General features: G+C 71.4%; 40 protein-coding genes, 2 tRNA genes and 1 pseudogene. 26 read left to right on the forward strand and 17 right to left on the reverse strand.

The annotated features are described in order from the left end of the window. The coding region (ftsH, locus tag C1I98_RS04615; protein WP_111165817.1) for an ATP-dependent zinc metalloprotease FtsH at positions 1-2,008 on the reverse strand (2,008 nt) is incomplete at its 3' end. Between the two features lie 91 nt (positions 2,009-2,099). Next, positions 2,100-2,597 carry a DUF1269 domain-containing protein gene (locus tag C1I98_RS04620; RefSeq protein WP_111165818.1) on the reverse strand — a complete coding sequence of 166 codons (498 nt, stop codon included), beginning with the start codon at positions 2,595-2,597 and terminating at the stop codon, positions 2,100-2,102. Between the two features lie 446 nt (positions 2,598-3,043). Between C1I98_RS04620 and C1I98_RS04625 the strand changes: the two genes are divergently transcribed. Further along, positions 3,044-4,093, forward strand: a complete 1,050-nt coding sequence (locus tag C1I98_RS04625) for a DUF3616 domain-containing protein (protein WP_111165819.1) — start codon at positions 3,044-3,046, stop codon at positions 4,091-4,093. A 32-nt stretch (positions 4,094-4,125) separates the two neighbouring features. On the opposite strand, the gene C1I98_RS04630 is transcribed toward C1I98_RS04625, so the two are convergent. After that, positions 4,126-4,851, reverse strand: a complete 726-nt coding sequence (locus tag C1I98_RS04630) for a peptidyl-tRNA hydrolase (protein ID WP_111165820.1) — start codon at positions 4,849-4,851, stop codon at positions 4,126-4,128. Next, positions 4,832-6,121 (reverse strand): MFS transporter, encoded by a 1,290-nt coding sequence (locus C1I98_RS04635; RefSeq protein ID WP_233507164.1) that lies wholly within the window; start codon positions 6,119-6,121, stop codon positions 4,832-4,834. Before C1I98_RS04635 ends, C1I98_RS04630 begins: the two co-directional genes overlap by 20 nt. A gap of 70 nt (positions 6,122-6,191) precedes the next feature. Between C1I98_RS04635 and C1I98_RS04640 the strand changes: the two genes are divergently transcribed. Further along, complete coding sequence (locus C1I98_RS04640) at positions 6,192-7,226, forward strand: GlxA family transcriptional regulator (protein ID WP_111165821.1); 1,035 nt, start codon at positions 6,192-6,194, stop codon at positions 7,224-7,226. Here the strand turns inward: C1I98_RS04640 and C1I98_RS04645 are convergent. Continuing rightward, positions 7,157-7,669 carry a hypothetical protein gene (locus C1I98_RS04645; RefSeq protein ID WP_111165822.1) on the reverse strand — a complete coding sequence of 171 codons (513 nt, stop codon included), beginning with the start codon at positions 7,667-7,669 and terminating at the stop codon, positions 7,157-7,159. The genes C1I98_RS04640 and C1I98_RS04645 overlap by 70 nt on opposite strands. Positions 7,670-8,027: 358 nt before the next feature. On the opposite strand from C1I98_RS04645, the gene C1I98_RS04650 reads away from it, so the two are divergent. Beyond that, positions 8,028-11,576, forward strand: coding sequence for a S8 family peptidase (locus C1I98_RS04650; protein WP_158557912.1), 3,549 nt, complete (start codon positions 8,028-8,030; stop codon positions 11,574-11,576). Between the two features lie 24 nt (positions 11,577-11,600). On the opposite strand, the gene C1I98_RS04655 is transcribed toward C1I98_RS04650, so the two are convergent. Further along, entirely contained in the window at positions 11,601-12,590 is a 990-nt protein-coding gene (locus C1I98_RS04655; RefSeq protein WP_111165824.1) for a helix-turn-helix domain-containing protein, read from the reverse strand. 267 nt (positions 12,591-12,857) lie between these two features. Between C1I98_RS04655 and C1I98_RS45525 the strand changes: the two genes are divergently transcribed. The 4 genes and pseudogenes from C1I98_RS45525 (at position 12,858) to C1I98_RS42605 (ending at position 14,797) form a co-directional block, all read left to right on the forward strand. Beyond that, positions 12,858-13,322 carry a DNA methyltransferase gene (locus C1I98_RS45525; protein WP_199536720.1) on the forward strand — a complete coding sequence of 155 codons (465 nt, stop codon included), beginning with the start codon at positions 12,858-12,860 and terminating at the stop codon, positions 13,320-13,322. Beyond that, a pseudogene (locus C1I98_RS45530) lies at positions 13,259-13,570 on the forward strand (DNA methyltransferase); the annotation flags it as partial. The gene C1I98_RS45525 and the pseudogene C1I98_RS45530, both read left to right, overlap by 64 nt. Positions 13,571-13,583: 13 nt before the next feature. Next, positions 13,584-13,952: a DNA methyltransferase gene (locus C1I98_RS44900; RefSeq protein ID WP_267898015.1), complete on the forward strand. Its 369-nt coding sequence runs from the start codon at positions 13,584-13,586 to the stop codon at positions 13,950-13,952. 662 nt (positions 13,953-14,614) lie between these two features. Beyond that, positions 14,615-14,797: a hypothetical protein gene (locus C1I98_RS42605; protein ID WP_199536721.1), complete on the forward strand. Its 183-nt coding sequence runs from the start codon at positions 14,615-14,617 to the stop codon at positions 14,795-14,797. Positions 14,798-14,866: 69 nt separating this feature from the next. On the opposite strand, the gene C1I98_RS41170 is transcribed toward C1I98_RS42605, so the two are convergent. From C1I98_RS41170 to C1I98_RS04680, 4 genes are all read right to left on the reverse strand, one after another. After that, complete coding sequence (locus tag C1I98_RS41170) at positions 14,867-15,031, reverse strand: hypothetical protein (RefSeq protein WP_158557913.1); 165 nt, start codon at positions 15,029-15,031, stop codon at positions 14,867-14,869. Positions 15,032-15,280: 249 nt separating this feature from the next. Beyond that, positions 15,281-16,129 carry an IS630 family transposase gene (locus tag C1I98_RS04670; protein WP_306461842.1) on the reverse strand — a complete coding sequence of 283 codons (849 nt, stop codon included), beginning with the start codon at positions 16,127-16,129 and terminating at the stop codon, positions 15,281-15,283. 292 nt (positions 16,130-16,421) lie between these two features. Further along, on the reverse strand, positions 16,422-16,865 hold the full coding sequence (locus C1I98_RS04675; RefSeq protein WP_111165826.1) for a VOC family protein: 444 nt from the start codon (positions 16,863-16,865) through the stop codon (positions 16,422-16,424). A gap of 264 nt (positions 16,866-17,129) precedes the next feature. Then, complete coding sequence (locus C1I98_RS04680) at positions 17,130-18,215, reverse strand: IS701 family transposase (protein WP_146607284.1); 1,086 nt, start codon at positions 18,213-18,215, stop codon at positions 17,130-17,132. Here C1I98_RS04680 and C1I98_RS04685 point away from each other — a divergent pair. Next, positions 18,144-18,728 carry a transposase gene (locus tag C1I98_RS04685; RefSeq protein WP_199536723.1) on the forward strand — a complete coding sequence of 195 codons (585 nt, stop codon included), beginning with the start codon at positions 18,144-18,146 and terminating at the stop codon, positions 18,726-18,728. The two genes, C1I98_RS04680 and C1I98_RS04685, sit on opposite strands and share 72 nt — an antisense overlap. Positions 18,729-18,894: 166 nt before the next feature. Here C1I98_RS04685 and C1I98_RS41175 read toward each other — a convergent pair. Further along, positions 18,895-18,988, reverse strand: a tRNA-Ser gene (locus tag C1I98_RS41175). Positions 18,989-19,207: 219 nt separating this feature from the next. On the opposite strand from C1I98_RS41175, the gene C1I98_RS40330 reads away from it, so the two are divergent. Then, the gene (locus C1I98_RS40330; protein WP_146607285.1) at positions 19,208-19,654 is read left to right on the forward strand and encodes a recombinase family protein; all 447 of its coding nucleotides are present in this window, start codon (positions 19,208-19,210) and stop codon (positions 19,652-19,654) included. A 441-nt stretch (positions 19,655-20,095) separates the two neighbouring features. Here C1I98_RS40330 and C1I98_RS04695 read toward each other — a convergent pair. Next, positions 20,096-20,171: transfer RNA gene (locus C1I98_RS04695), tRNA-Ala, on the reverse strand. A 207-nt stretch (positions 20,172-20,378) separates the two neighbouring features. Between C1I98_RS04695 and C1I98_RS04700 the strand changes: the two genes are divergently transcribed. The 13 genes from C1I98_RS04700 (at position 20,379) to C1I98_RS04770 (ending at position 33,229) form a co-directional block, all read left to right on the forward strand. Then, on the forward strand, positions 20,379-21,776 hold the full coding sequence (locus tag C1I98_RS04700) for a selenium-binding protein SBP56-related protein (protein WP_111165828.1): 1,398 nt from the start codon (positions 20,379-20,381) through the stop codon (positions 21,774-21,776). 17 nt (positions 21,777-21,793) lie between these two features. Further along, entirely contained in the window at positions 21,794-22,396 is a 603-nt protein-coding gene (locus tag C1I98_RS04705) for a hypothetical protein (RefSeq protein ID WP_146607286.1), read from the forward strand. A 210-nt stretch (positions 22,397-22,606) separates the two neighbouring features. Next, positions 22,607-23,809, forward strand: a complete 1,203-nt coding sequence (locus tag C1I98_RS04710) for a serpin family protein (RefSeq protein WP_111165830.1) — start codon at positions 22,607-22,609, stop codon at positions 23,807-23,809. A gap of 163 nt (positions 23,810-23,972) precedes the next feature. Further along, positions 23,973-25,295 (forward strand): YndJ family transporter, encoded by a 1,323-nt coding sequence (locus C1I98_RS46310; protein WP_233507165.1) that lies wholly within the window; start codon positions 23,973-23,975, stop codon positions 25,293-25,295. Between the two features lie 147 nt (positions 25,296-25,442). Further along, positions 25,443-26,168 (forward strand): hypothetical protein, encoded by a 726-nt coding sequence (locus tag C1I98_RS04725; protein WP_146607287.1) that lies wholly within the window; start codon positions 25,443-25,445, stop codon positions 26,166-26,168. A 2-nt stretch (positions 26,169-26,170) separates the two neighbouring features. Then, positions 26,171-27,355 carry a copper amine oxidase gene (locus tag C1I98_RS04730; protein ID WP_111165833.1) on the forward strand — a complete coding sequence of 395 codons (1,185 nt, stop codon included), beginning with the start codon at positions 26,171-26,173 and terminating at the stop codon, positions 27,353-27,355. A 38-nt stretch (positions 27,356-27,393) separates the two neighbouring features. Next, the gene (locus C1I98_RS04735) at positions 27,394-28,227 is read left to right on the forward strand and encodes an alpha/beta hydrolase (protein WP_233507166.1); all 834 of its coding nucleotides are present in this window, start codon (positions 27,394-27,396) and stop codon (positions 28,225-28,227) included. A 36-nt stretch (positions 28,228-28,263) separates the two neighbouring features. After that, positions 28,264-29,241 carry a helix-turn-helix transcriptional regulator gene (locus C1I98_RS42610; protein ID WP_199536725.1) on the forward strand — a complete coding sequence of 326 codons (978 nt, stop codon included), beginning with the start codon at positions 28,264-28,266 and terminating at the stop codon, positions 29,239-29,241. 37 nt (positions 29,242-29,278) lie between these two features. Next, positions 29,279-30,160 carry an aminoglycoside phosphotransferase family protein gene (locus tag C1I98_RS04750; protein ID WP_111165849.1) on the forward strand — a complete coding sequence of 294 codons (882 nt, stop codon included), beginning with the start codon at positions 29,279-29,281 and terminating at the stop codon, positions 30,158-30,160. 5 nt (positions 30,161-30,165) lie between these two features. Then, complete coding sequence (locus C1I98_RS04755; protein ID WP_146607289.1) at positions 30,166-30,540, forward strand: VOC family protein; 375 nt, start codon at positions 30,166-30,168, stop codon at positions 30,538-30,540. Between the two features lies 1 nt (position 30,541). Beyond that, entirely contained in the window at positions 30,542-31,846 is a 1,305-nt protein-coding gene (locus C1I98_RS04760) for a fused MFS transporter/spermidine synthase family protein (protein WP_111165836.1), read from the forward strand. Positions 31,847-31,929: 83 nt separating this feature from the next. Next, positions 31,930-32,328, forward strand: a complete 399-nt coding sequence (locus C1I98_RS04765; RefSeq protein WP_111165837.1) for a hypothetical protein — start codon at positions 31,930-31,932, stop codon at positions 32,326-32,328. Between the two features lie 58 nt (positions 32,329-32,386). Next, positions 32,387-33,229, forward strand: coding sequence for an SMP-30/gluconolactonase/LRE family protein (locus tag C1I98_RS04770; RefSeq protein WP_111165838.1), 843 nt, complete (start codon positions 32,387-32,389; stop codon positions 33,227-33,229). A 27-nt stretch (positions 33,230-33,256) separates the two neighbouring features. Here C1I98_RS04770 and C1I98_RS04775 read toward each other — a convergent pair whose 3' ends face one another. From C1I98_RS04775 to C1I98_RS04790, 4 genes are all read right to left on the reverse strand, one after another. Continuing rightward, positions 33,257-34,108, reverse strand: coding sequence for an alanyl-tRNA editing protein (locus C1I98_RS04775; RefSeq protein ID WP_111165850.1), 852 nt, complete (start codon positions 34,106-34,108; stop codon positions 33,257-33,259). Then, the gene (locus C1I98_RS04780; RefSeq protein ID WP_111165839.1) at positions 34,053-35,336 is read right to left on the reverse strand and encodes a CynX/NimT family MFS transporter; all 1,284 of its coding nucleotides are present in this window, start codon (positions 35,334-35,336) and stop codon (positions 34,053-34,055) included. Before C1I98_RS04780 ends, C1I98_RS04775 begins: the two co-directional genes overlap by 56 nt. A gap of 123 nt (positions 35,337-35,459) precedes the next feature. Further along, positions 35,460-35,864 carry a hypothetical protein gene (locus C1I98_RS04785; RefSeq protein WP_111165840.1) on the reverse strand — a complete coding sequence of 135 codons (405 nt, stop codon included), beginning with the start codon at positions 35,862-35,864 and terminating at the stop codon, positions 35,460-35,462. Beyond that, positions 35,861-36,223: a hypothetical protein gene (locus tag C1I98_RS04790; protein WP_111165841.1), complete on the reverse strand. Its 363-nt coding sequence runs from the start codon at positions 36,221-36,223 to the stop codon at positions 35,861-35,863. Before C1I98_RS04790 ends, C1I98_RS04785 begins: the two co-directional genes overlap by 4 nt. 122 nt (positions 36,224-36,345) lie before the next feature. On the opposite strand from C1I98_RS04790, the gene C1I98_RS04795 reads away from it, so the two are divergent. After that, positions 36,346-36,861, forward strand: coding sequence for a 2-thiouracil desulfurase family protein (locus C1I98_RS04795; protein WP_111165842.1), 516 nt, complete (start codon positions 36,346-36,348; stop codon positions 36,859-36,861). 93 nt (positions 36,862-36,954) lie between these two features. Continuing rightward, entirely contained in the window at positions 36,955-37,665 is a 711-nt protein-coding gene (locus C1I98_RS04800; RefSeq protein ID WP_111165843.1) for an N-acyl homoserine lactonase family protein, read from the forward strand. Positions 37,666-37,991: 326 nt separating this feature from the next. Here the strand turns inward: C1I98_RS04800 and C1I98_RS04805 are convergent, their stop codons facing one another. Beyond that, positions 37,992-38,897 carry a GNAT family N-acetyltransferase gene (locus tag C1I98_RS04805; RefSeq protein ID WP_111165844.1) on the reverse strand — a complete coding sequence of 302 codons (906 nt, stop codon included), beginning with the start codon at positions 38,895-38,897 and terminating at the stop codon, positions 37,992-37,994. 185 nt (positions 38,898-39,082) lie between these two features. Here C1I98_RS04805 and C1I98_RS04810 point away from each other — a divergent pair, with 185 nt between their 5' ends. Both C1I98_RS04810 and C1I98_RS04815 read left to right on the forward strand, forming a co-directional pair. Continuing rightward, positions 39,083-40,186 (forward strand): NAD(P)/FAD-dependent oxidoreductase, encoded by a 1,104-nt coding sequence (locus C1I98_RS04810; protein ID WP_111165845.1) that lies wholly within the window; start codon positions 39,083-39,085, stop codon positions 40,184-40,186. 101 nt (positions 40,187-40,287) lie between these two features. Continuing rightward, positions 40,288-41,455 (forward strand): cytochrome P450 (locus C1I98_RS04815; protein ID WP_233507167.1); only part of this gene is annotated, 1,168 nt, incomplete at its 3' end.

The raw sequence follows: 41,455 nt of genomic DNA on the forward strand, positions 1-41,455 counted from the left end.
GGGCGGAGGTGTGCTTGGGGGCGGGGGCGAGGCCCGCCGCGGTGTACGCCTGGGTCTCGTCCAGGGTCTCCTCCTCGAGGAGGGCGATGACGATGGCTTCGAGGCGGTCGCGGTTCTCGGCGAGCACCCGGCGCGCCACCGCGTAGCACTCCTCCACGATCCGCCTGGCCTCCTCGTCCACCGCCGCGAGCGTCGCGGGAGCCGCGGCCGGCGGGCCGTCCTGGGACGAACCGGGCAGGATGGTGAGGGGGCCGATCCTCTCGGACATGCCCCACCGCCCGACCATGCCGCGCGCGATCGCGGTGACCTGTTCCAGGTCGCTCTCCGAGCCGGTGGTGATCACCTTGTAGACGAGGTCCTCGGCCGCCATCCCGCCGAGCGCGCCGATGATCCGCCCGCGCAGGTAGCGCTCGTCGTAGGCGTAGCGGTCGCTCTCCGGCGTGGAGAGGGTGACGCCGAGCGCGCGCCCGCGCGGGATGATGGAGATCTTGCGTACCGGGTCCGCGCCGGGCTGGAGCATGCCGAGCAGAGCGTGCCCGGCCTCGTGGAAGGCGGTACGGCGGCGCTCGTCCTCCGGCATGACGATCGCGCGTGCCGTGCCGAGCTGGAGCTTTTCCAGGGCGTCGGCGAAGTCGGCGCTGCGCACCGCGTTCTCGCCCCGCTTGGCGGCCAGCAGGGCCGCCTCGTTGACCAGGTTGGCGAGGTCGGCGCCGGTCATGCCGGGACTGGTCTTGGCGAGCCTGCGGAGGTCCACGTCGGGCGCGAGTGGCACCCCGCGGGTGTGCACCTTGAGGATCTCCGTACGCCCGGCCGCGTCCGGCGGCGCGACCATCACCGTGCGGTCGAACCGTCCAGGCCGCAGCAGCGCCGGGTCGAGCACCTCCGGCCGGTTGGTGGCGGCGATGACGATGACGCCCTCTGAGCCGGTGAAGCCGTCCATCTCGGTGAGGATCTGGTTGAGCGTCTGCTCGCGTTCGTCGTGCCCGCCGATCGTGGCCCCGCCGCGAGTACGTCCGATGGCGTCGATCTCGTCGATGAAGATGATGCTGGGCGCGACCTTGCGGGCCTCCTCGAACAGTTCGCGCACCCGCGACGCGCCGACGCCGACGATCATCTCGATGAACTCCGACGCGCTCGCGCTGAAGAACGGCACGTCGGCCTCGCCGGCGACCGCCCTGGCCAGGAGGGTTTTGCCGGTGCCGGGCGGCCCGGCGAGCAGCACGCCCTTGGGCAGCTTGGCGCCGAGCCTGCGGTATTTGTCCGGGTCCTTGAGGTAGTCGACGATCTCGACGAGCTCGTTCTCCACCTCGTCGATCCCCGCCACGTCGTCGAAGTTGACGCGGATCTTGCCGCTCTCCACCGGTTTGGCGGCCTTCGACCGGCCCAGCCCGCCGATGCCGCCGAGCCCGCCGCCCGGCCCGCCGCCGCCCATCATGCTCGCCGAACGGCGCAGCAGCCAGAACCACAGCCCGGCGAGCAGCAGCACCGGCAACAGCGCGAGCAGCAGGTTGAGCAGGAACCCGCGCTGCTGGGCGATCGGCTCCGCGCTGACCACCACGTCGTGCCGCACCAGTTCGCGGTAGATGTCGTCCTCGGCGAACGTCGGCCGTTCGGTCCGGAACCTGGTGTAGGTGACGCCCTCGTTGTCAGGGTCGCCGGCGGCCTTCTTCAGGTCGCCCTCGATGGAGTAGCCCTGGGCGTAGACCTCCTTGACGTTGCCCGCCTGCACCTGCTCGGTGAACTGCGTGTAGGAGATGGTCTCCATGGTCCCCGCGTCGAAGAACATCGAGATCACGAAGAACACGGCGTAGGCGGCGAGCAGGGTGACCGCGAAGCGCCACCAGTTGATCCGTGGGCGCTGCGGGCCGCCGCCGGGCAGCCCTTCGGCCCGCCACGGCCGAAGGCCCCTGTCGCGCCGGTCGTCGCCGTTGCCCCGGGCGTGCTCGGGGCTCTCCCTGGAACTTTCGGGGGTGCCGCCACGCTCGTGCGGGGTGCCGGATCGCGCCACGGTCGTCCTCCGTCCGTCGTGAGAAGGCTGGTCTCCCCTCCAGTCTCTACCGCCCCTGTCCCGGGTCCGCGTCCAGTGCCCAGGCCACCCGTCAGTGCCGGGGGCGGACGACGGCCAGCGCGTCGCGAAGCTGGCGTTCGGCGGCGTGGCCGAGGGTCGTGCTGACGATCCGCCCGCCGTACGGCGCGAGCGTGTCGAGCAGCCGGCGCGGCGCGGCCGGAACGGCGAGCACGAACACGGCGGCGCTGCCCGGGGTGAGGGCCTCGGCGAGGCGGGGAAGGAAGGTGTCGTCGCCGCCGAGGCCGGTCACCGGAGGCGGGGACTCGCCGCCCGCCGTGGCGAGCGCCACGTTGACCAGCGGCATGAAGAAGATCAGCCCGATCAGCCCGCCCCACAGAGTGTGGCCCACGGGGCCGGCGGCGGCGGTGGTGTGCGACTGACGCAGCGCGAGGCGGCCGTCGCCCTCGCATTCGGCCATCACGACGTCGGCGATCTGGGCCAGGTCCTTGACCCGTGACCGGAGCAGCCCATCGCGTACCAGGCCCGCGACGCCGGGGGCGCGGTAGACGACGGCGAGCAGTTCGGCCACGGGTACCCCCGAACGTCATGTACCGGCAGAACACCGCGTACCTCCCCATCCAGGGAGATGCCGAACCTGCCATCGCCATGTGACCGAGCGGGGGCGCAAGCCGGGCGAGGGGCGGACGGGCCGATGGCGCGGCGATCGGCCCGGGCGTCACCTCGCCCGGTCGGCGTGGCGGCGGGGCGTGGCGACCGCCGTGGCGGTCGCGGCACCCCGGGGCCGCGCGTCTATGGCAAACCCGTACCGGTGTGTAACCGGCGTGGGATCAGTTGATGCGCGTGCCGGGGACGGATGGTCTCTTGCATCACTTGAGCCCCACCGACCCCATCCGGCACGCTCCGAAGCGTACGGCAAAGTGCCTACCTTTCACTGGATTTCGTGAAAGTTCAGGTCAGGTCGGTATATCAAGGGAACCGTTCGGTGGCTCGCGTACGCGCTGTCATGATGTCCTCATGCCGCAGCACCGGGTGGAACTCCGCTTCAACGACGACTCACGTGACCTCCAGACGCACACCAACCTCTCCGCCATCCGCACCGACGGTCACGGACTGTGGCTGGCCGGGGACGAGACCGCCACCATCGAGCACCTGGTGCCGCGCGCCGGCCGCTACGAGGGGCAGCGCGGATTCACCCTGGCCGACTACGTGGACCTGCCCGCCGGGCGCGACGAGGAGGCCGACATCGAGGGGCTGGCCCGCGACGACGGCTGGCTTTGGGCGGTGGGCTCGCACAGCCTCAAACGCCGCCGGGTAAAGTCCGCCGAGCCGCACAAGGCGCGCCGCCGGCTCGCCACCGTGCTGCGCGAGGAGAACCGCTTCATCCTGCTGCGCCTGCCGCTGGTCGGCGAGGGCACGCCGGACGTCCGCCCGGTCCGCGAGGACGGCGAGCGCGCCGCGGGCATCCTGGCCGGTCCCGGCGCCAACCTGGCCGACATGCTGGCCGAGGACCCGCACCTGTCGCCGTTCCTCGACATACCGGGCAAGGACAACGGCCTGGACATCGAGGGCATCGCCGTACGGGGGGAGCGGGTGCTCATCGGGCTGCGCGGGCCGGTGCTGCGCGGCTGGGCGGTGCTGCTGGAGATCCGGCCCCGGGCGCACCGGCGCGACCGGCTGCGGCTGGCGGAGATCCCTGACGGCGAAGGGCCGGGGGCACGGTATCGCAAGCACTTCTTGAACCTGCGCGGCCTGGGCGTGCGCGACCTGTGCCCGCACGGCGATGACCTGCTGATCCTCGCGGGACCCAGCATGGACCTGGACGGCCCGGTCCGGGTGCTGCGGTGGCGGGGCGCGATGGGGGCGTCCGGTCCGGCGTCCGCCGAGGTGGTGGCGGCGTCGGACCTGGAGCCGGTCGCCGAACTGGCGTACGGCGTCGGCGACGACCACCCGGAGGGCATGACCGTGCTCGGCGACGGCTCCCTCATGGTGGTCTACGACAGCCCCGCCCCCGGGCGGCTCACCCCCGAGGGCGGCGTCTACGCCGACGTACTCCCGCTCACCTGAGACCCCGCCCCGGACAGAGGAGGGCCGCCGGGTCAGCCGGCGTCGCGCAGGGGGCCCTCGCCGGGCGGGCGGTAGCCGGGCGCCTCCAGCCACGGGGCCTCGGCGACGACCGTACACGACCCCGGCTCGGTCTCGGTGAACCCCGCGTCGCGGACCACCGGCAGGCCGCTGCTCGCGAGCCGTTCCCACTGGCCGGGGGCCGCGGCCCGGACGGTGAGCCCCAGCCCGGCCTCCCGCCACGCCTTGCGGGGCGCCTCCTCGCTCCCCCACCAGGCGAGCTGCGCCGCGTGCCCCGCCTGGGCCATGGCCTTGCCCGCCGACATGGTCAGCCCCGGGTTGATCCAGAGCACCACGCCCTCCGCCGGGGGCGCGGGCGGCGGGGCGGTGTCCTCCAGTTCGGTGCCGCGGACCTGGAGCCTGCTCAGGTCCTTCGGCCAGTCGTCCAGCGGCACCGGCGGATGCACCCGCACCTCGGCCGTGCCGTGCGTGACGGTGATCCCGGGCAGGTCGAGAACGCGCCGCCACTCCGCGCCCCGCGCCCGCCGTACGACCTTCCTGATGCCGAGCCGTTCCCATTCGCGCACGGCCACGGACCATTCCCCCTGCTCGGCCGAGCGCGGGTCGTCGAGCAGCGTCAGCACCGCGCGGGCGGCGGCCTCCAGGGCGTCGGTACGCCCCGGCGGCGTGGCCCGCTCGATGCGGACGACGATCGGCAGGACCCGCTTGTCCCCTTGTGTCTCATCCTGCGACTGGTTCACTCTTCAAGGATGCCTGCCGGGAGATCCGGATCGACATGACGGCGGCGATGGCGCAGAGCAGGCCCGCGCCGTACCACGCCGGCGTGTACTCCCCGAGCGCGTCGCGGGTGAGCCCGGCGGCGATGGCCGCGATGCCCGCGCCGACCTGGTGGGAGGCGAAGACCCAGCCGAAGACGACCGCGCCGTCCTGGCCGTAGGCGGCGCGGCACAGGGCGACGGTGGGCGGTACCGTGGCCACCCAGTCCAGCCCGTAGAAGATGATGAAGATCAGCATGCTCGGCTCGGCGGTGGCCGAGAACAGGCTCGGCAGGATGAGCAGCGACACCCCGCGCAGGGCGTAGTAGGCGCACAACAGGACCCGCGGGTCGACGCGGTCGCTGAGCCAGCCGGAGAGCACGGTCCCGACGATGTCGAAGACGCCCACCAGGGCGAGCAGTCCGGCCGCGACCGGCTCGGCCATCCCGTGGTCGTGCGCGGCCGGGATGAAGTGGGTCTGGATCAGCCCGCTGGTGCTCGCGCCGCAGATCGCGAACCCTCCGGCGAGCAGCCAGAACGGCCGGGTGCGCGCCGCCGACGCGAGCACCCGCAGGGCCCGCGCACCGGCCCCGCCCGCAGGCGGAGGGGCGGGCCGCGCGCCGGGCGGCGCGCCCAGCGCCGTGGTGCCGACGTCCGCGGGGTGATCGCGCAGCAGCAGCCACACCATCGGGACGACGGCGAGCGCCGCGGCGGCCACCGTCAGCGAGGCCGTGCGCCAGCCGTGGTCACCGGCCAGGTAGGCGAGCAGCGGCAGGAAGATGAGCTGGCCGGTGGCCCCGCCCGCGGTGAGCAGGCCGGTCACCAGGCCGCGATGCCGGACGAACCACCGGTCGGCGACCGTGGCGGCGAACGCGAGCGCCATCGACCCGGTGCCGAGCCCGACGAGCACCCCCCAGCACAGCACGAGCTGCCAGCTCGCCTTCATGAAGACGGTGAGCCCGCTGCCGGCCGCGACGAGGACGAGCGCGGCCGACACCACCTTGCGCATGCCGAACCGGTCCATCAGCGCGGCGGCGAACGGGGCGGTCATGCCGTACAGGAGCAGGTTGACCGAGACGGCCAGCGAGATCGTGCCGCGGGTCCAGCCGAACTCCTCCTCCAACGGGGTGATCAGCACACCCGGAGTGGCGCGGAACCCGGCCGCGCCGATGATCGCCACGAGCGCGATGAGCGCCACGGACCAGGCACGGTGCAGGCGCGGCCGGACGCGCTTGCGATCAGCGGTAACAGTCACCCGGCCATGCTTCCCGACGGGCCACGCCCCGGCGAGTGGCCGGTTAGCCAATATGTGAAAGAATCCAGCCATGAGCGCGGCGAAGGACGGCACGCACCGGGTCGCGGTCCTCCTGCTCGATCAGGTGGTCGCCTTCGACCTCGGCATCTCCACGCATCTGTTCCGGTCGGCCGAGCAGCCCGGCCAGCCGCCCCGGCGACGACTCTACGAGGTCGAGGTCTGTTCGGCGGACGGCGGGCCGGTGCGATCGACGGGCGGCTTCCAGGTCCTGCCCGACCACGACCTGTCCGCGCTGGGCCGGGCCGACACCGTCGTGATCCCCGGCATCCACGACGGCCCGCCGCTGGTCGAGGGCAGGCTGCCCGAGCCGGTGTACGGCGCGCTCCGCGGGGCGGCGGGCCGGGCCCGGCTGGTGTCGATCTGCACGGGCTCGTTCGTGCTGGCCGCCGCGGGCCTGCTGGACGGCCGGCCGGCGGCCACCCACTGGCGGGAGGCCGACCGCTTCCGGGCGCTGTTCCCCCAGGTGCGACTGGACGCCGACGTGCTGTTCGTGGACGACGGCGACATCCTGACCTCGGCCGGCGTGGGCTCGGGCATCGACCTGTGCCTGCACGTGGTGCGCGGCGACCACGGGAGCCGGGCGGCCAACGCGCTGGCCCGCCGCTGCGTGGTGGCCCCCTGGCGGGAGGGCGGGCAGGCGCAGTTCGTCGAGCGCCCGCTGCCCGCGGCGCGCGAGTCCGGCACCGGGCCGACCCGCACCTGGATGCTGACACGGCTGCACGAACCGCTCGACCTCGCGACACTGGCCTCCCACGCGCGGATGAGCGTGCGGACCTTCACCCGCAGGTTCCGTGAGGAGACCGGGGTCAGCCCGGCGCGGTGGCTGGCCGGGCAGCGGGTCGAGCACGCCAGGCAGTTGCTGGAGCACACCGACCTGCCGGTGGACGAGGTGGCCAGGCGGTCGGGGTTCGCCACCGCGGTCTCGCTGCGCCAGCACCTGCGCGCCGCGGTCGGGGTCGCGCCGCTGGCCTACCGTCACACCTTCCGCACGGCCTCTCCGGAGTCGTCGTCCGACCTGTCCTCTGAAGTGTCGTCCGCGCGGTAGCGCAGGTGCGGCAGCAGGCAGGCGGTGGCCACCAGTGAGGCCCCCGCCATCGCGGCCATGGCCTGGTGTACGGGCAGCACCTCGGCCAGCGAGCCGGACAGCGAGGCGGCCAGCGCCTGCCCGGTGAGCAGGCCGGTCCCGGCCAGGCCGAGTGCCTGACCGCGCCGCCGCTCAGGGATGGCGTCCAGGTGGCGCTCCTGCGCGCCGAGGTGCGCGGCGAACCCGAACGACGCCACCGCGACCAGCACGGCCGCCACCGCCACCGGCGGCCGGGTCAGGAACCCGAGGTAGGGCAGGGCGAGCAGCAACGGCGATCGGGTTTGATGGTAGACCAGGGTGGACAGCGCCAGCATCTGAGTGGTCTTGCCGGCGATGCTCGCGGTCCGCGCGCCGAACAGGGTGCGGAACTCCCCGACGGCGAAGACTTCCCGATAGGTGTTCACCCTCCGATGATCAGGTAGCGGACGCGCCCCGCGCGAGGCCGGACGCCCGGCCGCAGGCGGGCGTGACCGTCGTTCGCCGGTTACCGAGGGACGGACGGACGTTGACCAACACCTGTCATCTTTACGACATGTCGGCAATTGGCCAGCCGAAATCCCTTACCAGCCCTCGCAAGATCCTTCATTGTCATGAGCGGCATTCGCATTCATTCGAAAGATCGGTGCGTTCATGGGCCGGACATATCGAGCGGCCGCCCTCGGGGCGGCGCTGACCATAGCCTTGACCCTACCCCTTCTGCCGACGTCACCGGCGGCCGCTCAGGGTCCCCCTCCGACGTCCAGATCGGACCATCGCGTCACATTGATCACCGGTGACGTGGTGACGGTCCAGCGCTTCCCGGGCGGTAAGCCGGCCGCCACCACCACGCCGGGCAAGGGCCGGGAGCACATCAGGTTCCACACCAGTGAGGTGGACGGGAAGTTCTCCGTCATCCCCTCCGACATGGTGCCGTACCTGGCCAAGAACCTGATCGACAAGCGGCTGTTCGCGGTCGGGGACCTGATCGAGCAGGGCTACGACGACGCGCGATCGGCGGAGTTACCGCTGATCCTCTCCTACGGCGAGGGCGTCAAGGCGGCGAACACCGGTGAGGGTGTGCCGCTGAGCAGCGTCAACGCCCGCGCCGTACGGCCCAAGAAGAACGCGCTGCCGGTGCTGTGGGACACCGCCCCCGGCGTGCGGTCCGCCGCCGAGCCGAGGCTGCGCGACGGGCTGGCCAAAATCTGGCTGGACGGCAAGGTCCGCGCGTCCCTCGAACACAGCGTGCCGCAGGTCGGCGCGCCCGAGGCGTGGAAGTCCGGGTTCGACGGCAAGGGCGTCAAGGTCGCCGTGCTGGACACCGGCATCGACCGCGACCACCCCGACCTGCGCGGCAAGGTCACCGACGCGCGAAACTTCACCGCCGCGCAGTCGGCCACCGACCGGCTGGGGCACGGCACCCATGTCGCGTCGACCATCGCCGGACAGGGCACGGGCACCCCCGCCCGCAAGGGCGTCGCGCCCGGGGCCGAGCTGGTCAACGGCAAGGTGCTCGACGACAGCGGTCAGGGCAGCGAGTCGGAAGTCCTCGCCGGGATGGAGTGGGCGGCCCGCGAGGCCAAGGCCGATGTGATCAACATGAGCCTGGGCGGCAGCGCCACCGACGGCACCGACCCGCTCAGCGTCGCCGTCGACACACTCACCGCCGAGACCGGCACGCTGTTCGTGATCGCGGCGGGCAACGAGGGCACGGACTACTCGGTCGGCTCACCGGGAACGGCCACCTCGGCGCTCACCGTCGGCGCGGTGGACCGCAACGACGCGCTCGCCGAGTTCTCCAGCCGCGGCCCGCGGCTGGACTACGCCCCCAAGCCGGACATCACCGCGCCCGGCGTGGACATCGCGGCGGCCCGCGCGGAGGGCACCACGATGGGCACGCCCATCGACGAGCTTTACACGCGGGCGTCGGGGACCTCGATGGCCACCCCGCACGTGGCGGGCGCGGCGGCGATCCTCGCCCAGCGCCACCCCGAGTGGACCGGCGGGCAGCTCAAGAACGGACTGATGTCCACCACCAGGACCATCGACGGCCAGACCGCCCACGAGCAGGGCAGCGGCCGTCTCGACGTGGCGCGGGCCGCGGCCCAGAGCGTGACCGCGACCGGCGTCGTGCACTTCGGGGTGCGCCAGAGCGACGAGACGGCTCCCGCGGAGGAGACCGTCACCTACACCAATACCGGCCAGGCCCCCGTCACCCTGAAGCTCACCGCCACCCTGGACAACCTGGACGGCGACGCCCCACCGCCCGGCGCGGTGACGACCAGCGCCCCCGAGGTCACCGTGGCGGCCGGAGCGAGCGCCGAGGTCAAGGTCTCGATCGACTACGCGAAGCTGAAGGACGGCAGGCACACCGGGCACCTCACCGCCACCACGGCGGACGGCGCGGAAGCCGCGCACACCACGCTGTCCCTGGTCAGGATGCCGCCGATGGCCTCGGTGCACTTCAAGGGCATCGGGCCGGACGGCAGGCCGGCCCGCGTCCCGGTGATCGCCCTGCACGGCAAGGACCCCAACTTCGACGTGCTGGACTACATCCTCAACGAGGACGAGGGCAAGACCAGGCAGGTGCCGGAGGGCACCTACTTCGCCCTGGCCTTCATGGGCGACATCCCCGCCGAGTCGCCGGTGTACGACTTCCTGATGATCCCCGAGTTCGAGGTGACCGGCGACACCGAGCTGGTCTTCGACGCGCGCAAGGCCGTGCCGATCCAGATCAAGACCCCGCGGCCCGTGGTCGGGGACGGCATCACCACCTTCTTCGCGCATCGCACCTTCGACAAGCGCACGATCTCGTGGGGCGGGATGTACTTCCCCTCGACCGAGGGGCTGGCCGTGATGCCCACCAAGCCGGTGGCCAACGGCACCTTCGAGTTCGCCTCCCGCTGGCAGCTCGCCGCGCCCAAGCTGACCGGCAGGCTCAGCGGCTCCCGGGAGACGCTGGTCTTCCGGCCCGGCGGCGGTTCGCCGGAGTACTACGGCCGCAAGCGGTGGCAACTCGTGGACGGCGGCCCAGCGGGCGGCACCGGGGTCGGCAAGATCGACGTACGCGGCAAGGCGGTCGTGCTGACCAGCACCGAGTTCGGTGACTGGGACGCCAGGCTGGAGGAGTTCGCCCAGGCAGGGGCCGCGGCCGTGGTCGTGGCCGGGCCGAAGGACGAGCCGATGTGGCAGGGCTGGCACCCCAAGGGATACCGCGACCCGCTGCCGGTGCTGCTGGCCAAGCACACCCCCGGGCAGGCGCTGGTCGCCCAGGCCCGCAGGGGAGGTGTGCTCGACCTCCAGGCCGACTTCGTCTCGCCGTACCTGTACGACATCATGCAGGTGTCGCCGGGCCGCATCCCCGACCGGATCGTCCATGTGGTGAACGACCGCAACACCGCGCGGGTGGAGACGAAGTACCAGGAGTCCGGCGGCTTCGGGTGGGGCAAGGAGCAGCGGTTCGGCTGGCGGCCCTGGCAGGTCTACGACCTCGGCGGGCAGATGGAGACCCAGCGGGACGTCAAGACCGGGGTTCGCCGCGCCGAGTACGTCAGCACGGGCGACACGCAGTGGCAGCACCTGGTCCAGCACATGTACACCTGGGAGTCGATGAACCGGCTGCGCGGCGGGGTCACCGCGGCCCCGCGGTCCTACCGGCACGGGGAGAAGGTCGCGGAGACGTGGTTCGGGCCGGTGGTGCGGCCGGCGATCCCGGCGGACGTGAAGGAGCTGGCGCCGACCCGCACCGGTGACGAGCTGTCGGTCCACGTGCCGGAGTTCGTGGACGCCGACGGTCACTTCGGCTACGCCGGGGGCAGCGGCGACGAGGACACCACCGCGGCCAGGTTCTTCCGGAACGGCGAGCTCGTGGAGGAGCGGGCGGACCTTTGGGGCCGGTTCCCGGCGACGCCGGAGGCGGCGGAGTACCGCATGGAGCTGTCCACCACGCGGACCTCGGAGGAGTGGCGCTGGGCCACCGCCACCGAGACCGCCTGGACGTTCAGGTCCGCCAGGGCCGAGGGCACCCGGCCGCTGCCGCTGCCCGGCGTCGACTACGAGGTGCCCGCCGACCTCAACGGCGAGGTCCCCCGCTGGTGGCCGGTCCGGATCGGGTTCACCACGCGCGGCGCGAACCGGCTGACCGCCGAGCTGTCCTACGACGACGGCAAGAGCTGGCGGCGGCTGCCGCTGATCCCCGGCGGCCACGGCAGGCACGTCGCGCTGGTGGCGCACCGGCCCACCGGTACGGGCGTGTCGCTGCGGGTCACCGCGACCGGGCCGGACGGCGCGAAGTTCGAGCAGACGATCAAGCGGGCCTACGGGGTCGAGTGACCCGTAGCCCCTGAGCCGGAAAGGTCAGAGCCAGTGCTCGCGGGCCGCATGCCAGGCAAGCTGCATCCTGGTCTGCGCGCCCGCGAGCCCCAGCAGGTGGTTGATCCGCCGCTGTACGGTCCGCTGGCTCAGGCCGAGCTGGCTGGCGATCGACTTGTCGGCGACGCCGGCGACCAGCAGCGAGAGCAGGTACAGCTCGTCGGCGTCGAGCGGGCACGAGGGCACGGACTCCGGCGCCAGCTCGTCGCCGGCGATCCTGATCGGCGTGGCCCGTTCCCACTGCCCCTCGAACAGCGCGATCAGCGCCTCCAGCAGCGTGCCGCCGCGCACCACGGCGGCGGTCGGCTCCGTCATCCCGGACGCGTGCTGCACCAGTGGCAGCACGGCCACGCCGCGGTCCACGATCGCCATCCGGACCGGCAGGTACGGCGCCGAGCGGGCCAGCTCGCCGCGTTCGATGCCGTAGGCGACGTTGGGCACCATCCCGGGCTCTTCGAGCAGCTCCCGCTCGTAGATCACCCGGTAGCGGACGCCGCGCCCCAGGGCGTCCATCTCCTCGGTGTTCTCCTCCGAGGACATGGCCACGTGACCGGCCCGGCAGAAGCTCACGACCTCGTCGCGCGCGTTGTCCTGGAGGTGGCGCATGCGCTCGCGGATCGCGGCCCGGCCGACCACCACGTCGATCATCCGGTCCGCGTCCCTGCGCAGCATGTTGCCCCGGTATTCCTCGGCGAGCTGGTCGACCATCAGCCGCGCCCGGTCGATCGCCTCCTGCTGGCGCGCGAGCCACGGCCCGAGTGAGACGTCGGGGGCCACCGGCGTGTACCGGCGCCCCGCCGTGCCGCCGACCTCCCGCACCAGCCCCATGTCCAGCATCGCGGCGAGCGCCTGGTCCACCGCGTCGCGGCCGACCCCCAGCTCACCGGCCAGCTCGCCCGCTCCGGCCTCGGCCGCCCGCACCAGCAGCCGGTACGCCCGCTCCGCCACTTCGCCAAGCCCGGCCATTTCCAGCATGGAAACCATAGTGACACCAGAAAACCCCGGCCATGTAGTGACGGCCGGGGCTTGTGAGGCGGTGCCCTGTGACCCTGAGAGGACCCAACTTGAACCCTGCCCTTGTGCGGTACATCCGTAAACAGGCTGGTCAGGGCTAGAGCCAGGCCCGAACTACGGCCAGCAGACCAACCTCAGGTATGGGACTCACGGCCCGACCACGCCCCCGCGTCCCTTACCGGGGAGGTCGGGGCACACCACTCAACACTCAAGCAAGAGACCCCGACTATGACCCACACCCTCCAAGGAGGTGATCTTCAAAGCGGCCCGCGATCAGCGGACGCAGCGACGCTCCCCCGCAACACCATCCTCATCGGCGACGTCCGTGAGCGCCTGGCCGAACTACCGGCCGCCTCCGTGGACACCATCGTTACTAGCCCGCCCTACTTCGGCGTCCGTGACTACGGCCATGAGCAGCAGCTCGGGGCCGAACCAGACGTAGAAGGCTGGGTCGATGGACTCCGTGACATCGCCCGCGACCTGGCCCGTGTCCTGCGGCCGACCGGATCGCTCCGGCTCAACCTGGGCGACAGCTACTCCCGCCGTCCGGCTGAGGGCGCCGCTCCCAAGAGCCTGTTGCTTGGCCCCTCGCGGGTGGCGTTAGCCCTCCCGTCCAAGATGGCTGGCTACTGCGTAACGAGGTCATCTGGGCCAAGACCAACCCAATGCCGTCCTCCGTTGCCGACCGGCTGACCACGACGCACGAGCTGATGTACTTCCTCACTCGTTCGCCGCGCTACCACTTCGACCTCGACCCCATCCGACAGCCACTTTTCACCGGTAAGCGCCAGAACTCCAACGACGCGCCGCGCACCTACCCGCCAGCAGGCATCGGGGCCGCAAATCGCAAGGGCTGGACCCTCAACGACAACCGCGGGCTGTCCCGCTTGAAGGCCTCCGGCCTGTCTGGGCACCCACTCGGCAAGAATCCCGGCGACGTCTGGACGCTGCCGACTGCCGACTGCCGGATTCCGGGGCGGCCACTTCGCCGCCTTCCCGCTGAGTCTGGCCGAACGTCCGCTCCTGGCGACCACCCCGGAACGGGTCTGCGCCGACTGTGGCGAGCCGTGGCACCGCGCCTTGGAGCGCCGAGACGGCCGCCTGCTGGCTGTGGGCGATCTGGAACCAACCTGCATGTGTGGTGCTGACGGCGTGCCTGGTGTCGTGCTCGACCCCTTCATGGACACCGGCACGACTGCACTGGCCGCCGAGAAGCACGGCCGCGACTGGATCGGCATCGAGCTGAACCCTAAGTACGCCGCGATGGCCGAGGAGCGGCTTCGTGCTGAGCGCGCCAAGCGTCAACCGTGGCAAGCAGCCTGACACCTCCCCGGTGTCATGCGGCCGTTGTCGTCATCCCAAGGGGATGGCCGGTCGCACCAACACCGAGGAGGCATTCGCCATGTCGGAACCCCGTAACGGCGGCGTGAAGACTCTGGGCATCAAGGTGCCCGACTCCCTGCACGCTCAGTTAGCGCGGTGAGCAGCGCGATACCGATGGACACCCACTCGTCCGGGGTGATGACCAGGTCGCCCACGACCGTATTCGCGGCGACCACGACCGCGCCGAGCACCGCCAGGACGGCCTTTTAATACGCTGCGATCCTCATGTGCCCCTCCTTCAGGGGACCGGCCACCCTCAAATCGGGGCGAAAACCATAAATGGCAAGATCGATGGCGCGCACTCCGCGCTGGCCTACATGGCGCCGCTGGCACCGAGCCCGCGCCGCTCACTACCGGCGGCAGGCCGCCCGAAAATATCTGAACGGGTCTTGCAAGAGTCGCCAACTCGGGTGGAAACTGGCCAGGTGCGCCGAGCATTCGTTCACGACGCTGTTGTGATCATGGAGACGGGCGGCGATGTGCGAGCCCCGGGGGCAGCCATCACCGTTGCGCTCTGCGGGCACTGGGAACACGAGCCACCGTGCCCGCTCGCGTCCCACCACACCGCCGCAGAGCGATCTGGCGATGAGGTGCGACTACGGGTGCTCTTCGCTACCGAACGTGCGGCTGAGGCCGAAGTCCGCAGCAGGATCGAAGCAGCCCTGTCCCGGGCCGGCTTCGACGGCCCGGACGGCACAACCACCCGCTGGCGGTTCCGCGACGCAAGGCCCGGCCTCATCCGCGAGGACGAGGCCGGGCACGCCGAGCGACTCATCCAGACCTGAACCCTCGATCGTCCGGGCACCACGGTCGCTGGGATCATGATCTACGGCTGAAGTGTTGAGGCCTGACCTTCAGGTGCCGAGCTCGGCGACCATGCGGACATCAACAGTCCGGACGAAGTTCTGGATCAACATCATCCGCAACGCCTGCACTGCGGGCAGTTCTCGCAGCCAGACAGGGGAGAATGGCGCGTAGATCGCCACGCACAGCGCGTAACCGTCAGCGCGTAGGCCCACGCGAGCTGCTCCTGCTTGGTCTTGGAGGCGGGCAGCCGCCAGGAGTCGACTCGTGCCCGATACTGATCCGCCCAGTCCGGCACCTCCAAAACCTGTTCCGCCCAGCCGGGTGCGGCAGCTGCGAGGGCTTCCAGAGCGGCCCGCATGCCTTCGCCGGCCAGCTCCACCCGGTTCAGGTCAACCACTGCCGAGGTCACGGAGTGGTATCGGTGCGCTGTTTCCCACCCGCTTTCACCAGTCCCTTGGCTTTCAGCGTCTCCAGCAGCAGGTCCCGGGCCTCTCCTCCAGGCGGTGGGCGATCACCCGGGACCCATCGGTGCAGAGAACCACCGCCCGTTCGGGCGGGTCGTGGTAGAGGCCGACGATGTCGACAACCTTCTCCACCAGTAGCGGGTCGGTTGACAGCTTTAACGTCTGGCTGCGGTGCGGCTTGAGGTCGAAGGCCCGCCAGATCCGGCCGATCGTCGACTCCGACAACCCGCTGCGCCGGGCCATCGAGGCGCGAGTCCAGTGCGTGGCACCGGCCGGTGTCTCCTCCAGCGTGGTCACCACCACCTTCTCAACCTGGTCCAAAGTGATCGACGGCGGGCGGCCAGGTCGCCGCTCGTCGATCAGCCCGTCCAGCCGCAGGCGCAGGAACCGATGCCGCCACTTGGACACCGTGTCCGGATGCACCCGCAACCGCTCGGCGATCCGCTTGTTGTCCTCATCGTCCGCACACGCCAGCACGATCTTCGCGCGCATCGCCAGGACCTGCGCGGATTTGGCCCGTCGTGCCCACCGTTGCAGCACCGCCCGCTCGTCCTGCGACACCGTCAACTCCGCTTTGGGCCGGCCCGTGCGCACTTCGTCGGCCGGCGCCTGCAGCCCGCCCCGGGCGAAAGCCGCACGCCACTTGCGCACCGTACTCTCCGCCAGGCCCAGATCCTGTGCCACCCGCGCCGTGCTGATCCCCGGCACGGCACACGCCGGCACGATCCTCGCCCGTACCGCCGCCCGCGACGACTCCGCTGACATGCCGACCAGCCGAGCACGCTCACTGTCCGATAAGTGGATCTCCACTGCGGACGGTCCTGGATGCGCCACAGCCAATACCATACGGACTTACCTGGCGAATTTCAGGGCGGATGACACTAGTACGGCAGCCGCACTTGCTGGTTGGGTTATGTTTGCTGGTCACGGTGTAGTCGGGTGCGGTGGTGGGCTGGGGGTTGGTGTCGGCGAGTGCTCAGGGTGAAGGGCCGTTTGATCTCGGCGACGGTGGACGCGATCAGGCCGGGATCGTCCGGAGTCGCGTACGGGCGGTACACCGTGTTCACCCCGTTGGCCACCCGCCCGTGGCCACCCGCCCGGCGCAGCTCATGTACTGCCGCTTGCCCCTGGCCGTCGGTCAGTTGATGTCGAACTCGTTCCCTTCGGGGTCCTTCATTCCGACCGCGTAGTGGTCGATTCCTTCCTGGTACATCACGCAGGTGATGGTGGCGCCCAGGCCCACCAGGCGTTCGGCTTCGGTGTCCACTCGCTTCTTCCGCGTCTGGATCGGGTCTGTCCGGTCGCCGCTGGCGTGGATGTCGATGTGCAGCCGGTTCTTCACGGCCTTCGCGTCCTGGACCACCTGGAACCAGATGGCCGGTCCACCGCCCAGCGGGTCGCTGATCCGGTCCGCGCCGCCGGTCAATGCTTCGTCCGGCAGCCCCAGGTCGCGGTAGTAGCCGTCCCATGTGGCGAAACCGGTTGGGGGCGGCGCGAATTCATAGCCCAGCGCGGCAGCCCAGAAGTGGGCCTGGCGGTCGGGATCGGCGCAGTCGATCACCAACTGGTAGCGGACGGACATCGAGATTTCCTTTCCAGCCGCGTAACTTTGTGCGCCATCTTGCCAGTTTGTGAGTCACACCACCACTGGTGCCCTTGGGCCGCCGGAAATGGCTGCCTTGCGCCACTCAGACACCACGTTGATCTAGTACCGCAGTCACACGTGCCGGTTGGGTTATGTTTGCTGGTCACGGCGTAGTCGGGTGCGGTGGTGGAACCAGCGTGCGCGGGCCTGATGGCGTCGGCGCCACCAACTCCAGTGCAGGTGGTGGGCTTGGGGTTGGTGTCAACGGGTGATCAGCGTGAAGAGGCGTTTGATCTCCGCGACGGTGAACGCGATCAGGCCAGTGTCTTCGGGTGGTTGTTGGTCGGCTGTGGTGGGCAGGATCGGTGCTGGGGCACGGGTTGTGGCTTGGGCGGCGGTGACCGCACAGACCGCGAGTGCGGCCATGGCCAGCACGATGTGCCGCAGCAGGGCGGTGTGCAGACGGGCCTGGGAGTAGTCGAGTCCGAAGTGGTCTTTGCCGAACTCGAAGTCTTCCTCGACCGGCCACCGTAAACACGCGACTCGGACCAGGGCCATCAGCGTGACCGGCTGCCCAGACGGGACGTGGCAGTAGTGGTAGGCCAACTCGCCGGTCTGTAAGTGTTTGCGGATCAGCAGGAAGTGTCGGGGACTGATGGTCGCGGTCCAGGCCCACGCGTAGGCGCGTTCGCCTTTCGACCCGGTCACCGAGCAGATCTGCCACCGCCGGGCCGCCGTGAGATGTCGAGTCGCCACGGCGTCGGCACGCATCGTGCGGCCCGTGCCCGGTTCGACGCCGAAGGCGCGGCCGACACGCATCACGTACCCGGTCCTGTTGTCTTCCAAGAAGGTCCGCAGCTCACCGGATCGGCCGTAGACCTCGTCACCAGCCGCCCACGGCGGCGTCTGATCGGCGATCATCTCGGCGAGAATGTCGCACGCCAGATGAGGTTTGGTCTGGAAGGCCACGTTCTGCGGAATCCCAAGCGCGGCACGCCGCTTCGGGTCGGCGAGTTGTTCAGCGGGCAGGTACATCCGGGCGCCGACCAGCGCGTGCCCATCCGCAGTCGCGTACGAGCAGTACACCGTGTTCACCCCGTTGGCGACCCGGCCGGCGCAGCCCATGTACTGCCGCTTGACCCCGGCCGTGGCCTCGCCGTGTTTCTCCTGCCCGGACTCGTCCAGCGCCGCCACCCGCAACCGCTGATCACCCAACTGTCGACCACGAACCGCCGGACCACGCCCTGCGCCCGGTCCTGGTCCCACACCGCATGATTGAGCAACCGCTCCGCTCGGGGCCTGGCTCGTCTTCGAAGACGAGGCCGGGTTCGCGATGACGCCGCCCATCTGCCGGACCTGGGCCCGCAAGGGCCGTACGCCGATCGTGCGGGTACGGGGCCGCTCCCGCCGCCGCCTGTCGGTGGCCGCGCTGTCTGTTACAGGCCTGGGGAGCGGTCCCGGCTGATCTACCGGCCGTGCACCGATCCCCGCAGCGACGGACGCAAGAGCTTCGCCTGGACGGACTACCGCGACCTGATCGCCGCCGCCCATCGGCAGCTCGGCGGGCCGATCGTGCTGGTGTGGGGCAACCTGAACACCCATCTGGCCGCCGGGATGCGCCGCTACATCGCCGAGCGGGACTGGCTGACCGTCTACCGGTTGCCCTCCTACGCCCCGGACCTCAACCCGGCCGAGGGGATCTGGTCGATCCTGCGGCGTACCACGATGGCCAACCGCGACTTCGCCGGCCCGCAGGAGGTGATCGCCGCTGTGCGGCGGGGCCTACGACGGCTTCAGTACCGGCACGACGTGCTGGATGGCTGCCTTGTCGGCACTGGACTCGTCCCCGCCCCGTTATGACGACACCACGCATTTAACCTCAGTAAGTGCGGCTGCCGTACTAGGCAATAAGCGAGACGCACTGGAGAAGGTAGAGAATCACTTGTTCGCACGGCGACCAACCTCGTAGCCGTCAAACCCTGCCGTCAACAAAGAAAAAACTCCACCTAAACGGTGAAGTTCTCTCTGGTGGCGCCTCCCGGACTCGAACTGGGGACACGCGGCTCTTCAGGCCGACCCAAGACACCGTACGCGAACGCGTTACCTCTATAAATCAAGCCATGCGCGTCCACGGCCGAACATGGAAGCTCGGCTGTATAGCCGTCAGCGTTGCCGTCAGAGATTCTGACTTGGAGCCTGCCGCATGACGCGCCAACACAAGCGCCGTGGACGCGGCCCTCCAACCCACCGGATGCGCTCCCTCCCTATTTCGACAACCCGAAAGGAGCCGGTCTTGAACCCGCTCACCGTCCAGTCATCGACCATCGAGAGGCGACGCTATGCGCATACTCACCGACGCTCTGCAAGGCATCGACCTTGGACAACCACTGCCAGACGGCGTAAAGCTGGCCGTTAGCTACCTTCGTGTGTCCACCAGAGCCCAGGCTGAGACCGACTACAACGAAGACGGTCCGTCCATTGCGGCCCAACGCGAAGCCAATCAACGGAAAGCTGACCAGCTCGGCGCAGTCATCGTAGCCGAGTTCATGGACAAGGCCGAATCCGCCAAGGCTGCTGACCGCCCCGAACTGCAAGCCATGCTCAAGTTCATCAGTGAACTGGGCAGCATCTCCTACGTCATTGTCGCCAAGGTAGATCGGCTTGCCCGTGACCGAGAAGACGACGTGCTCATCAACATTGCTGTCCGGCAAGCCGGAGCGCAACTCGTCTCCTCGAAGGAGAACATTGACCGGAGCGCAACTCGTCTCCTCGAAGGAGAACATTGATGAGACGCCTTCGGGCAAGCTCCTGCACGGAATCATGGCGACTATCGCCGAGTTCTATTCCGCCAACCTCGCAATGGAGGCCAAGAGGGAATGCGCCAAAAGGCCAAGGTCGGCGGTACGCCCGGACTCGCTCCGCTCGGCTACCGCAACGTCCGCGAACACATCGACGGACGCGAAATCCGCACTGTGGCCATCGACCCAGACCGGGCGCCGCTCATCCAGTGGATGTTCAGCGCCTACGCAACCGGCGACTGGACGATGTCCCAGCTCTGTGACGAGCGGGAGCGTCGAGGGCTCCGCACCCCGGCAACCCGGAAGCGGCCGGCCCGACCGGTCAGCATCCAGCACATCGACAAGATGCTGATGAACCGCGCGGCCCACTTCCCGCCGAAACGACGAACCCCGGACCCAACCGGGACCGGAGTTCGAACGTTCTTACTCTGGTGGAGCTATGGGGATTCGAACCCCAGACCTCCTCCATGCCATGGAGGCGCGCTACCAACTGCGCCATAGCCCCTTGGTGTGCCCGCCCTCGGACGTCGCTGCGAGGCGGCACGTCGTTAAGTGTATAGGACATCGGGCGTGTGGTCGTAATCGTCGCGCGGCGGGGGTACCGATGGAAGCGAAGCGTGTTCGCTTGGTGACCGTATCGGCCGGGACTCTGGACAAGCGGCGCTATCCCGACAAGATTGGTGGGATATAGGCCGCACACGAAGGGGGTTACATGCTCGTCCAGCCCGATCCCACCTTCTATCCATCGGCTCGTGAGGCGATGCGCGGGCCGCGCGAACGGCACGCCTACGTCGCCCTGCTCGACGCGCAGGGCGAGGGGCGGCCGGACGCGCTCGCCACCGTCGACCTCGATCCGTCCTCGCCCGGCTACGGCTCGGTCGCCAACGTGACCGACATGCCGGTGGCGGGCGACGAGCTGCACCACTTCGGGTGGAACGTCTGCAGCGCGGCCCTGTGCCCGTACGCGCCGCATCCGCACGTCGAGCGGCGGTACCTGATCGTCCCCGGGCTCCGGTCCTCCCGGGTGTACGTCTTGGACACCAAGCCCGATCCGCTGCGCCCGACGCTGGTCAAGACGATCGAGCCGGCGACCTTGGCGGAGCGGACCGGCTACAGCCGCCCGCACACCGTGCACTGCGGCACCGACGCGATCTACGTGAGCGCGCTCGGCGACACCGCGGGCGACGCGCCCGGCGGCGTCTTCATGCTCGACCACGACACCTTCGAGCCGCTGGGCCGCTGGGAGGTGGAGCGCGGGCCACAGCGGCTGCACTACGACTTCTGGTGGCACCTGGGTCACGACACGATGATCACCAGCGAGTGGGGCACCCCGAACATGATCGAGGCGGGTCCCGACCTCGACCTGCTGGTGAACCGCAAGTACGGCCACCGGCTGCACGTCTGGGACCTGCGCAAGCGCGTCCACCTCCAGGAGATCGACCTCGGCGACCAGCACCAGATGGCGCTGGAGCTGCGCCCCGCGCACGACCCGACCAAGACCTACGGCTTCGTCAACACCGTCATCAGCGTCGAGGACCTTTCCGCGAACATCTTCACCTGGTACCTGGACGACGGCGAGTGGAAGGCCGAGAAGGTCATCACGATCCCCGCCGAGCCCGCCGACCCCGCGCTGCTGCCCGAGCCGCTGAAGGGGTTCGGCGCGGTCCCGCCGCTGGTCACCGACATCTCGCTGACCCTCGATGACCGCATCCTGCTGGTCTCGGCGTGGGGCACCGGCGAACTGCTGGCCTACGACGTCTCCGACCCGTTCAACCCGCGTCAGACCGGCTCGGTGCGGATCGGCGGCATCGTCGGGCGTACCGCGCACCCGGGTTCGCCCGGCACCGCGCGCAACGGCGGGCCGCAGATGGTCGAGACCAGCCGCGACGGGCGGCGGGTCTACTTCACCAACTCCCTCTACCGCACCTGGGACGACGTCTTCTACCCCGACGGCGTGACGAGCTGGCTGGCCAAGGCCGACCTCGCCGGGGACGGCTCGCTGTCCCTGGACGCCGGCTTCCTGGCCGACTTCGCCGGCGACGGCCGCCGCGCCCACCAGGTGCGGCTACAGGGCGGCGACGCCTCCTCCGACTCCTACTGCTTCCCGTAAACCGGCCGTCGCACCCGATGGACCTCACGAGCTGGTTGATCACGGCCGGGCTCGGCGCCTTCCACGGCCTGAACCCGGCCATGGGCTGGCTCTTCGCCGTCGCGCTCGGCCTGCAGGAACGTTCCCGGGCGGCGGTGCTGCGCGCGCTGCCGCCGATCGTGCTCGGCCACGCGGGCCTGGTGCTGCTCACGCTCACCCTGGTCGCCGCGGCCAGGACGGCCACGCCGCCGAAGTTCGTGTCGTACGGCGTGGCCGGCCTGGTCTGCTGCTTCGGCCTGTGGCGGCTGCTGCGGCGGCGCCATCCCCGCTGGGTCGGCATGCGGGTGACCCGCTGGCAGCTCGCCGGATGGTCGTTCCTGATGGCCGGCGCGCACGGGGCCGGGCTCATGCTGCTGCCGGTCACCCTGCGCGGCGAGGACACCGCCGTGCTCGCGCTGACCGGCCAGGCGCTCGCCTCGACCGCGGCGCACACGCTGGCCATGCTGGCGGTCACCACCGGGCTCGCGCTGCTGGTCTACGACCGGCTGGGCGTCGCGGTGCTGCGCAAGGCGTGGTTCAACCTGGATCTGGCCTGGGGGGTGGCGCTCGTCGGCGCGGGGATCTCGGCCGTACTCGTGTGACGTGGCTTGAACCACCCGCGTCTGGGATACGTCATAGGTCGTGTGCGTCCCTTTATTACGACTACGATCACTGCCGTCGCGCTCGCCGCCGCCGTCGCCGGCTGCGGCGCAGCGCAGAAACCGACTTCCGCGGGTCCGGCCACGTCCAGCCCGTCCGGGCCCGCAGACTCGGTCGGCTCGGCCGCGCCGACCGGTGAGGAGGGCCCCGTCGTGAAGGTGGGTGAGTCCGGCGTGCTGACAGCCGAAGGGGTCAGCCGGGAGGTGGCGCCCGCGGACGCCCCGGTCCCGCAGGTGGTGCAGGGCATGACGGCCTTCGGCCACGCCCTGCACGCCAAGGTCGCGAGGCCCGGCGAGAACACCGTGATCTCGCCGTTGAGCATCGCCTACGCCTACGGGCTGGCCAGAGCGGGAGCGGCCGGCGAGACCGGCGCCCGGATCGACCAGGTGTTCGGCTTCCCCGGCCAGGGCCCGCACACCGCGTTCAACTCGCTGACCGCGGACATCATCACCGTGGACGGCGTGCCGCCCAAGCCGGACCGCAGCGAGCGCGACGCCGCGCAGGACGGCGAGCCCGCCGACCCGATCGTGGGCATCGCCAACGGGCTGTTCGCCCAACACGGGCTGCCCGTCAAGCCGGGCTTCCTGAAGACCGCCAAGTCGCAGTACGACGCGGGCCTGCACGCGGTGGACTTCGCCGGCGAGGCCACCAAGACCATCGACAAGTGGGTCACCGAGCAGACCGCCGGGCGGATCAACAAGCTGTTCGACAGCCTCGACCCCGCCACCAAGCTGGTCCTGGCGAACGCCGTCTACCTCAAGGCCGACTGGGAGAAGCCGTTCACCGCCGAGCCCGCGCAGAAGGCGCCGTTCACGCTGGCCGACGGTTCGCGCAAGACCGTCGAGCTGATGAAGCAGTCCGGCAACTTCCGCTACGCCAAGGGCTCGGGCTGGCAGGCGGTGGAACTCCCCTACGCCAAGAGCGACCTGGCCATGTGGGTGCTCGTGCCGGACGCGGGCGGCGCCCCCGGCGACCTGCTCAAGGCCGAGACACTGCAGCAGGTCGGCCCGAACCTGGCCGACACCAGGGTCGGCGTCTTCCTGCCCCGCTGGGACTTCGGCACCGACCTGGACCTGATGCCGCCAATGTCCGCGCTCGGGCTGGGCGCCGGCGGCGACTTCTCCGGCATCTCCGACGGGCTGACCCTCAAGCAGGCGGTCCACCGGGCCAACATCACCGTGGACGAGCACGGCACGGAGGCCGCCGCGGTCACCGGGCTGGCCTTCCCGGTGTCGGCGGCGCCGGAGGCGGAGACCACGGTCCGCGCCGACCACCCGTTCGCCTTCGCGATCGTGCATAAGAAGACCGGGGCCCCGCTGTTCATGGGCCAGGTCTCGGACCCGGCCAAGAAGTGACCTCAGGGGTGTAGGACGAACACGCCCCGGCGATAAGGCGCGACCGAATCAGGTGAACTCGGTCGCGCCTTTTCGTGCCCTTTTTCCGACATCCCGGATGCGATCGGATCAACGTCGCCTGTTATCGTTTTGAACCTGTTCAACTGAGCGCAGGAGGCGGGTCGTGCGCCCTGTGGTCGACGTGATCGTGGTGACCGGAATGCTGGTCGTGGTCCCGGTGGGCCTGCGACTGGCCGGGTTCTCCCGCCTGGCGGCCGGTCTGTGGTGGGCGGGCGCGGTCCCGGGGGCGGTGTCGCTCTGGCTGCCCAGGGGCGCGGTGGCGGCGACGCTCGCGGGGAATCTACCTGTGCGCGGCGCTCGTCCTGGCCGCCCGGATCCCGGCTCGGCTGTGGGCCCGCCGTACGGCGAGCGAGCCGGCCTTCGCGACGGCGCTGATCACCCCGGCCATCGCGGGCGTCGCCCTGCCGGCCGAGCGGGCCGGACATCCCCTGTGGGGCTTCGACTCGGCATCCTGGCCCTCACCACCGCCCACTTCCACTACGCGGGGTTCGCCGCCGCGCTGGTGGCCGGGCTGCTGTGCCGTTCGTTCGCCGAGTCGGCGACCGGGCGGGCGGCGGCGCTGACCGTGCCCGCGGGCACCCTGCTGGTCCTCGGCGGCTACTTCGTCGGCGACCTGGCCGAGCTGGCCGGGGCGGTGGTCCTGACCGCGGGCATGTGGGCGGTCGCCTGGCTCACGCTGGTACGGTCCCGGGAGGCCGACCCTCTGACGCGCGCGCTGTTCCGCGTCTCGGCGGCCCCGCTGGCGGTGTCCATGATCCTCGCCCTGGCCTGGGCCCTGGGCGAGGCGACCGGGCCTGCCGCATCCCACCATCCCCTGGATGATCGCCACCCACGGCGTGGCGAACGCCGCCGGCTTCGCGCTGTGCGGCCTCGCCGCCTGGATACGGCTACGTCCACGACAGCCATGAGAGGTCCGATGCAGGAGTTCACCTACCCCGAAGTCGGCGCGACCCGCGAGGGACGGCTGCCCGACGGCTACCACCACATCCGCCACCGGGCCTGCCTCGGTCCCGGCATCACCCTGCGGGCCGCCGCCGACGCCCTGTTCGACTGGCGGGTACACCGCAGGCTGCTGCTGCACCCGATGGCGACCGCGCCGCGGGCCGCGCCCGGCGTCACGGTGATCTGCCTGCTGGGCCCGGTGCGCGTGCCGTGCCGGGTGGTGTGGACGGTGGAGGAGGAGGGCCGGGCCGGTTTCGGGTACGGCACGCTGCCCGGCCATCCCGAGATCGGCGAGGAGTCCTTCGTGCTCGAACGGGACGAAGACGGCCTGGTGTGGTTCACCGTCACCGCGTTCGCCCGGCCGGGCGCGTGGTACACCCGCCTGGGCGCTCCGGCGCTGCCCCTGCTCATGGGGATCTTCACCCGCCTCTACACCATGGCATTGCGCTGGGAATCCCGCCGTTCACCTGGTGTGCACGAGTAATCGAGCTTTTTCCATGGAATGTCACTAATACGGAATTCCATCGGACCCAGAAGGCCGGGAGAAACAAAAAGGTCTTGATCTTCGCCCCGTGATGGCAGATGATCGGCGCCATCGGGATTCACCCGTACCGAACGGGGTGATAATCAAATGTTAAATCGTAAAAAGGCGGCATTCGCCGCGCTTGCGGTCATCGCCTGCGCGGCCACCGCCACCGCGGGGCTGGTGTGGGGCGGGGGTCGGACGACGGGCGCAGGCCCGGCGGTGGCGGCCGACCGCGCCGCGGCCGGGCGGGCGGCGGCCAGGCTCGCGCCCGGCCAGAACGACCCGCTCAGCGCCGACGAACGCCGGCGCGCCATCGAGATCGCCGGCGACGCCGACGCCCGCCGCCGCGGCGGCCGCACCGAGCTGCTCTACGTCCAGCGCGACGACGACAAGGCGGTGACCGGCCGGCGGGCCGAGGCGTTCAGCTACGACTACGACTCCGACCGGCTCACCCTGCGGACGATCGACCTGGGCAGCGGCCGGATCGTCTCGACCGAGACCGCCACCGGCGTGCAGCCGCCGCCTTCCGACGACGAGGAGCGCGCGGCGGCCGAGCTGCTACTCGCCGACGCCGGGCTGGGCAAGGGAGTGCGCGAGCAGTTCGAGCAGCGGGCGGGCCGCCCGCTGCGCTCGCCGGACGACCTCCACCTGCGGGGCGTGATCTTCAAGCCGGACCACGTCCACGGCGTGTCCAACGCCCGCGCGGTCGCCGCCTGCGCCGAGCACCGCTGCCTGCGGCTGTTCGTCCGGCTGCCGAAGGGCAAGTGGCTGGACACCAGCCGGATCGTGATCGACCTGTCGGCCCGCGAGATCTACACGATGGAGTGGTGACGATGCGGTCGTTCCGAGCGGCCGTGATCGCCGCATGCCTGCTGATCGCCCTTCCGCCGGCGGCGGTGCCCGCGCTCGCGGTCGCCGAGCCCCCGTCGTGCGCCGACCCCTACCTCGTGGAGCGCACGTTCGCCAACGGCGCGCGCTGGCAGCTCTGCTGGGAGATGCGCGAGACCGAGGGCCTGACCCTCACCGACGCCGTCTACACCCCGAACGGCCACGCGCCGGTGAGCGTGCTGACCAGCGCGCACCTCGCGCAGATCCACGTCCCCTACGACAGCGGCGAGCCGCGTTTCCACGACATGGCGGGCGGGCTCGGGTTCTCCGCGGTGCCGTTGCAAGACCAGGACTGCCCGGAGGGCGAGCGGCGGGAGCAGGACGAGGTCCCCGTGCTGTGCGTGCTGCCCGACCAGCCGCGCGGCATCGCCTACCTGAATCCCTCGCTCGGCGAGGACTCACTGCGCAGGTCGGCGCAGGGCAAGGCGCTGGTGCTGTTCTCCGCCTTCGAGCTCGGCTGGTACACCTATCTGGTCGAGTGGCGGTTCGCCGACGACGGCTCGATCAACCCCAGGGTCGGCGCGACCGGCTCGCTGCGCGGCAGCGACGGCGTCGTGGTCAGCCCCGAGCACGGCTGGCCGATCGGCGTCGGGGCGAGCGACTTCGAGGAAAGCCACCAGCACAACATCTTCTGGCGGCTCGACTTCGACGTCCAGGGTCCCGCGGACGACGTGGTCGAGCAGTACGACTTCGCCGGCTCCGGCACGGCCAGCCTGGAGATGAAGCGGAAGGCGCTCACCAAGGAGGCCGGGGTGACGAACAATCGCACCCGGTGGTGGCGGGTCGTCGACAAGACGGTGAAGAACTCCGACGGCCATGCGGCGTCCTGGGAGATCACCAACTCCGACAGCAGCCAGTACCGCGGCCCGGACACCGAGCCGTACAGCCACTCCGACGTCTACGTCACCCAGTACAACGCGTGCGAGCGACTGACCGCGGAGAACGCCGAACCGCCGTGCGACGAGTCGGTCGATCGGTTCGTCAACGGCCAGACGATCACCGATCCGGTCGTGTGGGTGAGCGTCGACTACCACCATGTCGCCAGGGACGAGGACCACGACCCGATGCCGACGCACTGGCAGGGGTTCTTCATCCAGCCCCGCGACATAACGGCGAGCAACCCGCATTAGCGAAGGACCCAGGTTCGCCCCGTATCGTCGGCATGGTGATGATGTGGCCGATACGGGGCGGCCTGGTGGCCGTGGCGACGATCCTCGCGGTCGCCGTGCTCGTCGTCGGCCTGGCCTGGGTGTTCCAGCGAAAACTGATCTATCTGCCGGACCCCTCCCCCGTCCCCCCGGCGGCCACGGTGCTGCCGGGCGGGCGTGACGTCACGCTGACCACCGCCGACGGCCTGGAGCTCGGCGCGTGGTCGTTCCCGCCCACCGGCGAGCCCCGCGGGGTGGCGGTGCTCGTCGCGGGCGGGAACGGCGGCAACCGCGCCTACCGCGCCCCACTGGCCCGGGCGCTCACGGCGCGCGGCATGTCGGTGCTGCTGATGGACTACCGGGGCTACGGCGGCAACCCGGGCACGCCGACCGAGGAAGGGCTCGCGCTCGACGTACAGGCGGCCAGGCGGCACCTGGCCGGGTCGGGCGAGCGGCTGATCTACTTCGGGGAGAGCCTGGGGGCCGCCGTGGTGACCCGGCTGGCCGCCGCGCACCCGCCCGCCGGGCTGGTGCTGCGCTCGCCGTTCACCGACCTGGCCGCGGCGGGCCGGATCGCCTACCCGTTCCTGCCGGTGGAGTCGCTGCTGGAGGACCGTTTCCCGGTCGCGGCGACGCTCCCCGCCGTACGCGCCCCCACGGTCGTCCTGTACGGCACGCGCGACACGATCGTCCCCGCCGAGCTGAGCCAGCGGGTCACCGCCGCCGCCCCCGGCCTGGTCGCCCAGGTCGAGGTCGCCGGGGCCGGGCACAACGACGCCGTGCTGCTGGACGGGCCGCAGGTCATCAAGGCCGTTACCGTGCTCGCCGACCGGGCGGACCCGCGGACGCACTGACGGTTCCTGTCCCACCTCGCCCCTATATTGAGCCTCATGTTGGAAACGTCCGCGCGGTTGCTCCGGCTGCTCTCGCTCTTGCAGGCCAGGCGCGAGTGGCCGGGCGCCGAGCTGGCCGAACGGCTCGGCGTGAGCACGCGGACGATCCGCCGCGACGTCGATCGGCTGCGTGAGCTGGGCTACCCGGTGCACACCACGATGGGCATCGCGGGCGGCTACCGGCTCGGCGCGGGGGCGGCGCTGCCGCCGCTGCTGCTGGACGACGACGAGGCGGTGGCGGTGGCCGTCGGGCTGCGCACGGCCGCGGGCGGCACGGTCTCCGGCATCGAAGAGAACTCCCTGCGCGCCCTGGCCAAGCTGGAACAGGTGCTGCCGTCCCGGCTGCGGCACCGGATCAACGCGGTCCACTCGGCCACCGTGCCGATGCCCGGCACGGGCCCGACCGTCGATTCCGCGGTGCTCAGCACGATCGCCGCGGCCTGCCGCGATCATGAGCGGCTGCGGTTCGACTACCTCGACCACGAGGGCGCGGCGAGCGTGCGGGTGACCGAGCCGCATCGCATGGTGAGCTGGGGACGCCGCTGGTACCTGGTGGCCTGGGACGTCGAGCGGGACGACTGGCGCACCTTCCGGGTGGACCGGATCAGGCCGCGGGTGCCCAGCGGGCCCCGGTTCGAGCCGCGCGACCCGCCGGAGGGCGACGTCGCCGCATACGTCTCCCGGCGGCTGTCGGCCGACATGTGGCCCTACCGCGCGCGGCTCGTCATGCACGCCCCGGCCGCGCGGCTGGCCCCCTGGATCTCCCCGGGCGACGGCCGGCTGCGGCCGATCGACGAGCAGACCTGCGAACTGGAGATCGGCAGCGAGTCACTGGCCATGCTCGCCGGGTTCCTGGTCATGCTCGACGTCGACTTCGACGTACAAGACCCCCCTGAACTGCGTGAACACCTGCGCGCAATTGCGGTGCGCTGCGCCGCCGCGGCCGTCGGGCCCGCGCGCGACACTAAGGAGTGAACCCCGTTTGATCGTCGTTCCCGACGCCCTGGCCGCCATGCACGAAAAACTCTTCGGCGACGAGGGCCGCGCGTGGGTCGCGGACCTGCCCCGGCTCGGCGAGGAGTACCTACGGCGCTGGGACCTCACCCCCGACGGCCCGTCCCGGCACGGCTGGGTGGGCCTGGTCATCCCGGTACGGCGGGGCGACGGCACGCCCGCCGCCCTGAAGCTCCAGCCGCTGGACGAGGAGACCGAGACCGAGCCGGTCGGGCTGCGCCTGTGGAACGGGCGCGGCGCCGTACACCTGCTGGACCACGACCCGGCCACCGGCACGATGCTGCTGGAACGCCTCGACGCGGGGCGGTCGCTGGCCGACGTGCCCGACGAGACCGAGGCCCTGACCATCCTTTCCGGGCTGCTCGCCCGGCTGACCGCGACGCCCGCCCCCGCCGGGCTGCGCACGCTGGCCGACATCGCCGGGCGCATGGTCGCGGACGTGCCAGGGGCGCTGACCCGTCTGTCCGACCCCGACGACCGCGACCTGCTGCAACACTGCGCGGGCGTGGTCCGTGACCTGCTGCCCGAACCCGGTGACCGCATGCTGCACTGGGACCTGCACTACGAGAACGTCCTGGCCGGGGAGCGCGAGCCGTGGCTGGCCATCGACCCCAAGCCGCTGGCCGGCGACCCGTGTTTCGACCTGATGCCCGCGCTGGACAACCGGTGGGAGGAGATCGTCGCCACCGGCGACGTGGCCAGGGCCGTGCGGCGCAGGTTCGATCTGATGACCGAGGTGGTGGGGCTGCCCAGGCAACGCGCCGCGGGCTGGACGCTCGGCCGGGTGCTCCAGAACGCGCTGTGGGACATCGAGGACGGCGAACCCGAGATCTCCGCGACGCAGTTCGCGATCGGCGACGCGCTGCGCGGGCTAACGTGATGAGCGTGTCAACCAGGTTGGTCAACCTCGTCATCGACGCCGCCGACCCGCGGCGGCTCGCCGCGTTCTGGGCGGGCGTGCTCGGCTGGCGGATCGCGCTCACCGGCCCCGGCGTGGTCGTCGTACGGGCCCCCGCGGGCGACGGCTGGGACCTCGACGTCTGTTTCGTACCGGTGCGAGAGCCGAAGACCGGGCGAAACCGCATCCATCTCGACCTGGCCAGTGCCACCGATCGGGCCCAGGCCGAGCGGGTGGCCGCGGCGCGCGAGCTGGGCGGGCCGTTGGACATCGGCCAGGGCGACGTGCCCTGGGAGGTGCTGGCCGACCCGGAGGGCAACGAGTTCTGCGTGCTCGGCCCGCGCGACCACCCCCCGCGTTAGCATGCCGCTGCTGCTGATCGCCGCCGTGTTCGCGCTCACCTGGTGGCTGGGCCTGTACGTGCTCGGCGGGGAGCCCGGCGAGCGCGGCGCCCGCCGGGCCGGGCTCGGCCTGCTCGCCTACGCCGCCGCCCTGGCCACCGGGCAGGTCCGCGCGCTGCTGCTGCCCTCCCCCGCGCCGCTGGACGCGCTGGAGACGGCGCTGACCTTCCTGCCCGCGCTGCTGTGGACCGGCGCGGTGCTCACGCTCGTCCCGGGCACCGGGCGGCTGGACCGGATCTGGTCGCGCGGGCTGGTCCCGGTCACGCTGGCCGCGATCGGCTGGGCCGCGGTCGCGGGCGGCACGGCCCGGGCGGTGCTCGGCGCGCTGCTGCTGGTGCCGCTGGCCGGGGCGCTGGTGCTGCTGGTGCGCGCGGGGCCGGAGCGGGTCGGCTGGCTGGCGGCGGTGGCCACGCTCTTCTTCGGCCTCGGCACCGCGCTGTTGCTGACCTCTCTCTCCGGCCCGCCCGGCCTGCTCGCCGCGATAGCGATCGACCTGGACATGGCCCTGCTGGGCGTGGCGATCGCGATGGCCGGCGCGTTCCGGGCGGGCGAGGCGCTCTGGCGGGACATGGCGCGTTCGGCGCTGGGCGCGATCGTCGTGGCCGCCGCCACCGGAGGGCAGGTCGCCATCGCGGTCGCGCTGGGCGGGGCCACCCCGGCGCTGGCCGTACTGCTGTACGGCGTGCTCGCGGTGGCGGTGACCGCGCAGACGATGGCCGGTCCGCTGCACCGTGCGCTCGACCGGGTCGCCTTCCCCGGCGATCCCGCCATCCGCCGCGAACGCGCCCAGCTTCGCGACTCCGCCGAGGCGCTGCCGCGCCGCGAGGAGGGCCCGCCGCCGCTGGACGACGCGGAGTTCGTCCGGCTCACCCGCCGGGCCCTGGCCAACTACGGCGACCTCGGCAAGCTGGCCAGCAGCCCGCTGGCGGGCCTGCCGCTGATCGACGAGCGGGTGTCCGGTGACATCCCGCTGGAGCGGGCCGCCGAGCTGAAGCACCTGCTGCTGGAGAGCATCCGGCGGCTCAAGCCGCGCGACGGGGAGTTCGGCACCAGCGAGGAGTGGCGTTTCTACAACGTGCTGTACTTCCCGTACGTACGCGGGCTGCGCCCCTACCGGCGCGGCGCAGGACGGCACGGGCTGGACGCGCTGGACCGGCAGGCGTTCGACTGGTTCGTCCGGGAGGTTCCCGAACGTACGTGCTACAACTGGCAGAACGCGGCGGCCAAACTCGTGGCGGACGATCTCCGCAGTGCCGATCGGCAGTGAATGGCAGTGGAATGTCTGCAGGTGGCAGTGCCTGACGCGGTGTGCTGAGGGCATCGCATCCATCTCATGACAGGAGACATCCGATGGCCGCCATCACCGCTCCCGGTACCCGCGCTCCCCTGCTGCGCCGCGTGCTGCGGGCCGACGCCGTGCTCACCGGAGGCTTCGCGGTCCTGCTCGCCGTGGCCGCCGCCCTGCTCGCCGGGCTGACCGGCCTGCCGGAGCCGCTGCTGCGCTGGGCCGGCATCGGGCTGCTGCCGGTCACCGCGTTCATCACCTTCCTGGCGATCCGGCCCACCCCGCCGCGCGCGGCCGTGTGGACGCTGATCGCGGTCAACGCGCTGTGGACGGTGGACAGCGTCGCGCTGCTGTTCACCGGCTGGATCGACCCCAACCCGCTCGGCGTGGCCTTCGTGGTGGCGCAGGCGGTGCTCGTGGGGATCTTCGCCGAGCTTCAGTACCTGGGGCTGCGCCGGAGCTGAGTTCCGTCACCGTGGGGCGGTCCGCCGGGGGAATCTCCCGGCGGACTACCCTGTCGAGATGAAGATCGACGTCGCCCTGCCCGTCCGCGCCGCGCTCGGCGAGGGGCCCACCTGGTACCACGACCGGCTCATCTGGGTGGACATCCCGGCCTGCGAGGTGCATGAGTACATCCCGGCGAGCGGTACGGACTCGGTGCGCGAGGTGCCCCAGCACGTCGGCGCGGCCAAGCCGCGCGCGGGCGGCGGCCTCGTCGTCAACCTGCGCGACGGCGCCGGGCTGCTCGCGGCCGGCGGCGGCTTTCGCTGGCTGGCCGAGTGGCCGATCGAGGGCAGGCGCGGCAACGACGCGGGCGTGGATCCGCACGGCAACCTGTGGGCGGGCACGCTCAGCTACGGCGGGGGCGGCGGTTCGCTGTACCGGGTGACCCCGGACGGGGAGGTCGTGACCTTCCTCGACCGGGTGGGCACCAGCAACGGCATCGCCTGGAGCCCCGACGGCGCGCTGATGTACTACGTGGACACCGACACCGGCCGCGTCGACGTCTTCGACACCGACCCGGAAGGCGGCCTGCCGCGCGGCCGCCGCACCTTCGCCGAGATCGACCGGGGACTGCCCGACGGCATCACGGTGGACGCCGACGGGTGCGTCTGGGTGGCGCTCTGGGACGGCGCCGCCGTCCGCCGGTACACGCCGGGCGGCGACCTGGACCGGGAGGTCGAGGTCCCGGTCAGCAGGCCCACCGCGTGCGCCTTCGGCGGCCCCGGCCTCGCCGACCTCTACATCACCAGCGCCACCGAGGGCCTGCCGGAGGCCACGCTCGCGGCCGAGCCGCTGTCCGGGGCGCTGCTGGTGGTGCCCTCGGCGGGGCTCGGCCTGCCCGGCACGCCGTTCGCGGGCTGAGTCACCCGCCTGGGCCGCCCGCCCGAGTCAGCCGCTCACGGTCGTGCGCATGGTCAGCTCGGCGCCGTCGGTGGACAGGTCGAGCGTCACATCGACGGCCTTGAGCAGGCCGGTGCCGGTCAGGTGGGTGCCGCCGCAGGGGATCGCGGCCTCGCCCTCGGGGAGCGCGCAGCGCCAGGTACGGCGGGCCACGAGGTCGGGGCCGGGCGCGTCGATCCGCACCGGGGCGTCCGCGGCGATCCACTCGGTGAGCCGCTCGCCCACCTGCTTGGCGATGCCGGGCAGGTCGTCGGCCAGCCCCTCGGTGGAGAACCCCTTCTTGCGCAGCGACTTGCCCAGCCGGTAGGTGTCCAGGCTGCCGCCGGGCAGGATCCGGGAGGAGCTGATCGCCGCCTGGTCGAAGTCGGGGCTGCCCAGGCCGTCGGCGGGCGCGGGTTTGCGCCAGCGGTCGGCGAGCACGGCGTTGAGGGCGAGCGCGGTCAGGTGGCAGGCGGTGTGCCCGGCGGACAGCGCCCGGCGGGTGTCCGGCTCGACGGCGAGCACGGCGGTCTCGCCCACGTCGCCGACCGGCTCGCCGGTCAGGTGTACGACCAGCCAGTGCCAGCCGGGGTCGCCGCGCCGGACGGGGATCTCATGGCCCAGGTAGAGGGTCGCCGCACCGTGCTCCACCGCCCCGGTGACGCAGTCGGTCACCGGGACGCCGTTGATCGTGCCCGTGTCGGCGGGCTGGTCCGGCCAGGTGTGGTCGAGGGGATGGAACGGCGTCTCGGTCACCACGACACCGTGCCCGCCGTTGCGGCGGAGGGTCGCGACGATCGGCGAGCTACCGGCGAGCGCCCCCGAGGGATAGGTCACTCTCGTCGATCCGGCGATGTTCATGGTCTCCATGCTGCCGTACGCGGTCGTGCTCGTCTTCCAGGTAACGGTCGGCTCCGGCATGCCAGCCGGTGGCGACCTGTACCGCGACGACGCCGATCAGGAGCAGGAACGGGAGGGTCCAGCCGCCGGTGGCCGCGTACATGACGCCGACGATCAGGGGTCCGGCCCCCGCGATCAGGTAGCCGGCGCTCTGGCCGAAGGCCGACAGCGCCGCGGTGGCCTCGGCGCTTCGGGTGCGCAGCGCGAGCATGGTCAGCGCGAGCGGGAACGACCCCATGCCCAGGCCCACCGCGATCACCCAGATCCACGCGGTGCCGGACGGCGCGAGCCACAGTCCGGAAAAGCCCACCAGATACAGCACGGCCAGTCCGATGACCAGCGGGCGCTGGCTGGAAAAGCGCGTGGTGACGGCCGGGACGACGATGGCGACCGGGATGCCGAGCGCGGTGAAGGCGGCGAGCATGAACCCCGCCTGCCCGGTCGTGTAGCCCAGGTCGATGAGGATCTGCGGCAGCCACCCGAACATGATGTAGGCCACCATCGACTGGGTGCCGAAGTACGCGGCGACCGCCCAGGCCAGGCGGTTGCGGACGAGCGCGCGGGGGCCGAGGACACCCGCGCCGGTGTCGCGCGCGGGCTCGCTGCGCAGCAGTATCAGCCAGGGCAGCGCGGACACGGCCGCGAGGGCGGCCCACACGCCGAGCGCCAGGTGCCAGTCGCCGTTCGCGGCCTGCTCGATGGGCACGGTCGCGGCGGCGGCCAGCATGGTGCCCACGGCCAGGGCGGTGGTGTAGACGGTCGTCATCGTGCCGGCGCGGCGCGGGAAGTGACGCTTGATCAGGGTCGGGATGAGCACGTTGCCCACGGCCCCGCCGGACAGCGCCACCGCGCTGCCGAACAGGAAGATCACGGCCGAGTCCACCATGGCCCTGGTGAGCAGGCCAACGCCGAGCGCGAGCAGGGCGAGCAGCAGCAGCCGGTGCTCACCGACGCGGCGGGCCAGGGCGGGGGTGATGACGCCGACCGTGGCGAAGCAGAGCACGGGTAGTGTGGTGAGCAGGCCGGTCGTCACACCGGACATCCCAAGAGCGGTGGCGATCTGGTCCAGCAGGGGTCCGACACTGGTGACGGCGGTGCGGAGGTTCAGCGCGGCCAGCACGATCCCGGCGACCAGCAGCCATGCCAGCGGTCCGCTACGTCCTCTGACTTCGGGGGCGAGCACGGTCATGCGGCGTCACATTCTCCTGAAAAGTGGTTGGGGTCATCGAATCATGGGATGAATCAATGACCCCTACGCTAACAGGAGTGATTGCGAGTTCAGTTCCTGTCCGCTGGTGATGTTGGGCACACGCTAGCGCGCGGGCCGCCGTCCACGCAGGATCCAGAACAGCCCGACCAGCGGCAACACCAGCGGGATGAACAGGTAACCGCTCCCGAACCCCGACCACACCGTGGCACGCGGGAACGCCGCCGGATCGGCCAGGCTCAGCGTGCCCACCACCAGCACGCCGGCCAGCTCGATCAGGCACGCCACCAGCGCGGTACGGCGGGCCGACACCGCGAGCGCCACGGTGAGCAGGATGTAGACCGCCGCGGCGAAGGCCGACAGCGAGTAGGCCAGCGGGGCCTGGTCGAACCTGGTGGCGATCTGTACCGCCGCCCGCGCCCCCGCCGCCAGCGCGAAGACCCCGTAGACCGCGACCAGCGCCCGGCCCGGGCCGGTGCCGATCGCCGCAGCCTCCCCGCGCGGGCTCACGCCACGCCCTGCCAGATCTGCAGCATCCGCGCGGTCATCACGGCGATCGCGAACCCGGCCACCACCAGGATGGCCGTGCCCCAGCGGCTGCGCTCGGCCAGCGCCAGCACGACCCCGACCGGCGGGATCACCGCCGTGCCCGCCACGTAGCCGAACAGCGTCACCTTGTCCTGCGGGCCCGCGCCGCCGACGACGGCCGCGATGATCACGCCGGCCTGCACCAGCACGGCCAGTTCGAGCACGGCGAACCCGATCAGCAGGATCATCCCCATCGCCCGGTCGCGAATCGCGCCGACCAGGCTCCCCAGGGTCAGCACCACCGCCCCGATGATCACGGTGGCGGTCAGCGGGCCGTTCACGCCGCCGCTCCGGCGAGCGGCGTGGGGGTGGACAGAGCCGATGACATGGTCATCAGCGTATCGCCGCAAGGGCCCGGTCCGGCTCTCGGCACCGCCTTCCGCCGCGCACGTACGATGAGTCCGTGGAACGGATTCTGGTCAGCGCGTGCCTGCTCGGACGGCGGGTCCGCTTCGACGGCGGCGCGAAGACCAGCGGTGACGCGCTGCTGGCCGAGTGGCGGGCGCAGGGCCGGCTGGTACCGGTGTGTCCGGAAGTGGACGGCGGGCTGCCGGTGCCACGCCCGCCCGCCGAGATCGAGGACGGCGCGGGCGGCCCCGCCGTACTGTCCGGGACCGCCCGCGTGCTGACCCCGCAGGGGGCCGACGTCACCGCCGCCTACCTGGCCGGCGCGGAGCGGGCCCTGGCCACGGCCGAGCGGTACGGCGTGCGTATCGCGATCCTGAAGGAGGGGAGCCCGTCCTGCGGGGCGCTCGCCGTCCACGACGGCACCTTCCGCGGCCGGAAGATCCCCGGCCAGGGCGTGACAACGGCCCTCCTCACCGGCCACGGCATCCGCGTCTTCACCGAAGCCCAGATCCCCGAGGCCGCCACCTACCTCACCAGCCTGGAGCCTCCCTCCGCCCCCACCAGCCCATGAGCCCCGGGTACGGGTATTTTGACGCCGTGGTCGCGATTTCTGCTGCCGGCAGACCCGCTGGAGGGCGCGTCGCGGCCTTGTCAGGATGGCCACATGGGGAAGAACACGGCGGTTCGGCGACTCGATCTCGGCTACTTCATCCGGCCGGCTTCAGAGACAGGTGGGCCGCAACCGCGAGTCGAACCCGTGCTCGCGTATCTGGTGCGACACGACCAGGGATTGATCCTCTTCGACACCGGCATCGGCAGCGCCGACCCCGATACCGAGGCGCATTACCGACCCCGGCGCCGCGCACTGCGACAGGCACTGCGGACGGCTGGAGTCACCCTCGGCGATGTCTCTCTGGTCGTGAACTGCCACCTTCACTTCGACCACTGCGGCGGGAATCCCCTGCTGGGCGGCAAGCCGATCCTGGTCCAGGAAGTCGAGCTGGCCACCGCCCGCCGGGGCGACTACACCATCGACGAGCTGGTCGACTTCCCCGGGGCGTCCTACGAGGAACTTGCCGGTGAGGCCGAGGTCTGGCCGGGCGTCTGGATCATCCCGACACCCGGGCATACCCAAGGACATCAGTCTCTGGTCATCCGGCAGGGCGACGGCACCGTGATCCTCGCCGGTCAGGCACACGACTTCGCATCCCAGTTCGCGTCGGACCAACTGGCCCGCCAGGCCGCACTTCAGGGCGTCGAACAGCCGCTTCCTGACTATGCGCAGTGGTTGGAGCGATTTGCCGACTTCGACCCGCGACGCGTGCTCTTCGCCCACGACTGCTCGATCTGGGAACCCTCACACGGCGTCTTCTAGAAGCTGATCGGCGATGCTCGGTTTCGGTGTACGCGGGGAACAGGTCGGCCGTCGCCGCCTCCAGCCCTGCGACGTCGGCAGGGGAGAGCCGCGCGGGGCGGCGTAAGACCCAGCCCGAGACCATCGACGCGCGCAGCATCCGCAGACCGTCCACGCTCACGCCGCGCAGCGGCACTTGCTGGCCGTGTACCGCAGGCACCGGCGTGACCTCCACCGGCACGTGCAGCCGGCCACTGAGCGTGGCGGCCGACGTTGACGTATCGGCCGCGGCGGGTGATGCGCCGGGCGCGGCACCGCCTTGGGGTGCCGCGCCCGGCCGGGGTGTGTCACCACTTCATGAAGACGCGCTCCTGTACGACCGGGTAGCCCGCCTTGCGGAAGGCCGCGGCCATCGGGGTGTTGCCGAAGTCGGTCTCGCCGACGACCTCCTCGGCGCCCTCCTCGGCCAGCATGTGGGTGGCCTCGGCCAGCAGGTCGTAGCCGTAGCCGTGGCCGCGCAGCTCCGGTACCACCCCGATCAGGCCGATCACCGGGACCGCGTAGTTACGGCTCGGCACGGTCAGCCCCGCGAGTTCGCCCGCCGGGGTGTACGCGAGCCGCCACCATTCGCGGGGCCCGGGGAACCACTTGAGGATCTCCAGTTCCTCCCTCGCCGCCGCCTCAGCGCCCTCGCGGGCCGTATGGTCGCGAACATGCGCGTCCAGCGTGCCCATGTGGATGCGTCTGATGGCGTCGAGCACGGCGTCGTCGTCGCAGGGACGGTATTCGAGGCGGGTGGGCCGGACCGGCAGGCCGTCGGCGGGAGCCCAGCGGAAGCGGATCCGTTCGACGAGCGGGCGCATGCCCGCCTCCCGCGCGGCGCCGAGTCGCGCCTCGGCCTCCGCCGCCACCGCCTGATGATCGCGCCAGCCCGGCGGCAGGACGAGGCAGTACTCCGCGGTGAACGGCGCGCCGCGCAGCAGCGCGACGGCCGCCTCGCGGTCGCCGTCGAAGTCGTACCAGTCGAGGTTGATCGGGTCGGCGTCGTCCGGCCCGCCCCACCAGGCGGCCCTGGCCACGACGCGCTCATCGCGCAGCGCCACCCAGGTCCATTCGGGCCGGTACTCGTGCCTGGACAGCAGTTCCCGATAGTCACGGCCGGTCCACGCCACCCCGACGAGCGCGGGATCGGCCAGCTCAAAGAAACGATCTTCCTCGCCCGCACGCAGCGGGCGGATGACCAGGTCGGTCATGTGAAATCCTCCGGAAAGGCGATGCGCCTCCCGGTCAGATGATCGCCCGGTTGAAGGGGAGGCGCGCGGTCTGAATGGTGAACATCGCGATTCGCCTCCTTCCCTTGGCTCCGTGGGCGTGGAAATACCCAACCACACCCGCACCATCGGCGTCCATTGAATTCCGCTGTACGCGATCATGAGGTATGCGCACACACATCGCCATCGTGGGTAGCGGAATCGTCGGATCCGCCGCGGCCTACCGGCTGTGCCGGATGGGCGTCGCGGTCACCGTGATCGACCGGCCCGCGGGCGACGGCCAGGCGACGGCGGCCGGGGCGGGCATCGTCTGCCCGTGGGTGGACCACGAGGGCGACGACGCCTGGTACCGCCTCGCGCGCGAGAGCGCCCGCGGCTACCCGGACCTGGTGGCGGAGCTGGCCGAGGACGGCGAGGACGACTGCGGACACGCCTCCACCGGGGCGCTGGTGACCGCGGGCGACGCCGCCGAACTGGAGAGTGTGACGGCGCTGCTGCGCCGCAGGCGGCAGGACGCGCCGGAAATGGGCGACATCTCCCCCGTGGACGACCCGGGTGCCGCCTTCCCGCCGCTGGCCGGTGGGCTGGCCGCGGTACGCGTCGGCGGGGCGGCCCGGGTGGACGGGCGCGCTCTCAGGGACGCCCTGCTGCGCGCCGCGGCCCGGCGGGGCGCGGTACTCCGCACCGGTACGGCGCACCTCGGCGGCCTGGAGAGGGTCGCGCTGGACGTCAACGGCGAGCCGATCGGCGCGGACGCGGTGATCGTCGCCGCCGGGGCCTGGACGGCGGATCTGTGCGAGCCGCTGGGGCACCGGCTCGCGGTGTACCCGCAGCGCGGCCAGATCGCCCACGCCCGCCTGCCCGGCGTGGACACCTCCGGCTGGCCCATCGTGCTCCCCCGGTCCGGTCCGTATCTGCTGGGCTTCCCCGGTTCGCGGATCGTCTTCGGCGCGACCCGCGAAGACGTCGGGTTCGACGGACGGGCGACGGTCGGCGGGCTGGCCGGGCTGCTCTCCGCCGGACTGGCGGTGGCCCCCGGCCTCGCCGACGCCACGGTCCTGGAGACCCGCGTCGGCTTCCGTCCGGTGACGGGCGACGGACGACCGATGATCGGGCTGCTCACACCCGGCGTCGTGGTGGCCACCGGCCTCGGCGCCTACGGCCTCACCGCCGGCCCCCTCACCGGCACCGCCGCGGCCCACCTCGCCCTCGGCCGATCCCCCGGCACAGACCTCTCCGCCTTCTCCCCACTCCGTCCGGGCCCCCCATAAAGCCCCCTCATCACCAGGGGAAAGGGGTTCACTGATCGGGTTCGGTCCCGGAGGATGGCCAGGGGTGGTCCTGCAGAACGCGATGACCGGAGGTCGAGGCCGTGGGTGACGCCGTCGAGATGGAACGCCGGACGCGGGAGCGCGACGCGTTCATGCGTGAGCCCTACCCGGTCTATGCGCGGGCCCGCCAGGCGTCCGGGCTGACCTATCTCCCCGAGATGGACGCCTGGCTGGTCAGCCGGTACGCGGACGTGCGCGAGGTGCTGCGGCGGCCGGAGGACTTCTCCTCTGTGCAGGCGCTGCGCGCCGACGTGCCGCCGTCGCCGGCCGTACAGGCCGAGCTGGCCAAGGGCATCAGGGGCGGGCGGGTGGTCCTCACCACGGACGGCGCGGCGCACCAGCGGTTGCGGGCGCCGCTGGTACGGGGCCTGGCGGCGGCCAAGGTGGCCGCGCTCGCGCCGTACATCGCCGAGCGGGCCGAGGCCCTGGTCGCGTCCTTCGCGGCGGACGGCCGGGCCGAGCTGATGGACGACTACGCCCGGCGGCTGCCCGGCGAGGTGCTCGGCCGGCTGCTCGGCTTCGACCCCGCCGACGTACCGGCCGTGATCCACGGCGGTTACCGCGCCGAGGCGCTGCTGTTCCGGCCGATGCCGGCCGAGGAGCAGCTCGCCGCCGCTCGTGACATGGTCGCGTTGCAGCACCTCCTGGACGGCCACATCCGCCGCGCCCACGCCGAGCGGCGCGACGACCTGTGCGGCGAACTCGTGCGCGGCCTCGCCCCCGGTACGTGGGAGCCGACCGCCGAGCAACGCGCCGAGCTGGTGTCCAATCTGCAGAACCTGCTGGTCGCCGGGCACCTCACCACCACCGCGCTGATCGGCACCACACTGCTCCACCTGCTCACCGACCGCTCCCACTGGGAGACGCTGTGCGCCCACCCGGAGGCGATCCCGGCCGCGATCGAGGAGGCCGCCCGGTACGACCCGCCGATCCAGGCGTTCCGGCGGATCACCACCCGGCCGCTGACGCTCGCCGGGACCGAACTTCCCGAGGGCACCGCCGTACTCGTCGCCTACGGCTCGGCCAACCGCGACGAGTCCCGCCACGAGCGCCCGGACGACTTCGACATCACCCGCCCACCGGTCCGCACCATGGCCTTCGGCCACGGCCCGCACAGTTGCCCCGGCTCTCAGCTCGCCCGCGAGCAGTTACGCGTCACCCTGCGCACGCTGACCACCCGCCTGCCCGGCCTCCGCCTGGCCCCCGGCC

It is taken from the genome of Spongiactinospora gelatinilytica, from assembly GCF_003236385.1.
Lineage (GTDB): Bacteria > Actinomycetota > Actinomycetes > Streptosporangiales > Streptosporangiaceae > Spongiactinospora > Spongiactinospora gelatinilytica.

Bases quoted from the DNA above. Each gene is read 5' to 3' on its own strand.
- C1I98_RS04625 (WP_111165819.1), top strand. From the start codon at position 3,044: ATGCCGCAGCACCGGGTGGAACTCCGCTTCAACGACGACTCACGTGAC.
- C1I98_RS04640 (WP_111165821.1), top strand. From the start codon at position 6,192: ATGAGCGCGGCGAAGGACGGCACGCACCGGGTCGCGGTCCTCCTGCTC.
- C1I98_RS04655 (WP_111165824.1), bottom strand. From the start codon at position 12,590: ATGCTGGAAATGGCCGGGCTTGGCGAAGTGGCGGAGCGGGCGTACCGG.
- C1I98_RS45525 (WP_199536720.1), top strand. From the start codon at position 12,858: ATGACCCACACCCTCCAAGGAGGTGATCTTCAAAGCGGCCCGCGATCA.
- C1I98_RS04670 (WP_306461842.1), bottom strand. From the start codon at position 16,129: ATGGTATTGGCTGTGGCGCATCCAGGACCGTCCGCAGTGGAGATCCAC.
- C1I98_RS04675 (WP_111165826.1), bottom strand. From the start codon at position 16,865: ATGTCCGTCCGCTACCAGTTGGTGATCGACTGCGCCGATCCCGACCGC.
- C1I98_RS04680 (WP_146607284.1), bottom strand. From the start codon at position 18,215: ATGGGCGGCGTCATCGCGAACCCGGCCTCGTCTTCGAAGACGAGCCAG.
- C1I98_RS40330 (WP_146607285.1), top strand. From the start codon at position 19,208: ATGCGCATACTCACCGACGCTCTGCAAGGCATCGACCTTGGACAACCA.
- C1I98_RS04700 (WP_111165828.1), top strand. From the start codon at position 20,379: ATGCTCGTCCAGCCCGATCCCACCTTCTATCCATCGGCTCGTGAGGCG.
- C1I98_RS04705 (WP_146607286.1), top strand. From the start codon at position 21,794: ATGGACCTCACGAGCTGGTTGATCACGGCCGGGCTCGGCGCCTTCCAC.
- C1I98_RS04725 (WP_146607287.1), top strand. From the start codon at position 25,443: ATGTTAAATCGTAAAAAGGCGGCATTCGCCGCGCTTGCGGTCATCGCC.
- C1I98_RS04730 (WP_111165833.1), top strand. From the start codon at position 26,171: ATGCGGTCGTTCCGAGCGGCCGTGATCGCCGCATGCCTGCTGATCGCC.
- C1I98_RS04735 (WP_233507166.1), top strand. From the start codon at position 27,394: ATGATGTGGCCGATACGGGGCGGCCTGGTGGCCGTGGCGACGATCCTC.
- C1I98_RS42610 (WP_199536725.1), top strand. From the start codon at position 28,264: ATGTTGGAAACGTCCGCGCGGTTGCTCCGGCTGCTCTCGCTCTTGCAG.
- C1I98_RS04750 (WP_111165849.1), top strand. From the start codon at position 29,279: ATGCACGAAAAACTCTTCGGCGACGAGGGCCGCGCGTGGGTCGCGGAC.
- C1I98_RS04760 (WP_111165836.1), top strand. From the start codon at position 30,542: ATGCCGCTGCTGCTGATCGCCGCCGTGTTCGCGCTCACCTGGTGGCTG.
- C1I98_RS04765 (WP_111165837.1), top strand. From the start codon at position 31,930: ATGGCCGCCATCACCGCTCCCGGTACCCGCGCTCCCCTGCTGCGCCGC.
- C1I98_RS04770 (WP_111165838.1), top strand. From the start codon at position 32,387: ATGAAGATCGACGTCGCCCTGCCCGTCCGCGCCGCGCTCGGCGAGGGG.
- C1I98_RS04775 (WP_111165850.1), bottom strand. From the start codon at position 34,108: ATGAACATCGCCGGATCGACGAGAGTGACCTATCCCTCGGGGGCGCTC.
- C1I98_RS04780 (WP_111165839.1), bottom strand. From the start codon at position 35,336: ATGACCGTGCTCGCCCCCGAAGTCAGAGGACGTAGCGGACCGCTGGCA.
- C1I98_RS04800 (WP_111165843.1), top strand. From the start codon at position 36,955: ATGGGGAAGAACACGGCGGTTCGGCGACTCGATCTCGGCTACTTCATC.
- C1I98_RS04805 (WP_111165844.1), bottom strand. From the start codon at position 38,897: ATGACCGACCTGGTCATCCGCCCGCTGCGTGCGGGCGAGGAAGATCGT.
- C1I98_RS04810 (WP_111165845.1), top strand. From the start codon at position 39,083: ATGCGCACACACATCGCCATCGTGGGTAGCGGAATCGTCGGATCCGCC.